Here is a 51,217-nt window from a genome sequence, read left to right on the forward strand (position 1 = left end):
GACAAATTGCAGGACGGCGTGTCGTGCCCCGGCTGCCGGTCAATCATCAGCGTGTGCAGCAGGTTGCACAGCCAGATGGTCTGGCCGGCCTTGTCGTAGAGTTCTTCGAGGCTGATTGGCTGTTGGCTGCGGACGACGCTGAGCATGCTTTCGTTGTGACGCATATCGTGTGCCGACTGGCTCCAGCCATGGCGCAGACCGTGGGATTTGGCGTCTTCCCAGAATTGAGGCGTCTCTCGGAACAGGTCATCGCACCACAGGATCGGCATCAGCGAGCGATGGCAGTGGGTGACGATGGGGTCGATGTTCAGGTAGTTGCAGCTTTGGTAGTGGTCGTTCCAGGCATCGGGATAATTGTTGAAGGTTCTTAGTTGAGGCGCCTGGGTCGCTATCTGCACACGCATGCCGAAAGCCAGGTACTCCATGTCCAGTTGCTGGGCCAGGGAAACCGCGAGCTCAAACATCCGTATTTCGTCGGTTTCGCCAAGCAACTGCTCTAGTTGCTGTTCTTTCCAGTGCGGCATGGGGCCAGTCTCTTGTTGGTGGATCCAACAACGGATAAACGTGGAGAGCAGTGTAGGAAAAGTCCGACGGTTTTGTTGGGTTTTTTTGCTATAGAAATGTGATCGTTTCGATAGGCAGGTTCTTTAAGGCGTGGCAGTTAGTTTCAAGTTGCGACGCGTTATTATTTGGTTGATATCAGTGTGAAATCATTGAGCTATTACCAGGCACTGCTTCTATTTTCGCCTCTGGCTGTTGAAATGTTGTTGCAGCGTGCCGGAGTGCGCCATCCTGGCTGATTCCCGGTTGGATCGACACAGGCCGATGCCACTACAAACCTGCGGTGTTTATCTTGCGGCGTTTGCGCGACACTGGGCTATCTGTTTTTTGGAGTAAGTCATGACTGCCAGTGCTGAAAAGTTCACCCGCCAGACGCTGCTCGACGTCCAGCCGCTGACCCCCAGCCTGTTCAGCCTGCGCACCAGCCGCGACCAGGGCTTTCGTTTTCGTGCCGGCCAGTTCGCCCGCCTGGGGGTGACCAAGGCTGACGGTAGCGTGGTCTGGCGCGCTTATTCGATGGTGTCCTCGCCGTTCGACGAGCATCTGGATTTCTTTTCCATCGTGGTGCCGGGTGGTGAATTCACCAGTGAGCTGAGCCGCCTGGGCGAAGGCGACAGCCTGCTGATCGATCGCCAGGCCTTTGGTTACCTGACCCTCGACCGCTTTGTCGACGGCCGCGACCTGTGGCTGCTGGCGACCGGCACCGGCATTGCGCCGTTCCTGTCGATCCTCCAGGACTTCGAGGTGTGGGAGCGCTTCGAGTCGATCAAGCTGGTCTATTCGGTACGTGAAGCGCGCGAGCTGGCGTACCTGGACCTGATCGCCGGCCTGGAGCAGCGCGACTACCTGGCCGAACATGCCGGCAAGCTGCAGTTCATCCCGATCGTCACCCGCGAACAACATCCTGGTGCGCTGAACCAGCGCATTACCACCCTGATCGAGAATGGCGAGCTGGAGCGCGCGGCGGGCCTGGCGCTGACCCCGGAGCATTCACGGGTGATGCTCTGCGGCAACCCGCAGATGATCGACGACACCCGCAAGGTGCTCAAACAGCGCGACATGAACCTCAGCCTCAGCCGCCGCCCCGGGCAGGTGGCTGTCGAGACCTACTGGTAAGCAGCAAGAAAAACGGCGCCCGCAGGCGCCGTTTTTTTATACCGGATCTCTGGGTTGCTGGTTTTGCGACTTGAGCAGGTCGCGGATCTCGGTGAGCAGCTCTTCTTCCTTGGTCGGTACCGGCGGCAGGGTTGGCGCCGCAGCTTCTTCGCGTTTCAGGCGGTTGATGACCTTGATGCCCATGAAGATCGCGAAGGCAACGATGATGAAGTCGAGAATGGTCTGAATGAATTTGCCGTAGGCCAGGACCACGGCCGGTATGTCGCCTTCGGCAGCCTTGAGGGTTACCGCCAGGTCACTGAAGTCGACACCGCCGATCAGCAAGCCGATTGGCGGCATGATCACATCACCTACAAAAGATGAAACGATTTTGCCAAAGGCGGCGCCGATAATGATACCGACGGCCATATCGACGACATTCCCTTTGACCGCGAAGGCCTTGAATTCACTGAGCACGCCCATGGTTTATTCCTTGTAACAGATGAGTTTGGTAAACGCAGTGTAATTCAGCTATGCGCTTCATGCTCCGCGCTGCTGCAACAGACTGCGGTTATACCGAATAGTTTTGTCGATTTCTGTGGCCGCCCATGCGGTCGAGGTCGGCTATCATGGTCCCTTTTTCCAGAGGACCGTCCCATGGCCAAGGCCAAGCGCATGTACGGCTGCACCGAGTGCGGCGCGACCTTCCCGAAGTGGGCCGGGCAATGCGGTGAATGCGGGGCCTGGAACACCCTGGTCGAGACCGTACTGGAAAGCGGTGCCGCTGCGGCCCCCAGCGGGCGCACCGGCTGGGCCGGGCAGCAGGCACAGATCAAGACCCTGGCTGAAGTCAGCGTCGAGGAGATCCCGCGCTTCACCACCGCCAGCACCGAGCTGGACCGGGTGCTCGGCGGCGGCCTGGTCGACGGCTCGGTAGTGCTGATCGGCGGCGACCCGGGTATCGGCAAGTCGACCATTCTCCTGCAGACCTTGTGCAACATCGCCACGCGCATGCCGGCGCTGTACGTCACTGGCGAAGAATCCCAGCAACAGGTGGCCATGCGCGCCCGGCGCCTGGGCCTGCCCCAGGACAAGTTGCGGGTGATGACCGAAACCTGCATCGAGACCATCATCGCCACGGCACGGGTCGAGAAGCCCAAGGTGATGGTCATCGACTCGATCCAGACCATCTTCACCGAGCAGTTGCAGTCGGCCCCCGGCGGTGTTTCCCAGGTGCGTGAAAGTGCAGCCTTGCTGGTGCGTTATGCCAAGCAGAGCGGCACAGCGATTTTCCTGGTTGGTCACGTGACCAAGGAAGGCGCGCTGGCCGGCCCGCGGGTGCTCGAGCACATGGTCGATACCGTGCTGTATTTCGAAGGTGAATCCGACGGCCGCCTGCGCCTGCTGCGCGCAGTGAAAAACCGTTTTGGCGCGGTCAACGAACTGGGTGTGTTCGGCATGACCGACCGCGGGCTGAAGGAAGTTTCCAATCCTTCTGCAATCTTTCTCACGCGTGCCCAGGAAGAAGTGTCGGGCAGTGTGGTCATGGCCACCTGGGAAGGTACCCGGCCCATGCTGGTCGAAGTCCAGGCGCTGGTCGACGACAGCCACCTGTCCAACCCGCGGCGCGTCACCCTGGGCCTGGACCAGAACCGCCTGGCGATGCTGCTGGCGGTGCTGCATCGCCACGGCGGCATCCCTACCCATGACCAGGATGTGTTCCTCAACGTGGTCGGCGGGGTCAAGGTGCTGGAGACGGCCTCCGACCTGGCGTTGATGGCAGCGATCATGTCCAGCCTGCGCAACCGCCCGCTGGACAACGGCCTGCTGGTGTTCGGCGAGGTCGGTCTGTCCGGTGAGGTGCGGCCTGTGCCCAGCGGCCAGGAGCGCTTGAAGGAAGCGGCCAAGCATGGCTTCAAGCGTGCCATCGTGCCCAAGGGCAATGCGCCGAAAGAGGCGCCACCCGGGTTGCAGGTGATTGCCGTGACCCGTCTTGAGCAGGCGCTGGATGCGTTGTTCGAGTGACCTGAAAGCCCCGGCAAGTGCAAGGCTTGCCGGGTTGAAGTTGCAACTGATTCTCACTAACGAGTAGCATGCCGTCTTCTTTCCGGCCATCCACAGGGAGTTCGCGTGGCGGAGTCCGACTTGAAGCGGCTGTTCCTCAAGCACGCGAAAACCTTGCAGGGGTTGCTGACGCGCAAGGTGCGCGACCCGCAACTGGCCGCCGACCTGGTACAGGAAAGCTTCCTGCGCCTGGCCGAGCAACAGGGCCGTGAACGGATCGACAACACCCCGGCCTACCTCTATCGCACTGCGCACAACCTGATGATCGATCACGTGCGCCAGCAGCAACGGCGCAAGACCGATTCGGTGCCCCATGAAGCACTGGAGTCCATCGTCGAAGACAGCCCCGGCCTGGACGAAAACGCCGCCACCGAACAGCACATGCGCCGCTTGCGCAGGGCACTGGCCGACTTGCCGCCACGTACCCAGGAAGTGTTCCGTCTCAATCGGCTTGAGGGCATGACCCACGCCGAGGTGGCGCGGGCGCTGGATATTTCCGACAGCTCGGTACAGAAGCATCTGGCCAAGGCCCTGGCCTATGTGATGCAGTGTCTGCAGGAACCAGGATGACGAACGGTTTACTGGGAAATGCGCCTTCAGACGTCAGCACTCACATAACCAGAATTCGAGAGAACCGTGTGACCAGCCAGAACTCGCCAGAGCAAGCCATTCGCGAGCAGGCCGCCGAGTGGGCGGTGCTGCGCAGCGCCGGCCCGTTGAACCCCGAGCAGGAGCAGGCGCTGGCGCGGTGGTTGGCCAGTGATCCGCGCCATGCGCAGGCGCTGGATTTTGCCCAGGCGACTTGGGCCGACCTCGGCCGTCTTGGGCGTATGGACCAGCCTGTATCAATCGCGCTCCCTGCGGTGGCTCGTCCACTGGCCGGGCGCCGACGCCGTTCACGCCTGCGCTGGGCGTTGAGTACGGCGGCGCTGCTGGTGCTGGCGGTGGTGGGGGTGGAGCAGGCGCCCAGCCTTTCACTGGCATTGCGCGCTGACTACGCCACGGCCAAAGGTGAGGTTCGCCAGGTGTCCTTGCCCGATGGCAGTAAAGTCGACCTCGACAGTCACAGTGGCATCGAACTGGTCTATAGCGACAGCGAACGTCGTGTACGCCTGTTGGCCGGTGAGGCGGTGTTTACCGTTGCGCCGGTCTCCGGCAATGAGCAACGGCCGTTCGTGGTCGAGCGGGCAGGGGGCAGCAGCCGTGCCCTGGGCACGCGTTTCGTGGTGGGCCCCGAGCCTGATGGCGGCACTTGGGTCGGCATGCTCGAACACAGTGTTGCAGTCACCTTGCAGGCCACCCCGCAAGCGGGCAGCGCCGAGCAGGTGCTCAAGGAAGGTCAGAGCCTGCGCTACGACACGACCCACGGTATTCGTCCATGGCCCGAGCACGATGTACGTCGCGCTACCGCCTGGCAGCGTGGTGTGCTGGTGTTCGAGCGCGAGCCGCTGGGCGAGGTTGCCGCGCAACTCAATCGCTATCGTGGCGGGCACGTGCTGATCACCGACCAGGCCCTGGCCCGGCGTGAAGTCAGCGGCATGTTTCGCCTGGACAACCTTGATGCCGCGCTGGGCATGCTGACCGACGAGCTCAAGGCCAGCCGCCTCGACCTGCCTGGGCTGACCCTGATCTATTGAGTGCCGCATGGCCGATTGTCGGTAGCACTGTTTTCCACGAAACTGGCGTTTTGACGACGATCTGAAGGCAGGGATATGGCCAGTGGTTTTTTCGCGTGTATTGCTTCATCCATCTCCGGCGCCTTGCTGCTCGGACTGTCCAGCACCCAAGTGCTGGCGGCCGACGACCTGGTGCAGTTCAACCCCGCCACATGCGAGTTCGGCGCAAAGCTTGAGCCGTACTTCGATCAGGCTATCGCCAAACGTCAGGCGCTGCCTGTAGAAGCGCAGGAAGAGGAGGTGAGCTCTCCGGTCAATCAGCCCTTCCATGGCATCAAGGTCACTGGTGTATTCATCGGCTATGAATGGCACGGGATCTATTTTGATGCACCGCCGGATCAGGTGCGTTCGCTGTTTCGCAAGCTGGGCTACCGGGTGGCCGAAGACGGTGACATGTCGGCCAGCGGCGATGAGGTTGCGGTGACGGCGTCGATCATCGAAAACAGCGGCAAGGACCGTAAACAAGGGCAATCGGCGCTCACCTGCGGCGTCTGATGTTCACGGGTTAAAATTCTTTTGAAATTTCTTTACTGACTTTCCCCACGTTGCACGTCTGTTTGTTGAGATTGATTTTCATTACTAGAAAACGCCAACACAGCGAGCAACAGACGTGAGCAATCCACACCAACGACGCACCCGGCCGCTCGGTCGGGTAGCCCTTGCCAGCAGCCTGATGCTGGGCGCCTGGACCTTGCCGATGGGGATTGGCAGCGTCCAGGCGGCCGAGCCCGCGACACCCAGCCAGCGCACCGCACTGATCCACTTCGACATTCCCGCCCAGGCCCTGGACAGTGCTGTGCTGGCCTTCGCCGAACAGGCCGGGGTGCAGGTGTTCTTCGACAGCCGCAAGCTGGCAGGCCTGCGCAGTGAAGGCTTGCGTGGCGAGCATTCGGCACAGGAAGGGCTTGGCCTGTTGTTGCGCGGCTCGCCCGTGCGCTATCGCTTCAGCGGCTCCGACCGGGTCGGCCTGGAGCGGGTGAGCGACGACGGCCAGGCGCTGGAGCTGGGCGCCACGCATGTCGACTCGAACAGCGATGCCGATTGGGTTTATCAGACTCCCCGTTCGGTCAGCGTCATCACCCGCGAGCAGATCGACAAGCGCCCGCCACGCCATGCCGCCGACATGCTCGAAGAAACCGCCGGCGTCTACACCGCCGTCAACCAGCGTGACCCGGGCCTGTCGGTGAATATTCGCGGCGTGCAGGACTACGGCCGGGTCAACATGAACATCGACGGCATGCGCCAGAACTTCAACGTCAACGGTCACCAGCAGCGCAACGGGGTGATGTTCGTCGACCCGGAATTCATCAGCTCCATCGAGATCGAAAAAGGCACCCAGGCGGGCATGGGTGGTGCCGGCGTTATTGGCGGTATCGCCAGCTTCAATACAGTGCAGGCCAGTGATTTTCTCGGGCCCGACAAGGAATACGGTGGTCGCCTGCGCGCGGGTAATGGCATCGGCGAGCTGGGCAATGGCACAAACTTCAATGGCAGCGCATTGTTTGCCTTCGGCAATGAGCTAGGCGATGTACTGCTGGGCGTCAGTGAGCGGCACTTCGGTGATTACCGCGCCGGCACCAACAACGCCGATAACCTCGGCACCCAGATCCGCGGCAAGACCAGCTACCCCGAAGCCTGGAAGGACTGGCTGCACTCCGAGGTCGGCGAGACCGGCAGCGTCACCCGTTCGCAACTGCTCAAGCTGGGCCTGAACCTGCCCAACGACCAGCGCCTGCAGCTCAACTACATGGAAACCGACACCGACAGCAAGGACGCCTGGACCTACTACGACAACCAAACCCGGCAGTTCTATTACAAGCGTACCGGCAGCAGTGATTTCAACGCCAGGAATGCCTCGCTCGATTACAGCTACAGCCCAGACAACGACCTGGTCGATCTGAAGGCCAAGCTGTATTTCGTCTCGACCCGGCAGGATCGCTGGAATGCCGGTAACGATGCCTCCGCCAGCAGCAACAACCGCGTCGAGGCGTACGGCGATCGTTTTCAGACCGATACTTGGGGCCTGCAGCTGCAAAACACTTCGCGCTTCTACCTGGGCGATGCCGACAAGATCACCTTCAACTACGGTACCGAGCTGTTCCAGGATAGCTTCAAGCCGAACACCGACCGGGTCCCGGCCCCTAATGAACAGGCCTTGCCTTACGTTCAGGGCACCACGCCTGAAGGCAAGCGCATCATGGCCAGCCTGTTCGGCGATGTGCAGTACGAGCATGGCGACTGGCTGACGGTCGATGCCGGATTACGCTATGACCGTTATCGCCTGACGGGCGAAACCGGTATCACCACCTGGATGTACCCAAGGGGTGTCACTGGTGAGAACCTTCAACGTGTCCAGACCCACCTGATCTTTGACGAAGAACAGGAGCAGGGCCGCTTCTCGCCCACCTTCGGCATCGCGGTGAGACCCGGTGTCGACTGGATGCAGGTCTATACCCGCTGGGGACGTGGCTGGCGTCCGCCGTCGGTGACCGAAGTGTTCATGAGCGGCCGCCCCCATGGCGGTGGCAGCGAGATGCTCTATCCCAATCCGTTCCTCAAGGCCGAGGAGTCGCACAACTGGGAACTGGGGGTGAACCTGTTCAAGGAGTCGCTGTTGCAGGAAGGAGATCGTTTTGGCGCCAAGGTCGCCTATTTCGATACCCGCATCGACAATTTCTCGTTCATGGATGTCAACGCCGATCTCCCCGGGGCAACTGCGCTGGGTACTTCGCTCGGGCGCTCGGCCTACCAGAACAATCTTGAGCAGACGCGTTTTCGCGGGGTTGAGTACAGCCTCGATTACGACGCAGGGCGCTACTACAGCCAACTCAGTTACACCCACATGATCGGCAGCAATGATTTCTGCTCGAAGCAGTTGTACATGGGTGGCGGACAGCGCCTGGCCAACGCCGGAACGGTGATGCGCCCGGTACGGGTCGGCAGCCGCGTCATCATGTTGCCGGTACGCGTCTCGCGTGCCGAGGACGCCGCCGACCTCGACCAGGCCGTCAGCTGCGGCCACATCATGGGCAACGCCAGCTACATGCCGGCTGACCGTGGCTCGCTGACGGTCGGCATGCGCTTTCTTGACCGCACCCTCGATGTCGGCGCCCGCCTGCGTTACAGCAAGGGCAACGGTGAGAACCTCAACGACCACGGCTACCGCCTGATCGACCAGGCGCAATGGCCCAAATACAAGGTCTACGACCTGTACGCCAGCTACTGGATGACGCCGAGCCTGAACCTGGCGCTGTCGCTGGAGAACGCCACCGACGAAGCCTACTTCGTGGCCATGGGCGACACCGACAACCTGTCGCTGGCCCGCGGCCGGACCTTGAGCGGAATGCTCGAATACAAATTCTGATCCACACCGGGTTTGCCCATGTCGGGCGACACGAAGGCAGGGAACACGCCTTCGCAATCATGCAATGCAACGAGGAACCGTTATGACTCTTTCCGTTACTTACGATGCCGCCTTCTCCAGCTCGTCGATCGATGACTACCTGGCGTTCTGGACCGCGGGTTTCGCCACCGCAGGTCATGGCGAAAGCAATACCGGCGGCTTCAGCAACGGCAGCCTGAGCGGCGACCAGTACGCTACCCACGGTAGCCAGGGCTCCGACTACGCATTCATCGCCGACAGCAACACTGCCAATGGTCTGCACTATGTGTTCGACCGCGGCCTGCCAGCCGGTGACAACCTCAACCACTACCTGTGGGGCGAGCTGGACAATGTTTCCCTGGGGCAGGTGCTGGGCGGTGGTAGCGGTAGCGACTTCACCCTGAGCAACTACGTGGTCAGCTTCAATGGCCTGGATCTGGATGCGGCGCTGGGTGCCGGTCGCGTCGGCAACGAAGTACAGAGCGTGATCTACGGCCTGATGCAGGGCAACACCTCGGCCCTGGAAGGCGTGCTGGACAACCTGCTGGCCGGTTACGGCGTGTCCACCGACGACAGCTTCGATGTGGTCAGCGCCGCGCTGGCTGCCGGTCCGCTGAGCGTGGCTTCGGCCGATGTGGTGGGTGTCCAGGCCCTGGCCGAGGACTTCGCCCTGGCCGCCTGACCCCAGGCAAAAAAAAGCGAATGGAAGATCACTCCTCCATTCGCTGCTTGCTTACCCCGCCGTCTGCGTCTTTGCCGGGCCCAGGCGGCGGTGGTGCGAATTCTGCGAGCCTGCGCCGGCGAGGTCAATCGCCCGTGGGCTTGCCCTGTTGAGGTCCTTCATGAAAGCAACCCGCTCCCGCCCTGCGAACGAGGTGTTGCAGGCGCTCAAGGCCTGCCGCGCCGGCTTTGCCAACATTGGCTTGTTCACTGCGGTGATCAACCTGCTGATGCTGGCGCCGGCGCTGTACATGCTGCAGGTCTATGACCGGGTGCTGTCTTCGGGCAACGAGATGACCCTGCTGATGCTCAGCCTGATGGTCCTCGGCCTGTTCGCCTTCATGGGCCTGCTGGAATGGGTGCGCAGCCTGGTGGTGATCCGCCTCGGCACGCAGATGGACATGCGCCTCAACCCAAGGGTGTTCGAGGCCGCTTACCAAGCCAGCCTGGCCGGCCACAAGGGCGCGGCGAACCAGGTACTGAGCGACCTGACCAGCTTGCGCCAATTCGCTACTGGCCAGGCGTTGTTTGCCTTTTTCGATGCGCCGTGGTTCCCGGTGTACCTGCTGGTGATGTTCCTGTTCAGCCCATGGCTGGGACTGATGGCGTTGGTGGGCGCCGTGCTGTTGACGATCCTCGCCTGGATCAACGAGCGCCTGACCCAGGCGCCGTTCGCCGAAGCCGGGCAGTTGTCGCAGCAGGCCGGGCAGCAGGCCGGCGCCAATCTGCGCAATGCCGAAGTGATGGAGGCGATGGGCATGCTGGCGGCGGTGCGTCAGCGTTGGGCCAAATTGCACCACGGCTTTCTCCTGCGCCAGAACCTCGGTAGCGAGCGCACGGCGGCGGTGACGGCGGTGTCCAAGAGCCTGCGCCTGGCTTTGCAATCTTTGGTGCTGGGCCTGGGCGCGTGGCTGGCGATCGAGCAACTGATCACCCCGGGGATGATGATCGCCGGTTCCATTCTCATGGCCCGGGTACTGGCGCCGATCGACCAGCTGATCGCCGTGTGGCGTCAATGGGGTTCGGCACGCCAGGCCTATGAGCGGTTGCACACCCTGCTCAGCGAGCAGCCGCCGCGCGCGGCCGGCATGCCACTGCCGACGCCGCTCGGGCACTTGCTGGTGGAGCAGTTGAGTGCGGTACAACCGGGTACGCGCAAGCCGTGCCTGGTCAACCTTGGCTTCGAACTGGCGGCCGGCGACAGCCTTGGCATCATTGGTGCGTCCGGCTCCGGCAAGTCGACCCTGGCACGCTTGCTGGTCGGCGTCGCCACACCTGCAGCCGGCAAGGTGCGCCTGGATGGCGCCGAGTTGCAGCAATGGGACAAGGGCCTGCTCGGCGCTCACATCGGTTACCTGCCCCAGGACGTACAACTGTTCGCTGGCAGCATTGCCGAGAACATCGCCCGGCTGGGTGAGGTCAATTCGTCGCTGGTAGTGGCCGCCGCGCGGTTAGCCGGTGTGCACGAGCTGATCCTGAAACTGCCCAACGGCTATGACACCCAGCTCGGCGAAGGCGGGGCGGGGCTCTCCGGTGGCCAACGCCAGCGCATCGGCCTGGCCCGGGCCTTGTACGGCCTGCCGGCGCTGATCGTGCTCGATGAACCCAACTCCAACCTCGATGACTTCGGCGAGCGCGCCTTGCTGGAGGCGATCAAACAGGTCAAGGCGCAGCAGCGCACGCTGATCCTGATCACCCACAAATCCAGCCTGCTGGCGGCGGTAGACAAGTTGCTGGTGCTGCAGAACGGTCAAATGCAGGCCTTTGGCCCGACCGCGCGGGTGTTGCAGGACCTGCAGCGCAGCCACAAGCCGGCCGGCATCCCCACTCCTACTCCTACTTCGGCGCTGCGCAGCGCGGCCAGCGTCAGCATGAGCTACGGCACCCCGAGATCCTGATCATGACCGCCCCCCAGTCGCTTCACGCTCACGCCATTCCCGACAACCTGCTGACCCTCGATGCCCGCCGCCACAGCCGTTTGGGCCGCTGGCTGGTGATCGGCGGCTTTGGCGGTTTCATCCTCTGGGCCGCCTTGGCACCGCTGGACAAGGGCGTGCCGGTGTCGGGCAACGTGGTAGTCGCCGGCAGTCGCCAGGCCGTGCAGCATCCCACCGGCGGCACCATCGAGCGCCTGCTGGTACGCGACGGCGACAGCGTCAGTGCCGGGCAGGTGCTGGTGCAGATGGACGCCACCCAGGCCCAGGCCCAGCATGATTCGTTGCGGGTGCAATACGTCAACGCCCGGGCCAGCGAGGCGCGCCTGCAAGCTGAGCGTGACGGCTTGGCAAGCATCACTTTCCCGGCCGAGTTGCAGGCACTGGCCAGCGAGCCCTGGGTAACCACCGCCCTGGAACTGCAGCGTCAGTTGCGTAGCAGCCGGCGTCAGTCACTGGACATGGAACTGGCCGGCCTGCGCGAAAACATCGCGGGTGCCGAGGCCATGCTGGCCGGCGTGCAGGGCTCGATGAGCCACAAGCAGGAGCAACGCGCCGCGCTCGATGAGCAACTGCAGGGCCTGCGTGAACTGGCCCGCGACGGTTACATCCCGCGCAACCGCTTGCTCGACAGCGAACGCCTGTACGCGCAGATCAACGGGGCGATCTCGGAAGACCTGGGCAATATCGGCCGCACCCGCCGTCAGGTTCTGGAGCTGAAACTGCGCATGGCCCAGCGTCAGCAAGAGTACCAACGTGAAGTCGGCCAGCAGTTGAGCGACATGCAATCCAGCGCCGAAGACCTCGGCAATCGCCTGCGCAGCGCCGCCTTCGAACTGGCCAACGCCCAACTGCGCGCACCGGCCAGCGGCACCGTGGTGGGCCTGAGCGTGTTCACCAATGGCGGAGTGATCGCCCGCGGTCAGCAACTGATGGAGATCGTCCCCAGCGATGCGTCCTTGCTGATCGATGCGCGTGCTCCGGTGGAGCTTGTCGACCGCCTGCACCCGGGCCTGCCGGTAGAAATCATGTTTGTCGCCTTCAACCAAAGCAAAACCCCACGGGTCGAAGGCGAGCTGACCCTGGTCTCGGCCGACCGTCTGGTCGATGAGAAAACCCAGCAGCCCTACTACCAGGTACGCGCCAAGGTCAGTGACGCCGGCTTGCAGCAACTGGCCGGCCAGGACATCCGCCCGGGCATGCCGGTGGAAGCCTTCGTGCGTACTGGCGAGCGCTCGATGCTCAACTACCTGTTCAAGCCGTTGACCGACCGGGTGCATGTCGCCCTGGCGGAGGAATGATGTCGATGCGTGTGTTGTCCTGCCTGCTGTTGCTGGGCACCAGCCTGTCGGCCGCTGCGGTGGACCTTGGTGATGCCTATGCCCTGGCCCTGCGCAACGACCCGACCTTCCATGCCGCCATCGCCGAGCGCGATGCCGGCCTTGAGAGCCGCGCCATCGGCCGGGCAGCGTTGCTGCCGAACCTGTCCTACCGCTACAACAATGCCCGCAACGATTCCGAAGTGACCCAGACCAACGCCCGCGGCAACGTCACCAGCCAGCGTGACTATCGCAGCTACTCCTCGACACTGACCTTGCAACAGCCGCTGTTCGACTACGGCGCCTGGGCCGAGTACCGCCAGGGTGTGGCCAAGGCGTTGCTGGCGGACGAGCGCTTTCGTAGCCGCAGCCAGGAGCTGGCGGTGCGGGTGTTCGGCGCCTACAGCGAAGCGCTGTTCGCCAACGAGCAGATCGCCCTGGCCCAGGCCCAGCGCCGTGCCTATGCCGAGCAACTGCAATTGAACCGGCGCTTGCTCAAGGGCGGCGAGGGTACCCGTACCGACCTGCTGGAAACCCAGGCGCGCTATGAGCTGGCCCAGGCCCAGGAAATCGAGGCCAGCGACAACCTCGATGCGGCCCTGCGCGCCTTGCAGGCAATTATTGGCGAGCCGCTGGAGGTCGAGGACCTGGCACCGCTGAGCGGCCACTTTCGCGTGCAACCCTTGCAACCGCTACGTTTCGAGAGCTGGCGCGACCTGGCAGTGAGCCACAACGCCGAGCTGGCATCCCAGCGTCACGCCCTGGTAGCCGCCGACTATGCCGTCGAGCGTCAGCGCGCCGGCCACCTGCCGACCCTGAGTGCCTATGCCAGCACCGGCAAATCCAGCTCCAGTTCCGAAAGCAGCTACGACCAGCGCTATGACACCGACAGCATCGGCATCCAGATCAGCCTGCCGCTGTTCGCCGGCGGCGGGGTGTCGGCGTCCACCCGCCAGGCGGCTGCCGAGCGTGACAGTGCGCGCTTCAGCCTGGATGGGCAGATTGCCGATACCGTCAATCAATTGCGCAAGCAGTTCAACTTGTGCGCCAGCAGTACGGCGAAGATCCGTGCCTATGAACTGGCAGTGGAGTCAGCCCGTGGCTTGATCACGGCCACGCGCAAAAGCGTTGCCGGTGGCGAACGGGTCAACCTCGACGTGCTCGATGCCGAACAGCAGCTCTACAGTGCCCGCCGCGACCTGGCCCAGGCGCGCTACGACTACCTGCGCGCCTGGTTGCAGTTGCGTTATCTGGCCGGGGTGCTGGAACCGCAGGATTTGCAGCAGCTCAATGGCTACTTTGCTTCGCGCTGAAACAAAAAGGCCGGTGCATGTGCACCGGCCCCGAAGATTCAACCGCTAACTCATTCAGTGTTCCGAAACCGCCTCTCGTCGCGCCGGCGGCTCTCCATGCTCGCCCTCGCTCATCACCGGCACTTCTATGCCCTCGGCGTTGAACAGCTTGCCGTCTTCGAAGTAGTCGCCATCACGCAGCGCGGAAATGTCCGAGTAGTGGATGGTGCGTTCGTAGGCGGCAGCGAATACCGACTGCTGGTCGGAGTTGCCGGTGGTGAAGTGGTTGAACACCAGGTTGAGCACGATCGCCATGATCGCCGCCGAGCTGATGCCGGAGTGGAAGATGGTCTCGAACCAGTTGGGGAACTGCGCGTAGAAGTTTGGCGCAGCGATCGGGATCATGCCGAAGCCCAGGGAAGCGGCGACGATGATCAGGTTGACGTTGTTCTTGTAGCTGACTTTGGACAGGGTGCGGATACCGCTGGCGGCAACGGTGCCGAACAGCACGATGCCGGCGCCACCGAGTACCGAAGTCGGCACCGCGGCAATGACCCGGCCCATGATCGGCAGCAGGCCGAGCACCACCAGGATCACCCCGCCGGTGGCGACCACATAGCGGCTCTTGACCCCGGTCACGGCTACCAGGCCGACGTTCTGGGCGAAGGCGCTCTGGGTGAAGGAGCCGAAGATGGGGGCCAGGATGCTCGACGCCATGTCGGCACGCAGGCCATTGCCCAGGCGTTTGGAATCGACCTTGGTGTCGATGATCTCGCCGACGGCGAGGATGTCCGCCGAAGTTTCCACCAGGGTCACCATGATCACGATGCACATCGACAGGATGGCGGCGATGTGGAAGGTCGGCATGCCGAAGTGGAACGGCGTCGGCATCGCCACCAGCGGGCCGTCGAGGACCTTGCTGAAGTCAGCCATGCCCAGCGACCAGGCAATCAGGGTGCCGATGACCATGGCCAGCAGGATCGACAGCCGCGAGATGGTCGCGCTGCCCAGCTTGCTCAGCACCAGGACGATGACGAAGGTCAGCCCGGCCAGGCCGATGTTGGCCATGCTGCCGAAATCCGGGGCCTTGCTGTTGCCACCCATGACCCAGCGTGCGGCCACTGGCATCAGGGTCAGGCCGATGGTGGTGATGACGATACCGGTCACCAGCGGCGGGAAGAACTTGGTGATCCGCGAGAACACCGGGGTAATCAGAAAACCGATCAGAGAGGCCGCCATGACTGCGCCCAGTACCCCGGGCAAGCCTCCACCGCCTTCACTGCTGAGGATCGCCCCCATGGTCGCCACACCGGCGAACGACACGCCCTGCACCAGCGGCAACTGGCAACCGAACCACGGCAGTCCGAGGGTTTGCAGCAGGGTGGCGAGGCCGCCGGCAAACAGCGATGCGGCGATCAGCAGGCCGATGTCGGCAGGGCCCAGGCCGGCCGCCTGGCCGAGGATCAGCGGCACGGCGACGATACCGCCGTACATGGTCAGAACATGCTGCAGGCCATAAGCCAGGTTGGCGCCAAGGCCCAGGTTCTCGTCTTCGGGACGCTGGGCTGAAGACGTGCTAGGGGAGGACGTATTCATGGGGCAAGTTCTCAGTTTTATTGTTGTGGCGCTACTGTAGACAAGTCCTACACGCGAATGCCAGAACAATTGTATACAATTTTTAGATTGGCGTAGGAACAGTCCTACTGATGGTTTGGCTTCAGGGCTGGATGCAGATTCTGTTCCAACAGCCACAGGCCAGCGCCACAGGGCCTCGTGAGGGCACCGTGGAACTGGCTGGAAAGCTGTCTAAGTGGACAAGAAAGGTGTTTGGGTGATGGTAGGTAGGAAGCTAAGAGTTTCTAAACTTCGATCAGTTCGTGGAACTCGCGCTCCAGTTCGGTGCGATCGGCCAGATTAAGCTCGATCAGGCGGCACAGATGCTCCAGCGAATGCAGGTCGATGTGCAGGCAGATAAAGCCGAGCTGGCGGTCGTCGATGTGGCGCAGTTGCACCTGCATCTCTACCTGCGCGTTTTCACCCAGGTGAATCACTGCATCGAACAGTTCTTCGAGATCGGCATCCCAGGGTTCGGGGGATTCGATCAATATGCCCTTGAGGGAGATGTCCAGCAGGCTGACCTGCCAGCGGTGTTCGCCCTGTACCAGTTCGGTGGGCGCGTCGAAGGCAATGCGTTTGAAACGTCGACGTTCTTGGTGGTCGCTCATGTTCAGACACTCCAGGGTTCTTCCTGACTATAGCTCAGCACTTGCCAAGGTCTGCGCAAGGGCGCATAACCAGATTTGCTCAGCCCGCGCTGGAGGGCTCTAGACCAACGTGGGGGCTGGCCTTTCCTGCCAGTATCGCTAGACTCGAAAGGCTGTCTTTTATCCACTAGCTGGAAGCAAACCATGAACAACAATAATAGCCTGCTACGCCACATTCCGTGGCTGGCGCTGGCAGTCATAGGAGCCTGTGCGCTGGGTGTGGTCGCCCTGCGTCGTGGTGAGGCCATCAACGCCTTGTGGATCGTCGTCGCTTCGGTGGCCATCTACCTGGTCGCCTACCGCTACTACAGCCTGTTCATCGCCACCAAGGTGATGCAGCTGGACCCGCGTCGGGCCACCCCGGCGGTGGTTAACAACGATGGTCTGGACTACGTGCCGACCAACAAACATATTCTTTTCGGTCACCACTTCGCCGCGATTGCCGGTGCCGGCCCGCTGGTCGGTCCTGTGCTGGCGGCGCAGATGGGCTACCTGCCGGGCACGCTCTGGCTGATTGCCGGGGTGGTGCTGGCCGGTGCGGTGCAGGACTTCATGATCCTGTTCCTCTCCACCCGCCGCAACGGCCGCTCGCTGGGCGACATGGTCCGCGAAGAGATGGGCCGGATCCCCGGTACCATTGCCCTGTTCGGCTGCTTCCTGATCATGATCATCATCCTCGCGGTGCTGGCGCTGATCGTGGTCAAGGCCCTGGCCGAGAGCCCATGGGGCATGTTCACGGTGATGGCGACCATCCCGATCGCGATGTTCATGGGCATCTACATGCGCTACATCCGCCCGGGCCATATCGGCGAGATCTCGCTGATCGGCGTGGTGCTGCTGTTGCTGTCGATCTGGCTGGGGGGCCAGGTTGCCGCCGATCCGGTCTGGGGCCCGGCGTTCACCTTCACTGGCGTGCAGATCACCTGGATGCTGGTGGGCTACGGTTTCGTTGCCGCGGTACTGCCGGTGTGGCTGGTGCTGGCACCGCGTGACTACCTGTCGACCTTTCTCAAGATCGGCACCATCGTCGGCCTGGCCATCGGTATCCTGATCATCGCTCCCGAGCTGAAAATGCCGGCGCTGACCCAGTTCACCGACGGTACCGGCCCGGTGTGGAAGGGCACCCTGTTCCCGTTCCTGTTCATCACCATCGCCTGTGGCGCGGTGTCGGGTTTCCATGCGCTGATCTCCTCGGGGACCACGCCCAAACTGCTGGATAACGAAGTCAACGCCCGTTACATCGGTTACGGCGGCATGCTCATGGAGTCGTTCGTGGCGATCATGGCCATGGTTGCCGCCTCGGTGATCGAACCAGGCGTGTACTTCGCCATGAACAGCCCGGCCGCAGTGGTCGGTTCTGATGTTGTCTCGGTTGCGCAAACCGTCAGTAGCTGGGGCTTTGCCATTACCCCGGATGCCCTTGAGGCGGTAGCCAAGGACATCGGCGAGCACACCATCCTGGCCCGTGCCGGTGGTGCGCCGACCCTGGCGGTGGGTATCGCGCAGATCCTCCACCAGGTGCTGCCGGGTGAGAACACCATGGCCTTCTGGTATCACTTCGCGATCCTGTTCGAGGCGCTGTTCATCCTCACCGCAGTGGACGCCGGTACCCGTGCCGGGCGCTTCATGCTCCAGGACCTGCTGGGCAGCTTTGTGCCTGCGCTCAAACGCACCGAATCGTGGGGCGCCAACCTGCTCGCCACCGCCGGTTGCGTGGCGCTCTGGGGTTACCTGCTGTACCAGGGCGTGATCGATCCACTGGGCGGCATCAACACCTTGTGGCCGCTGTTCGGCATCTCCAACCAGATGCTCGCCGGTATCGCCCTGATGCTCGGCACCGTGGTACTGATCAAGATGAAGCGCCAGCGCTACATGTGGGTCACCCTGGTGCCTGCGGTCTGGCTGCTGATCTGCACCACCACCGCCGGCTTCATCAAGCTGTTCGACCCGAACCCGGCGGTCGGCTTCCTGGCCCTGGCCAACAAGTACAGCGTGGCGCTCGACGCAGGGCAGGTGCTGGCCCCGGCCAAGGACATCGGCCAGATGCAGCACGTGATCTTCAACGCCTACACCAACGCGGCCCTGACCGGCCTGTTCCTGTTCGTGGTCTTCAGCATTCTGTTCTTCGCCCTCAAGGTCGGCATCGCTGCCCTGGGCAAAAAAGAGCGGACTGACAAAGAGTCCCCGTTCCAGGCCCTGCCGGATGCGTAACCCAAGAGGAATGCAGTGATGTTCAACGATCTCGGTCGACTGGGTAAGTACCTGGGGCAGGCAGCCCGCCTGATGGTCGGCATGCCCGACTACGACAACTACGTCGAGCATATGCAGACCAAGCACCCGGACAAACCGGTAATGACCTACGAGGAGTTCTTCCGCGAACGCCAGGAGGCTCGTTACGGCGGCAAGGGTGGGCCCAAGTGCTGTTGAAAAGCGGCATGCAAGGCAAGTGACAAAGCTGTGGGAGCCCGGTTTGCACCGGGCTCCCACAGTCATTTTCAGCGTTCAGGAGTATTCGGTTTGTTACCTCCAATTCCCGTTACCGTGCTCAGCGGCTTTCTCGGCGCCGGCAAGACCACCTTGTTGCGCCACCTGCTCAAGGCCGAGCACGGCCTGAAGATCGCCGTTATCGAAAACGAATTCAGCGATGCCGGTATCGATACCCAACTGCTCGGTGATGAACCGGTGCAGGTCATGACCCTGGCCAACGGCTGCGTGTGCTGCAGCATCCACACCGACCTGACCAAGGCGCTGTTCCTGCTGCTTGAGCGCCTGGACAGCGGCGAGATCGCCTTCGACCGCCTGGTGATCGAGTGCACGGGCCTCGCCGACCCGGCGCCGGTGGCGCAAACCTTCTTCATCGATGAAGAGCTGCGCGAGCGCTATATCCTCGACGGCATCATCACCCTGGTCGATGCCGCGCACGCCGATCTGCACCTGACCCAGACCATTGCCCAGGCACAGGTCGGTTTTGCCGACCGCCTGCTGGTGAGCAAGACCGACCTGGTCGACGCCGCCCGCTTCCAGGCACTGAGCGAGCGTCTGGGGCGGATCAACCGCCGCGCACCGATTCGGGTAGTGGACAACGGCAAGATCGATCTGGCCGAGCTGCTCGATGTCCGCGGTTTCAACCTCAATGCCGACCTGGGCGGCGGTTTGCGTCTGCGCCCGGCCGGGCAGACGGCGACGCCGGATCGAATCTCCAGCCTGGTGTTGCGCACTGATTCGCCGCTGGATATTGATCGCCTCAGCGACTTCATGAACCAGTTGCTGGAAGAGCATGGCAAGCAGCTGTTGCGCTACAAGGGCGTGCTGAACATTGCCGGGGAGGATCGGCGCCTGGTGTTCCAGGGGGTGCTCAAGCTCTATGGCTTTGATTGGGACAGCGAGTGGGCAGAGGGGGAGGCGCGCGAGAGTGTGATGGTGTTTATTGCGGATGATTTGCCGGAGGCGAAGATTCGCGCCGGATTCGCTGCGCTGACTTGAGCTCCCCCTACCGCGTTTCGGCGATAGGGGGAATGTCTCAGATCTCGTTCGGCTCGCTAAGGTAAGGCGCATTCAACTCAAGGATATTGAGGGTGATTTCCAGTGGTGCTCCCCCTTTGGTACCCAGATAGATCTGTTTGGAGTCGTGAATGGTGCGGCGGTGCGTCAAGCTGCCATTGTTCAACTTCAAGTGAATGGGAAGGCGCAGGTTGTTCAGGTGCTCGTGGCTGATTGGCCGGCCATTCGGGTTGAGCAGGCTGAAAGTGCTGGGTGGACAGCTCTCTACCGGAAAGGCACCGAGCAGACCCGTTTCATTCGCACCAAGGCGTTTGCCATGCTGGGGACCGGGGGACCGGACATACAGCTTGTAGCCTTCCGGCGTGTGGCGAAAGTACAGGGTCAGCGGCACCATGGCCTGGTTGGCAGGCGCCTGATGGCCAAGAAAATGCGAGTCATCGCGGTACTGGATTGCACCGCTGAAGGCGCCGCCGCCTGAGCGGACCAGCGCTACTTTCACTGGCGAGCCCACCAGCTCACCGAGAAAGTTGATTGGGTGGCTGGCGGTTTCCAGTTGGGCAATGAAGGATTGTTGACGATGGGTTGGCATGGATTCACCTGAGTTGTGAGTGTCAGAAGCACAGCGGCGCTGCACCTCTTCACGGTAAGGGCGAAGGTGAGTCCTCAAGTGTTAGATAATTAGGGCAGCACAGGGGCAGATACAAAAAAGCCCGGCTCAAGAGCCGGGCTTTTTCACATCATGCCGCTGTGCTTACTTGCCGTACACCGGCAGCTTGGCGCAGATGGCCTTGACCTTCTCGCGAACGGCGTCGATCACCGCTTCGTTGTTCAGGTCGGCGAGGATGTCGCAGATCCAGCCAGCCAGTTCTTTACACTCGGCTTCTTTGAAGCCGCGAGTGGTCACAGCCGGGGTGCCGAAGCGCAGGCCGGAGGTGACGAACGGCGAACGTGGGTCGTTCGGTACCGAGTTCTTGTTGACGGTGATGAAGGCGCGACCCAGGGCGGCGTCGGCATCTTTACCGGAGATTTCCTGCTTGATCAGCGACAGCAGGAACAGGTGGTTCTCGGTACCGCCGGAAACCACGTCGAAACCGCGCTCGATGAACACGCCGGCCATGGCCTGGGCGTTTTTCACCACTTGCTGCTGGTAGGCCTTGAACTCAGGCTGCAGCGCTTCCTTGAAGCAGATGGCCTTGGCGGCGATCACGTGCTCCAGCGGGCCGCCCTGGGCGCCCGGGAATACTGCGGAGTTCAGCTTCTTCTCGATCTCGGCGTTGGCGCGAGCGAGGATCAGGCCGCCACGTGGACCGCGCAGGGTCTTGTGGGTAGTGGTGGTGACCACGTCGGCGAACGGCACCGGGTTCGGGTACACGCCTGCAGCGACCAGACCGGCTACGTGAGCCATGTCGACGAACAGGTAGGCACCGACCTTGTCGGCGATTTCGCGGAAACGCGGGAAGTCGAGGATCTGCGAGTAGGCCGAGAAACCGGCAACGATCATCTTCGGCTTGTGCTCGACCGCCAGGCGCTCGACTTCGTCGTAGTCGATCAGGCCGTTGGCGTCGATGCCGTACTGGATGGCGTTGTACAGTTTGCCCGAGGAGCTGACGTTGGCGCCGTGGGTCAGGTGACCGCCGTGGGCCAGGCTCATGCCCAGGATGGTGTCACCGGCCGACAGCAGGGCCAGGTAGACGGCGCTGTTGGCTTGGGAGCCGGCGTGCGGCTGGACGTTGGCGTAATCGGCGCCGAACAGTTCCTTGGCACGGTCGATGGCCAGTTGCTCGACCACGTCGACGTACTCGCAACCGCCGTAGTAGCGCTTGCCCGGGTAGCCTTCGGCGTACTTGTTGGTCAGCACCGAGCCCTGGGCTTCCATGACAGCGGGGCTAGTGTAGTTTTCCGAGGCGATCAGCTCGATATGTTCTTCCTGGCGCTGAGCTTCTTGCTCCATGGCGGCAAAGAGATCGGCGTCGTACTTGGCAATGGTCAAATCACGGCTGAACATGGCGGTCCTCAAGGATCGTGCTGAAATAGGCGGGCATTCTACCTCATCAGCTTTTGTCTGGCATATGAAAGGGCATCATGTCGCAGACAAGTGGGCTTCATTCAGGGATCGGTGGTGCTCCAATCGCTGGCAAGCCAGCTCCCACAAGGAACTGTGCATGCAGAACCTGTGGGAGCTGGCTTGCCAGCGATGGGGCTACTCGAACATGAACAGCGTTTCGTTGCTGAATTGCGCTTCGAACTGATGCGCCGGCATCGGCCGCCCGAACAGGTAACCCTGTACCTCGTCACAGCCGTGCTCACGCAGGAACTCCAGTTGCTCATGGGTTTCCACGCCCTCGGCGATCACCGCCAGGTTCAGGCTGTGGGCCATGGCGATGATCGCCCGGGCGATCTGCGCATCCTGTTCGCCCTCGGGCAGGCCGTCGACGAAGGTACGGTCGATCTTCAGCACGTCGATGGGGAACTGCTTGAGGTAGTTGAGCGACGAATAGCCGGTGCCGAAGTCGTCGACGGCGATGCTCAAGCCCAGGTTCTTCAGGCTGTCGAGGATCACCATGGCCTCGTTGACCTCGCGCATCAGGATACTTTCGGTCAGCTCCAGCTCCAGACACGCCGGCGGCAGGCCGGTTTCCTTGAGGATGGTGGCGATGCGTTCGCCCAATTGACCATCAGAGAACTGCCGTGCCGAGATGTTCACCGAGACCTTCGGCACCCGCACCTTGGCCTGGTGCCAGGCCTTGAGCTGGCGGCTGGCCTCCTTGAGCACCCAGTCGCCGACATCGACCACCAGGCCGAGCTCCTCGATCACCGGGATGAAATCCCCCGGCGGTACCAGCCCGCGCCGCGGATGGCGCCAGCGCAGCAGCGCTTCGGCGCCGGTCAGGCGCTTGCCGTCGCCGCTGAACTGCGGTTGGTAATAAAGGATGAATTCGTTCTGTTCCAGGGCGTGGCGCAGGTCGCTTTCCAGCTCCAGGCGCTCCAGGGCACTGGCGTTCATGTCGGCCTGGTAGAACTGGAAGTTGTTCTTGCCGCGTTCCTTGGCGTGATACATGGCGGTGTCGGCGTTCTTCATCAGCTGGCTGAGCTCGCTGCCATCTTGCGGGCTGAGGGCGATGCCGATGCTGGCGGTGACGAAGAACTCGCGGTTCTCCAGCACGAATGGCCGCACCAGGCTGCCGAGAATCTGTTCGGCCACGTGGATGGCGCGGTTCAGGGCCATTTCGCGGGTGGCGCGCGGTTGCAGCAGCAGGGTGAATTCGTCGCCGCCCATGCGCGCCACGGTGTCGTCGTCATCGACGCAGTCGAGCAGGCGCTCGGCCATGTCCTTGAGCATGCGATCGCCCGCGGCATGGCCGAGGGAGTCGTTGATCGGCTTGAAACGGTCGAGGTCGAGGAACATCAGCACCACCCAGGCCTTCTGCCGCTCGGCCTGCTGCAGGGCCGTGTGCAGGCGGTCCTGGAACAGGGTGCGGTTGGGCAGGTGGGTCAGGGCGTCATAGTAGGCCAGGCGATGGATGCGCTGTTCGCTGGCCTTGCGCTCGCTGATGTCGGTAAAGAAGCACACGTAGCTGGCCAGGTCGCCTTCGTCATCGAGCACTGCGGTGATGCCGACCCAGGCCGGATAGTGTTCGCCGCTGCGGCGCTTGAGCCACACTTCGCCTTCCCAGGTGCCGCGCTGATGCAGCTGCTTGAGCACGTAGCGCAGGTGGGCATCCTGATGCTCATCGACGGTCAGCAGGCTCGGCAACTGGTCCAGTACATCGGCCACGGCATAACCACTGACGCGGCTGAAGGCTTCGTTGGCCTGGACGATGTAGCCGGCCGGGTCGGTGATGAGGATTGCCGAGGTCGAGTGCTCGAATACCGTGGCGGCCATGCGCAGGTCTTTCTCGGCGCGGCGTTGCTGGCTGATGTCGCGGCCGACGCCAAGGATGCCCTCGAAACGCTCCTGGTCATCCCAGACCAGCACCAGGCGCAACTCGATAGGGATCTTGCGGCCATCGGCGCGCAGGCAGTCGAACAAAAACAGCTGGGTCGGCAGTTGGGTGCGCAACTGCTCCAGTTGCTCGGGGTCGCCCAGGGCCTTGTTGACCCGCTCGACCAGGCTGTAGATGCCGGTGAGCTGGGCCGGGTTGGCGATGGTCGAGTGCCAGCCGTTTTCGAAGATCCACTCCACTTCAAAGCCCAGGACCGCCTGGATCGACGGGCTGACGTAGTTCAACTGCAGCAGGCTGTCGGTGGAGAAGATCACGTCGCTGATGCTTTCGGCGAGCATGCGGTAGCGTTGCTCACTGTCGCGCAGGGATTCGCTGGCTTCGATCTGTTCGGTAACGTCCTTGCCGACACCGATGATCCGCGTCACGCAGCCTGCGTTATTGCGGGTCAGGGCCTGTTCGCGGATGTCGAAGCGGCGCCAGCACTGGTCGTGGTGGCGGAATCGCAGTTGGCAATGCAGTTGCTCGACATAACCCGAGTTGCGTTGCTGCTGGCGCAATTGCCGGTAAAGCTGGGCATCGTCCGGGTGCAGCAGCAACTCCCAGAAATGATCGCCCATCTGCGCCAGCTCGGTGCGACTGTAGCCCAGGGTCTGGCCCAGGTTGCGGTTGCTGAAGATCATCAGCTGGCTTTGCACGTCTTGCACGTACAGCTGGTCGGGCACGGTGCGTACTACGTCCGACCAGAAACTTTCGCGTTCGAGCAGCGACAGCTCGACCTGCTTGCGGCTGGTGATATCGCTGATGCTGAGGATCACCGCCTGGTAATCACGGCGCTGCTGCGGGAAACGCACCATCAGCCACAGGTGCAGGTCCTCGCCATCAGCCACCGGCAGGCGCACCTCCAGCTCCAGCTGTTGCTGGTTGTCGAGGATTGCCCCGAGCAGCTGGATGCCGATGCCGTCGTTGCCGGTCTGCGCGCCTTCGACCAGGCGCTGCCAGGCACTGTCGCAGCAATTGACACCGAGCAGTTGCAAGGCCACCTGGTTGACTTCGGTGACCTTCAGTTCTTGCAGCAGCGCCCGGCGCAATGGCTGGTCGAAGGCCAGGCGCTGCTCAAGGGCCGGGCGGCTGCGCAGGCGATAACGTTCGAGCTGGCCGGGCAGGCCGGAGAGGTCGAGTACGCACAGGGCGACCCCGGTGCCTTCGAAAATGTCGTGGTAGCGCCGGCGGCTTTCCTGCAGCAGGCGATGACGACGGCGCATGTTGATCAGGGCCAGCAGCGGGATCAGCGCGCAGAACAAGCCGAGCATGCATTTGCCGATCAGTGCCGGCAGCAGTTGCTGGCGGGCCAGGCCGGCGTCGAACAGGCCGCGCAGTTGCCAGGTGCTGTTGTCGAGGAACGCCAGCATCACGCTTTGTAGCGGCTCGTCGCTGCCGGGCGTCGGCTGGTGACGGTTGATGATCTCGCCGGTGCGGCTGTTTTCCAGCAGCCACAAAGGATGGTTCGGGCGGTCCAGGTGAGTGGTCAGGTCACTGTAGTAGCTCGGCGCCAGGCGCAGGAACCAATAGCCGCTGGGGGCTTTCCCCGGCTGGCGCAGCAACAGGTAGACCTGCTGGTTGTCGGCGCTGTTGCTGTAATAGAAGTCGCGGCCCTGGTTGAGCCGCAGCAACTCGTCCAGCGCCTGGTAATCGGGCGTACCGTTCAGGCTGTCGGCTTGCAGGCTGCCATCGGCGCCGACCCAGGCGACACTGAGCAGGTTCGGTTGTTGCTGGCGCAACTGGGCGATGACGTTCGGCAATTGCTCAGGGCCAGGCGACGAGCGGTATTGCTGGACCTGATTGAGCGCCACCTGGGCCTTCAGCGCCATGTTCAGGCTCATGTGATCGGCGAGCTCGGCACTGTCGTTCAAGCTCTGCTGATACTGGTCAGCCTGGGTATGACGGAACTGGGCAATCAACTGCCACAGCAGCAGGCCGAGCAGCAACAGGACCAACAGGGCCAGCGCGCCTTTCAATGAGCCGCGCAGCGGCGAGCCTGACGCAGTGGCCGGCTTGCGCAGGGAGGACGGCTGAGTGAGATTGGTCAAACGTTGATCCTGCGGTATGGCTGGATGGCAGGTTTAGAGCTGCTGGTTGGCAAGTGCCGCGTTCCTGGCGACGGCTCCGGTTGCGCACTATAAGCCGGACGCCCGAAGGGCGGCTAGCATGCCCGCAAACGTGGCAAAGTGCCAGCCCTGTTCGTCGGCGGTTTGCCCAACCCGGCGCATTACGGTAGCTTTGGCCCTTTCCTGGGCGCTACGGCTCCCTTCATCTGTTTCGCTTCTATTTTTTCGTCTCTGACGCTAGGTTTTCCATGGCTCAATACGTCTATACCATGCATCGGCTGGGCAAAGTTGTCCCGCCGAAGCGGGAAATTTTGAAGAACATCTCCCTGTCGTTTTTCCCAGGCGCCAAGATCGGCGTGCTCGGCCTCAACGGCTCGGGTAAATCCACCCTGCTGAAAATCATGGCGGGTGTCGACACCGAGTTCGACGGCGAAGCCCGTCCGATGCCGGAACTGAACATCGGCTACCTGCCCCAGGAGCCACAGCTGGACCCGTCCAAGACCGTGCGTGAAGTGGTCGAGGAAGCGGTCAGCGTGATCAAGGACGCCCAGGCGCGCCTGGACGAGGTCTACGCTGCCTACGCCGAGCCGGATGCCGACTTCGACAAGCTCGCCGCCGAACAGGCCAAGCTCGAAGCCATCCTCCAGGCCAGCGACGGCCACAACCTCGAGCGTCAGCTGGAAGTAGCCGCCGACGCCCTGCGCCTGCCGGCCTGGGAAGCCAAGGTCGAGCACCTGTCCGGTGGTGAAAAACGCCGTGTGGCCCTGTGCCGCCTGCTGCTGTCGGCCCCGGACATGCTCCTGCTCGACGAACCGACCAACCACCTGGATGCCGACTCCGTCGCCTGGCTGGAACACTTCCTCCACGACTTCCCGGGCACCGTGGTAGCCATTACCCACGACCGTTACTTCCTCGACAACGTCGCTGGCTGGATTCTCGAACTCGACCGCGGCGCCGGTATTCCGTACGAAGGCAACTACTCGGGCTGGCTGGAAGCCAAGTCCGATCGTCTGGCCCAGGAATCCAAGCAGCAGTCGGCCCACGAGAAGGCCATGAAGGAAGAACTGGAGTGGGTGCGCAAAGGCGCCAAGGCTCGTCAGTCCAAGTCCAAGGCCCGCCTGCAACGCTTCGAAGAAATGCAGTCGCAGGAATTCCAGAAGCGCAGCGAGACCAACGAGATCTACATCCCGGCAGGTCCGCGCCTGGGTGACAAGGTCATCGAGTTCAAGAACGTCTGCAAGGGTTATGGCGATCGCGTGCTGATCGACAACCTGTCGTTCGCCATGCCCAAAGGTGCCATCGTCGGCGTGATCGGCGGTAACGGTGCCGGTAAATCGACCCTGTTCCGCATGCTGATGGGCAAGGAACAGCCGGACTCGGGCAGCATCGAGATCGGTGACACCGTGCAACTGGCCTGCGTTGACCAGAGCCGTGAAGACCTCGACGGCAACAAGACCGTGTTCCAGCAGATTTCCGACGGTTCCGACCAGTTGCGGATCGGCACCTACGAGATCCCGTCGCGCACCTATGTTGGCCGTTTCAACTTCAAGGGCGGTGACCAGCAGAAGTTCGTCAAGGACCTCTCTGGTGGTGAGCGCGGCCGTCTGCACCTGGCCCTGACCCTGAAAGAGGGCGCCAACGTCCTGCTGCTCGACGAACCGTCCAACGACCTGGACGTGGAAACCCTGCGTTCGCTGGAGGAAGCCCTGCTGGACTTCCCGGGCGCCGCCATCGTGATCTCTCACGATCGCTGGTTCCTTGACCGTGTGGCCACCCACATCCTGGCCTACGAAGACGATTCGCAGGCGGTGTTCTTCGAAGGCAACTACACCGAGTACGAAGCCGATCGCAAGAAGCGCCTGGGCGAAGCTGCTGCCCAGCCGCACCGCGTACGGCACAAAAAACTGGCATAACCCTCAGGGTTCTGCACTGGAACGGGGCCTTCGGGCCCCGTTTTTTTGCCCAAAATTTACCGCAGCCCAGTAGGGGCGGGCTTGCCCCGCGGTGCGCTACAACATGTATACACTTATACAAATGCACCATTTAATTTCATAAAAACGACATGTCGCCCTGTTGCGGTGCGGTTGCTTCTTGGTAAAGTCGAGGAAAAAACATAAGTCCAACTCTATCTGGTGAATGTCTACATGATCGAATCTGTCGAAGATTTTCTCGCTCGCCTCAAGCAACGCGACCCCGCCCAGCCTGAATTCCATCAGGCCGTCGAAGAGGTGCTGCGCAGCCTCTGGCCGTTCCTCGAAGCCAATCCGCATTACCTGCAGGCCGGTATCCTCGAGCGTATGGTCGAGCCGGAGCGGGCGATCCTGTTCCGCGTGTCGTGGGTCGATGACCAGGGCAAGGTCCAGGTCAACCGCGGCTACCGCATCCAGATGAGCAGTGCCATCGGCCCGTACAAGGGCGGCCTGCGTTTCCACCGCTCGGTAAACTTGGGCGTGCTGAAATTCCTGGCCTTCGAGCAGGTGTTCAAGAACTCCCTGACCTCGCTGCCCATGGGCGGCGGCAAGGGCGGCTCGGACTTCGATCCGAAGGGCAAGAGCGATGCTGAGGTCATGCGCTTCTGTCAGGCGTTCATGAGCGAGCTGTACCGCCACATCGGTGCCGACCTCGACGTGCCGGCCGGTGACATCGGCGTCGGCGCCCGCGAAATCGGTTTCATGTTCGGCCAGTACAAGCGCCTGGCCAACCAGTTCACTTCGGTGCTGACCGGCAAGGGCATGACCTACGGCGGCAGCCTGATTCGCCCGGAGGCCACCGGCTACGGCTGCGTGTACTTCGCCGAAGAGATGCTCAAACGCCAGGACCTGCGCATCGACGGGCGCCGGGTGGCCATCTCCGGTTCCGGCAACGTTGCCCAGTACGCCGCGCGCAAGGTCATGGACCTGGGCGGCAAGGTGATTTCGCTGTCCGACTCCGAAGGCACCCTGTACTGCGAAGCCGGCATGACCGACGAGCAGTGGGATGCGCTGATGGAGCTGAAAAACGTCAAGCGCGGCCGTATCAGCGAGCTGGCCGAGCGTTTTGGCCTGGAGTTCCGCAGAGGCCAGCGGCCCTGGAGCCTGGCGTGCGACATCGCCCTGCCATGCGCGACCCAGAACGAACTGGACGCCGAAGACGCCCGCACCCTGCTGCGCAACGGCTGCCTCTGCGTGGCCGAAGGCGCCAACATGCCGACCACCCTCGAGGCTGTGGATATCTTCATCGAGGCCGGCATCCTCTTCGCCCCGGGCAAGGCGTCCAACGCCGGCGGCGTGGCCGTCAGTGGCCTGGAGATGTCGCAGAACGCCATGCGCCTGCTGTGGACTGCCGGTGAAGTGGACAGCAAGCTGCACAACATCATGCAGTCGATCCACCATGCCTGCGTGCATTACGGCGAAGAGAACGGCCGGATCAACTACGTCAAGGGTGCCAACATCGCCGGCTTCGTCAAGGTTGCCGACGCCATGCTGGCCCAGGGCGTGGTCTAAGCCTCGGGTTCGATGGCGACGATCTCGATCGACAGATCCCCTGCCGGTCGTCGCCACAGCACCTCGTCACCGGGCGCGGCTCCCAGCAACGCCCGGCCCAGGGGTGAACCCCAGTTGATCAGGCCGCTGGCGGCATAGGCCTGGTCTTCACCGACCAGTTGCACCTGATGCTGGCGGCCCTGCTCATCGACGAACCGTACCCGGCTGCCAATCTGCACTTTTTCATGGGAAGTGGCGGGCGCGACGACCTGGGCGCTTTGCACCCGGGCGCTGAAGTAGCGCAGGTCGCGTTCGGTTTCGGCCAGACGCTGCTTGTCGGTCTGGTCGCCCTGGCTCAGGAGTTCGCTGCGCAGGCTGTTCAGTTCGGCGAGCCGTTGTTGCAGCAGGGTCAGGCCACGGGCAGTGACATGGTTGGGTTGCTCGCTGACCCGGCGCTCCACCGGCTGGTTGGCCTGGTCGGCGGCCTGGTCTTCGTTGACGAATGCTCGGCTCATGAGGGCCTCCTTTCATGGGAGACCATGCTGACAGTCCCGCAGTTGCATCGGATGTCCGATTGCGACCTACTTGCGTCGATAGGCGCGCGCGGCATCCCGATCTTTTTCTTCCTGCCACTGCTCATCACGATCCTCCCAGTGACGGGCGCGGTATTCCTGCAGGTCCTGGTTCTCCTGCATGGCGTGGCACTGGCGAAAGCCATCGTCCCAGCCGGACTCATACTGGCGGTTGTGCAGGTAACGCGGTACGTCCTTGCGAAAATCCCCGGCCATCACCCCGGCGGCCTGGCGGCCGCTGCTGCAACCGTCCTGGAAACCATCGGCGTAGGCCGGTGGATAACCCTGATTGATCAGTTGCTCGTGGGTTGTCTGGCAACCCGCAAGTACACCCATTAGCGCTACTACCAGCCAATACCGCCGCATGTTCAGACTCTCCGCTTGCCAGGGAAAGTCTAGGTGGGGAATTGTTGGTGGCGTGTCAAAAGGATGTGATCAGGGTATTGGGGCTGCTGCGCAGCCCATCGCCGGCAAGGCCGGCTCCCACACTGGACTGTGTACACCTGACCTGTGGGAGCTGGCTTTGCCAGCGATGCAAGGCGCAGCCTTACTAATACTGGTACCACTTAAGCTCCAGCATCACCTCGTTCTGCGCCGACGCCAACTTGCTGAAGTCACGGCTGGCACTGAGCCGCAGGCCCAGGTCACGGGACAGCTCCCACTGCTGGTTCAAACTCAGGCTACGACGCACCTCGCCATTGGTGAAGTAGTCGGCTTTGGCCTCGACACTCAGGTTGCCCAGTGGATTGCGCCACAGCAGCCCGGTATTGAAGCCCGCTGCCGGGGCAATGAACCCGGCGAAGTCATTGTTGTGCTCGACCCGCACTGTGCCCAAGGCAAAGCCAAGCAGGTCATCGGCCAGCTGCCAGGTACCGCCGGCACCGCCGTTGACGTGGCTGACCAGCACCTCATCGCCATGCTTGCCCAGCACTCGCTCAAGCCCCCCGGCGACCTGCCACGACCAGGGTTGCAGCAGGGCATTGCGCGGGGTCAACGAGCGAATGGTGGCCAGGTCCAGGCGTTGCACCTGCCAGTCGTTGCCTTCGTACTGGCGCAGCTTGAGCTGAAGGATCTCGATCTGTGCGCCGAGGGGGAAGCCGTAGGCATTGTCGTTGAGGTCGTGATAGGCCATGCGCAGGCCATACTCGGCATAGGCGCGATCATCGCGGCTGCCCAGGCCCAACTGCCAGGTGCGCGACTGATGGCCATCTTCAGGCAGCCCCGGGCGCTCGATTTCAAGCTCCGGCGGCGGGTTGCGGTTGATTGCCCGCAGCAGCTCGAAGCTGCGTTGGGTGCGTGCCGGATCACGCTCCTGGCCGTTGGCCCGGTAACGTTCCAGGCGATAGGCGGCGTCCTGCACCAGGGCCTGGCGCTCGCGGGGCAGGGCGGTGAACGCTGGGCTTTGCAGTTGTGCGGTGTCGGCACTGACCGCCAGCACTTGCTGTTGCTCGCCGGCATCCAGCGGCTTGGCCCGCTCCAGCAGTTCACGTTCGCGTGACGGCCGATAGTCGATGCGCTCGACCAGGCCGGACTGCTTGACCGCCTTGACGGTGTCGGTGGGGATTGCGGTCAACGGGAATTGCGACGTCAGGTCCAGGCTCGGGCGCGCCACCTGCAACAGTTCGAGCAGGCGGTAGGAGCAGTTTTCGTCGAAGAAGAAGTAGTCGAACTGGATCTGCTTGAGTTCCCAGACATGCTCGACCATGCGCCCGGTTTCTTCCGGGGTCAGGTTCAGTCGGTATTCCCACAGGTCGCGGTTTTCCAGGCTGCGGTACTCGGAGAGCTTTTCCTGGTAGGGCACCAGGGCGAACAGGCCCGGATAGCCGCCCATCAGGCCTTTCCAGGCGTAGAGGATGCTGTTGTCGCTGCCTTCGATGTAAGCGCCGAAGTTGATTGCGTAGCTGAGCAGGGCGGTTTCGTTGCTCTGCACATCGGCCTGGTCGATCCGCAACAAGGTGTGGCCGAACATCGACGACGGGCTGTTCAGGTAGGCGGCCGGGAAGATCATCACCGCACTGTGCGGCGAGACGTCCTTGAACCACTGGCTGTATTCCTTGCAGTCCGGGCTCGGCAGGTCGGTCAGCTGCAACTGCTCGCGCAGCCAGCGGGTACGCGCCGGGAACACGCACTGGGCGTGTTTGTCGCCGAGGCTCGCCGGTGCGTACAGCGCGTTGACGGTGGCGCGCAGTTCCTGGTCCGGGTGATGGGCGCCGTCTTCGGCGAGAAAGAAGCGCTGGTCGTCGACGTAGCTGCGCCAGCCGCCAAGCTTGGCCGTCTCGTAATGACCGAGGGCGATCCAGTAGCGGTCGGCCGCCAGTTGCTTCAGGCGTGCGTCATCGAATGAAGGGGCAGCATGCAGCGGGGCGCAGGCACATAGCGCCAGGTAGGCAAGGCGTTTGAGCATGTCGGGCAACTAAGTCTGAATGATGCCGATAGAGGCGGACAACAACCCGCCCCGGTGACGGGGCGGGTGGGCCGAGCTTAAGCCTGGGTGGCGTATTTGGCCAGGCGCGGATCGCTTTTCAGCACCGCGAGGGTGTTGCTGTGCACGTCTTCAGCCGTTACGTCGGCGGTCTTGAAGATGTCCTGGAAGTGTTGATGGGTAACCGCGGCAAAGTGCGCGCGATCTTCCGGGGCGACGCCAAGCACCACGGCATAGGTGGTCAGTGCTTCACCTTGACCCTTGGCCATGTCTTCGGAGAGTTCGTTCATCATGCCGTTCATGGCGAACCATGATTTACCGCCATAGGTCAGCGCAGAGTTGGTCGAGCAGCCGTTGGTGCCCGAGGTCATGCCGAAAGTGGCGTTACCGGACGTGCCGTTGGTGGTGGACGCAAGGAAGTGGGCCGGTGTGCCGCGTTGGCCCTCGAACAGCATGTTGCCCCAGCCGCAGTCCGGTCCGCCAGGCGCCTGGGCCATGGCATTGAGTGAGACCGCGGTGAACAGAGTACCCAGAAGAATCCGTTTCATAGCATTGTTCTCTTTCTAGAATTACATACCAAAGGTCAGGGTTGTCTGGCATATCTGTAGGACCAGTTGCCAGGGCGGGTCGGTTATTTACCCAGCCGCGCAGTTTGGAGTTTAGGCACGATCTAACGGTTCCGTGATTTATTGCGAAAGATTGCCTGAAAATATTGACGTAGATCGGCTTTTCGCCCCTGCGACAATTAGCAGCGATGAGCCTTGCAAGGCGCACGCGCACGGCGCCAGAATGCTGACATCCGCCCCGCCGAAGTAAGGAAGCCCGATGCCCGATCCTGTCGCTGCGAGCCTGCGTCTTGCGCCCGAAGCCCTGACCCGGCCGTTTTCCGCTGAACAGTTCGCTTTTTCCACCACCAATGATCTGGAGCCTTTTCGCGGTGTGCTTGGCCAGGAACGTGCGGTCGAAGCCTTGCAGTTCGGCGTCGCCATGCCGCGTCCTGGGTACAACGTATTCGTCATGGGCGAGCCCGGTACTGGCCGCTTCTCGTTCGTCAAACGCTACCTCAAGGCCGAAGGCAAGCGCCTGCAAACGCCGTCGGACTGGGTCTATGTCAACAACTACGACGAGCCACGCGAGCCGCGCGCGCTGGAGTTGCCACCGGGCAGCGCCGGGGCGTTCATCAGCGACATCGGCGGTCTGATCGACAACCTGCTGGCAACCTTTCCAGCGGTCTTCGAGCACCCGTCCTACCAGCAGAAGAAGAGCGCCATCGACCGCGCCTTCAACCAGCGTTACGACCGCGCCCTGGATGTGATCGAGCGCGCCTCGCTGGAAAAGGACGTGGCCCTGTACCGCGACAGCAGCAATGTCGCCTTCACCCCGATGGCCGACGGCAAGGCGCTGGATGAAGCCGAATTCGCCCAGTTGCCGGAAACCGAGCGGGAGCGTTTCCACGACGATATCGCAGTCTTGGAAGAGCGCCTCAACGAAGAGCTGGCGAGCCTGCCGCAATGGAAGCGCGAATCGAGCAACCAGCTACGCCACCTCAACGAAGAAACCATCACCCTGGCCTTGCAGCCATTGCTGGCGCCGCTGTCTGAAAAGTACGCAGAAAACGCCGCCGTCTGCGCTTATCTGCAGGCCATGCAGGTCTACCTGCTGCGCACCGTGGTCGAACAGCTGGTCGATGACAGCAAGACCGACGCCCAGGCGCGCAAGCTGCTCGAAGAGCAGTACGCGCCAAGCCTGGTGGTCGGCCATCACGTCAGCGGCGGCGCGCCGGTGGTGTTCGAGCCGCACCCGACCTACGACAACCTGTTCGGCCGTATCGAATACAGCACCGACCAGGGCGCGCTTTACACCACCTACCGGCAACTGCGCCCGGGTGCCCTGCACCGGGCCAACGGCGGTTTCCTGATCCTCGAAGCCGAGAAGATGCTCAGCGAGCCGTTTGTCTGGGACGCCCTCAAGCGCGCCTTGCAGTCACGCAAGCTGAAGATGGAGTCGCCGCTCGGCGAGTTCGGCCGCCTGGCCACCGTCACCCTCAACCCGCAGATGATCCCGCTGAACATCAAGGTGGTGATCATCGGCGCACGGCAGTTGTACTACGCCCTGCAGGATCACGATCCGGACTTCCAGGAGATGTTCCGGGTGCTGGTCGACTTCGACGAAGACATCCCCATGGTCGACGAGAGCCTGGAGCAGTTCGCCCAGTTGCTCAAGACCCGCACCAGCGAGGAGGGCATGGCGCCGCTGAGCGCCGATGCGGTGGCGCGCCTGGCCACCTACAGTGCGCGCCTGGCCGAGCACCAGGGGCGTTTGTCGGCGCGCATCGGCGACCTGTTCCAGCTGGTCAGCGAGGCGGACTTCATCCGTCACCTGGCCAACGACGAAATGACCGACGCCGGGCATATCGAGCGCGCCCTCAAGGCCAAGGCCACCCGTACCGGTCGGGTGTCGGCGCGGATTCTCGACGACATGCTGGCCGGCATCATCCTGATCGACACCGACGGCGCCGCGGTGGGCAAGTGCAACGGCCTGACCGTGCTGGAAGTCGGCGATTCGGCTTTCGGTATACCGGCGCGGATTTCCGCCACGGTCTACCCGGGTGGCAGCGGCATCGTCGACATCGAGCGCGAGGTCAACCTCGGCCAGCCGATCCACTCCAAGGGGGTGATGATCCTCACCGGTTACCTGGGCAGCCGTTATGCCCAGGAATTCCCCCTGGCGATCTCGGCGAGTATCGCCCTGGAGCAGTCCTACGGTTATGTCGACGGTGACAGTGCGTCGCTGGGCGAGGCTTGCACGCTGATCTCGGCCTTGTCGAAAACCCCGCTCAAGCAATGCTTCGCCATCACCGGCTCGATCAACCAGTTCGGTGAAGTGCAGGCAGTGGGTGGGGTCAACGAGAAGATCGAAGGCTTCTTCCGCCTGTGCGAAGCACGTGGCCTGACCGGCGAGCAGGGGGCAATCATCCCGCGCGCCAACGTCGCCACTTTGATGCTCGATGAGCGGGTGCTGCAGGCGGTGCGCGCCGGCATGTTCCACGTCTACGCAGTGAGCCAGGCCGACGAGGCCTTGAGCCTGCTGGTCGGTGAGCCTGCCGGTGAGCCGGATGAAGAGGGCCAGTTCCCTGAAGGCAGCGTCAACGCCCGGGTGGTGGAGCGCCTGCGGGTAATCGCCGAGATGATCAGTGAAGAGGACCTCAAGGAGGCAGAAAAGGAGCAGGCCGAACAAGCCCTGGCCCAGGTCAAACCGTCCTGATTTGAGTGGTACGAGTCAAAAAAACGGCGCTAAATGGAACATGACCATTCGGCGCCGGTTTTTCCACGCATGGGCGGAATTCTTCTATTCTTCAGTTCAGGGACAGTCGTAGGTACAGGAATGAGACAGCCTTCACCTGAGGGCTGAACAAGGGTTTACCGAGGACCTTCGCCATGCCGCGCAGCCTCAGCCTCACCCGTCAATGCCTGGGCCTGGTGACCCGCATTGAATGCAGTATCCGCCCACTGGCCGGTGACAACGGCATGTGGACCCTGCTGTTTGCCGCCGGCATGGCTGGCGAGCAGCCTTCTGCGATCAAGGCCCAGGGGCCGTTTCACGGGCCGTTCGTGGCCGAATCGGTACTCAACGCCATTGTCGACAGCCTGACCCTGCACGGTTATCAGCTGGCCGACGATCCGCAGATCTGGTGCGTGCACCTGCAAGCCCAGCTGCGCCGGATCAACGGCGAACGCGTCCATCACGTCGGCGACTTTCAGTTCCATCCGGAAACCTGAGACGCCTGCGCCACGCCTGTGGCAGCGTGCCACGGGCTTTTTCTGTCATGGGTGGCTGTTATACTCGCGCTCGCTTTTTTGCCAACCTGACGAGTTTTCAATGGAACGTATTATCGAAAATGCGATGTATGCCTCGCGCTGGCTGCTCGCGCCGATCTATTTTGGTCTGTCGTTGGGCCTGCTGGCGCTGGCACTGAAGTTCTTCCAGGAGATCTTCCACGTCCTGCCCAACGTCTTCGCCCTGGCTGAAGCCGACCTGATCCTGGTGCTGCTGTCGCTGATCGACATGGCCCTGGTTGGCGGCTTGCTGGTGATGGTGATGATTTCCGGTTACGAGAACTTCGTCTCGCAACTGGACATCGACGAAGACAAGGAAAAACTCAGCTGGCTGGGCAAGATGGACTCGTCTTCGCTGAAGATGAAGGTCGCTGCCTCGATCGTGGCGATTTCCTCGATCCACCTGCTGCGGGTGTTCATGGACGCGCGCAACATCGAGACCCAGTACCTGATGTGGTACGTGATCATCCACATGACCTTTGTGGTCTCGGCCTTTGCCATGGGTTACCTGGACAAGGTCACCAAGCACTGATCAGGCGTTGAGCCGGTCAACAACCGCCCGTCCGTTGCAAAACGGACGGGCGGTTGCGTTTTTGCCTTGTGCTTTGTACACGGCTGTACAAAAAATGAACGGTCACTCGAAGTTCCAGTAATGAGGTATCGCAATGAACCTTCAACAACTGAGCACCGAGGCCAGGGCCGGTCATGTCGAAGAGCTCAATCTGATCGCCATCGAAGGTGGTGACTTTTTGATTGAGGCCCGGGTAAAAGGCCATGCGCATCCGTTAGTGGATAAGCTCGGCAAGCGTCTGCAAGTGCATTCGGTGGTCGATGCGCAACGCCTGCTTGAAGGCTTGCCCGCTGTGCCGCTGCACCTGGTGCACTGGTCGATGGACGACGAGATGTGTGGCGGCGGCGATGCCGGTGACAGCGACCTGAAAATACCGATGCCACGCCGTTCTGCCTGGTAGCTGATCTGCGCCAGCGCAGTGTGCTAGGCTGCTCGCCCTTTTCATAAAGGGCGCGGCTGTCATGCGCCCTGCAGCGGAGCAAGCAAATGTCCGAACTCAACCTGTCTACCGACGAAACTCGCGTCAGCTACGGCATCGGCCGTCAGCTGGGTGGCCAACTGCGTGACAACCCGCCACCAGGCGTAAGCCTGGACGCCATCCTGGCCGGCCTGACCGATGCCTTCGACGGCAAGGAAAGCCGCGTCAGCGAAGCCGACCTGTCGGCCAGCTTCAAGGTCATCCGCGATATCATGCAGGCCGAAGCGGCTGCCAAGGCCGAAGCGGCCGCTGGCGAAGGCAAGGCCTTCCTGGCTGAAAACGCCAAGCGTGACGGCATCACCTCCCTGGCTTCGGGCCTGCAGTTCGAAGTGCTGACCGCAGGTGACGGCGCCAAGCCAAGCCGCGACGACAGCGTGCGTACCCACTACCACGGCACCCTGATCGACGGCACCGTGTTCGACAGTTCCTACGAGCGCGGCCAACCAGCAGAGTTCCCGGTCAGCGGCGTGATCGCCGGCTGGACCGAAGCCCTGCAACTGATGAATGCCGGCAGCAAATGGCGCCTGTACGTTCCGAGCGAGCTGGCTTACGGCGCTCAGGGCGTTGGCGGCATCCCGCCGCACAGCGTGCTGGTGTTCGACGTCGAGCTGCTGGACGTTCTGTAAGAACGTCAGAGGGCCTTTCGGCCCTCATCGCTGGCAAGGCCAGCTCCCACAGGGTTGGTTCACACCGGTCCGTTGTGGGAGCCGGGCTTGCCCCACGATGCTGTTCAGTTCCAATCGGTCCCACCGCCAGGGCGCAACGCCCGCGCATAGCAGAACAGGAACAGGTTCCTCACCAGTTCCTTGAGCACACTCGGCTCACTCGAATTCAGGCCATTGAGATCCAGGTCACCCTGGTCGCGCAGTTCGTCCAGTGCTTCTTCTTCAAGCACGGCACAGACCTCGCCGGTTTCCCGGTGCAGGATGCGCAGGTATGGATGGGGGCGGTCAAGCCAGGCGTCTATCAGATAAGTCATGGCTATTCTCCTTGAAAGCGTTCAATGAGAATAATTCTTATTATCAAAATAGCAAGTGCCTATCGGCGGTTTTTTCCCGGCTGTGGGCTGTCGAGGCCGCAGGGCGGCCCCGAAACCCACCAGAATCAGACCTTGCGGACGAATTCCGATTTCAGCTTCATCGGGCCGATGCCGTCGATCTTGCAGTCGATATCGTGGTCGCCATCGCACAGGCGGATGTTCTTGACCTTGGTGCCGACCTTGACCACCAGCGAGGTGCCCTTGACCTTGAGGTCCTTGATCACGGTGATGGTGTCGCCGTCCTGCAGGACGTTGCCCACTGCATCCTTTTTCACCGTTTCGTCGCTGGCCGCTTCGGCTTCACCGGCAGCCGACCACTCGTGGGCGCACTCGGGGCAGATCAGCTGGGCGCCGTCTTCGTAGGTGTATTCGGAGTTGCATTTGGGGCAGGGTGGCAAAGTGCTCACTAAGGTTCCTCAAGACGTACAGGTACAAAACCTACATTGTATAGGGTTTTGACCGTCTGAGGCTAATCGGGCCCATCGAGCGATGGGCCGGAGCAGGGGATCAGTGCGTGCGGGCGACGGCGAACTCGCTGAGCTCGACCAGCGCATCGCGGTACTCGCTGGCTGGCAGCACGTCCAGGCAGGCGATGGCGCGGGCCACGTAGTCGCGGGCCAGCTTGGCGGTGTAGTCCAGCGAACCGGACGCCTCAACGGCTGCGCGGATGCTCTCGAGGTCTTCGATGCCGCCTTTCTGGATCGCCTGACGTACCAGCGCGGCCTGTTCGGCGGTGCCTTCGCGCATGGTGTAGATCAGCGGCAGGGTCGGCTTGCCTTCGGCCAGGTCGTCACCGACGTTCTTGCCCAGGGTCTGCGCGTCGCCCTTGTAGTCGAGCAGGTCGTCGACCAGCTGGAAGGCCACGCCCAGGTGGTCACCGAAGGTGCGCAGGGCTTCGCTCTGCTCCTCGGAGGCCTGGGCCAGGGCCGCGGCGCTGTGGGTCGAAGCCTCGAACAGCATCGCGGTCTTGCCGCGGATGACGTCCATGTAGACTTCTTCGGTGGTGCTGGCGTCGCGCACCTTGGACAGCTGCAGGACTTCGCCTTCAGCGATCACCCGGGTGGCCTTGGAGAGAATCTGCATGACCGGCATCGAGCCCAGTTCGACCATCATCTCGAACGAGCGCGAGTACAGGAAGTCACCGACCAGCACGCTCGGCGCGTTGCCCCACAGGGCGTTGGCGGTCGAGCGGCCACGGCGCATGCCGGACATGTCGACGACGTCGTCATGCAGCAAGGTGGCGGTGTGCAGGAACTCGATGGTGGCGGCCAGCAGGCGCAGGTCGTCGCCTTCGCGGCCCAGGGCCTTGCCGCACAGCAGTACCAGCAGCGGGCGCAGGCGCTTGCCGCCGGCCGAGGTAATGTAGTCGCCGATTTTCGATACCAGCGGTACACGCGAAGTCAGCTGTTTCTTGATGATCTCGTCAACGGCGCTGAAGTCGTCCGCTACCGCACGGTAGAAAGCTTGGGGTTGCATCGGCCACAGGTGCTCCATAAAGGTTGCGCGGCATGCTAGGTCGCGGGTCCCGGCGTGTCAAGGCGCGCTGCCTGCGGGCCGGGGGTGGGACTTGCAAGCAAAGCGGGGCTTGCGTACAATCGCGCACCCTGAACTTCCTGGGCAGCACCTGCCTTACGCAATTGCACTGGGCCGTTCCAGCCCTATGCAGCCATGCCAGCCAATACTCTTCCTATAAAGAGCTGGGTGAGCAGGATTATCGGAGAAATACCCATGTACGCAGTAATTGTTACCGGTGGCAAGCAGTACAAAGTCGCCGAAGGTGAATACCTGAAAATCGAAAAACTGGAAATCGCCACTGGCGAATCCGTGACTTTCGACCGCGTTCTGTTGGTTGCCAATGGCGACGACGTGAACATCGGCGCTCCAGTCGTTGCTGGTGCCAAGGTTGTCGCTGAAGTGATCTCCCAAGGTCGTCACGACAAAGTTCGCATCATCAAGTTCCGCCGCCGTAAGCACCACATGAAGCGTATGGGCCACCGCCAGTGGTTCACCGAAATCAAGATCACCGGTATTTCGGCGTAATCGCCTGAATCCATTTCTGGAGAATTGAACCATGGCACACAAAAAAGCTGGTGGTAGTACCCGTAACGGTCGCGACTCAGAAGCCAAACGCCTTGGCGTGAAGATGTATGGCGGCCAGGCTATCATTCCTGGCAACATCATCGTGCGTCAGCGCGGCACCCAATTCCACGCTGGCTACGGCGTTGGCATGGGCAAGGATCACACCCTGTTCGCCAAGATCGCGGGTAAGATCAAGTTCGAAGTAAAAGGCGCCTTCGGTCGTCGTTACGTGAGCGTTGTCGCCGAGTAATCGCGCGAACGCTGGAAAAGCCCTGTCTCGCGACGGGGCTTTTTCGTTTGTGGGGTGAGTCTCTTGCAAAGCTGTTTGTATGGGCTGCCGGCGTGGGTTGTTACTGTCGTGACGGGGCCGCCGCGCTCACTTTTGCAAGAGCCTTATGTCTTTGTGTCACTCAGCTCGTCCAGCTGACGAGAGGCGGTTTTTATGAAGTTTGTTGACGAAGTATCGATCCGGGTCAAAGCCGGTGATGGCGGTAACGGTTGCATGAGCTTCCGCCGCGAAAAATTCATCGAGAACGGTGGTCCCAACGGCGGTGACGGTGGCGACGGCGGCTCCGTGTACATGGTTGCCGACGACAACCTCAACACCCTGGTCGACTACCGTTACACCCGTCACTTCGAGGCCCAGCGCGGCTCCAACGGCGGCAGCACCGACTGCACCGGCAAGAAGGGCGACGACCTGATCCTGCGCGTGCCGGTCGGCACCACGGTGATCGACTCGGCCACCCAGGAAGTCATCGGCGACCTGGTCAAGCCAGGCCAGAAGCTGATGGTGGTCCAGGGCGGCTGGCACGGCCTGGGCAACACCCGTTTCAAATCCAGTACCAACCGTGCGCCACGCCAGACCACCCCGGGCAAACCGGGTGAGCAGCGTGATCTGAAGCTGGAAATGAAAGTACTGGCTGACGTCGGCCTGCTGGGCTTGCCAAACGCCGGCAAGAGCACCTTCATCCGCTCGGTATCGGCCGCCAAGCCGAAAGTCGCCGACTACCCGTTCACCACCCTGGTGCCGAACCTGGGTGTGGTCAGTGTCGACCGCTGGAAGAGCTTCGTCATCGCCGACATTCCCGGCCTGATCGAAGGTGCCTCCGACGGTGCCGGCCTGGGTATCCGCTTCCTCAAGCACCTGGCGCGTACCCGCCTGCTGCTGCACCTCGTCGACCTCGCGCCGCTGGATGAGAGCAGCAGCGCCGATGCCGCCGAAGTCATTGTCAACGAGCTGACCCAGTTCAGCCCGTCGCTGGCCGAGCGTGACCGCTGGCTAGTGCTGAACAAGACGGACATGCTGATGGACGACGAGCGTGACGAGCGGGTCAAGGAAGTGGTCGAGCGTCTGCAGTGGGAAGGTCCGGTTTATGTGATCTCGGCCATCTCCAAGCAGGGTACCGAGCAGCTCAGCCGCGACATCATGCGCTACCTCGAAGATCGCGCCGACCGCCTGGCCAACGACCCGGCCTACGCCGAAGAACTGGCTGACCTGGATCAGCGCATCGAAGACGAAGCCCGTGCCCAGCTGCAGGCCCTGGACGACGCCCGCGCCCTGCGCCGCAGCGGCGTCAAGAGCGTGCACGACATCGGCGACGACGATGACGACTGGGATGATGAGGACGACGAAGACGGCCCGGAAATCATTTACGTGCGCGACTGATTCGTTGCAGTACACTAAACGCCGCTCTCAGGAGCGGCGTTTTGGTATCTAAAGATCTGAATAGGTTGGAAGAAGATGCGGAGCAAGGTGACGGGTGCGCAGCGCTGGGTCGTGAAAATCGGCAGTGCCCTGCTGACAGCAGATGGCAAGGGCCTGGATCGCGCGGCCATGGGTGTCTGGGTCGAGCAGATGGTGGCGTTGCATGAGGCAGGTGTCGAACTGGTGCTGGTGTCGTCCGGGGCGGTTGCCGCCGGGATGAGCCGTTTGGGCTGGGCCAAGCGACCGAGTGCGATGAATGAGCTGCAGGCGGCGGCTTCGATCGGCCAGATGGGCCTGGTGCAGGCCTGGGAGTCGAGCTTTGCCGAGCATGGCCGGCATACCGCGCAAATCCTTCTGACCCACGACGACCTGTCTGACCGCAAGCGCTACCTCAACGCCCGCAGTACCCTGCGCACCCTGGTGGAGCTGGGCGTGGTGCCGGTGATCAACGAGAACGACACGGTGGTCACCGACGAGATCCGCTTCGGCGACAACGACACCCTGGCGGCGCTGGTGGCCAACCTGGTGGAAGCCGACCTGCTGGTGATCCTTACCGACCGCGACGGCATGTTCGATGCCGACCCGCGCAACAACCCCGACGCGCAGCTCATCTACGAAGCCCGCGCCGACGATCCGGGCCTCGACGCGGTAGCCGGTGGTACCGGCGGCGCCCTGGGCCGTGGCGGCATGCAGACCAAGCTGCGTGCAGCGCGCCTGGCGGCGCGTTCCGGTGCTCACACGATCATCGTTGGTGGTCGCCTGGAGCGCGTGCTTGACCGGCTCAAGGCTGGGGAGCGCCTGGGCACCCTGCTGTCGCCCGAGCGCGGCATGCTCGCCGCGCGCAAGCAGTGGCTGGCCGGGCACCTGCAGACCCGTGGCACCCTGGTGCTCGACGAGGGTGCGGTGAAGGCGTTGCGCAAGGACAACAAGAGCCTGTTGCCGGTGGGCGTCAAGACCGTGCAGGGCAGCTTTCGCCGTGGCGAGATGGTGGTCTGCGTCGGCCCGGATGGCCTTGAAGTCGCCCGGGGCCTGGCCAACTACAGCGCCCTGGAAGCACAGAAAATCATTGGCCAGCCATCGGACGCGATCGAGACCCTGCTGGGCTATATCGCCGAGCCGGAGCTGGTGCACCGCGACAACCTGATTCTGGTCTGAGGAAATACGTGTGTTCAAAGGGATAGTTGCAGCGGCGCTGCTGGCATTGCCGGTACTGGCGTCGGCCGAGGAGATTGGCCAGGTATCGACGGTGTTCAAGATCGTCGGGCCGAATGACCGCATCGTCGTCGAAGCGTTTGATGATCCGAAGGTGGAAGGCGTGACCTGCTACCTGTCGCGGGCCAAGACCGGCGGTTTGAAAGGCGGCCTGGGCCTGGCTGAAGACCGTGCCGAAGCGTCGATCGCCTGCCGTCAGGTCGGGCCGATTCGCTTCAAGGAACAGCTCAAGGACGGCGACGAGGTGTTCAAGGAGCGCACTTCGCTGGTGTTCAAGACCATGCAGGTGGTGCGCTTTCTCGACAAGAAGCGCAATACCCTGGTCTATCTGGTGTACTCGGATCGTGTGATCGAAGGTAGTCCGCAGAACGCGGTAACGGCGATTCCGATCTTGCCGTGGGCTCAGTAAAACCGAGTTGAATGCATCGCCGGCAAGGCCGGCTCCCACAAGGTCCTGTGCATGCAGTCCCTGTGGGAGCCGGCCTTGCCGGCGATGGAGCCTGAAAGGCCCCCAAAAGAGGCCTCAGGCCGAAGCTTCTTCCTCTTCTACCCGCACCACTGCCTTCTCCACATCACGGCGGCTGATGTACTTCCAGTCGGCCTCGTCAATGTAGATCCCGTTCGGCCCACTGCCGCCTTCCAGGTCGATGGCGACATGCGCCGAAACCTGCGGCTTCACGCTCGCCAGAATCGGTACGAAGCCCAGCTGCAAGCTGGTTTCCAGCAGCGCTGCCTGGTTGCGTTCGTCGATGTCGGCCGCCTCGTCCAGGTAGTACGGCAGGCGTACGCGGCCGGCCAGGTCGCGGTCCATCAGGTGCAGCAACAAATACATGTTGGTCAGCGCCTTGATGGTCATGGTGGTGCCGTTGGACGCCGCACCGTCGATGTCGGTGTGGATCACCGGCTGGCCACCGACCTTGGTGATCTCGAAGGCCAGTTCGAACAGATCCTTCAGGCCCAGCTGGTTGTGGTTGGCTGCCACCAGCCTCGCCAGGTACTCCTTGGCCTCTTCGTTCTTGTTGTCCTGCTCGGCGCTCTGGCTCAGGTCGAACACCGACAGGGTCTCGCCTTCCTCGTACTGGCCGGCGCTGTGGATGATCTGGTCGATGTGCTTGAGCGCTTCCTTGTTCGGCGCCAGGACGATGCGAAAGCTCTGCAGGTTGGAAACCTGGCGCTTGTTGATCTCGCGGTTGAACAGCGCCAGCTGGTGCTCGAGGCTGTCGTAGTCGCTGCGGATGTTGCGCAGGGTCCGGGCGATGTCGGTAACCGCGGCGCGGCGCGCCTTGCCCAGGGTCAGGGCTTCTTCGGTGCGGTGCGAGTAGGCGTTGATCAGCAACTGCAGACGGCGCTCCATGTCGTCTTCGCTGTCGAACTTGGCCACGCCTTTGAGGCGTACCTGGGCATACAGCGCTTCGATCTGGCCATCGACCCGCAGCAGGCCCTGCCAGCTGTCCTGGTAGTCGTTGAGCAGCGGCAGCAGGTTGTCCATGCTGTCGTCGACCGGCTCCATGAACGGCGTACCGAACGGCAGGTCGGCGGGCAGCAGCTGGCGACGGCGCAGGGCGTCGTCGAGGGTGCGCTGCTTGGCTTCCATGTCGGCGATCTGGCGGCCGACCAGTTGCAGCTTGGCCGACAGTTGCTGGACGCGTTCGGTGAAGGCGTCGCTGGAGCGCTTGAGTTCGTCCTGGGCGGCTTCCATCTGCGCCAGCTGTTCCAGTTTGTCGCCTTCTTCGGCGGACAAGGTCTGGGTGCGGCGGAAGTCTTCCAGAGCCTTTTGCGCATCCAGTACCTGCTGGTACAGGGCTTCGGTCTGGGTCTTGCTCGCGGCGCGGTCGGCGGCTACGGCCTGTTGGGTCTTGAGCTGCTTGAGCTCTTTCTCCAGGCGTTCCTTCTGGTCGCGCAGGGCGGCGCGGTCGGCCAGGGCCTGCAGCGCTGGTGGTTCGATGTGGGAGAGGTCGATGGACAGGCCCGGGGCTTCGAAGCGCTCGCCCTTGAAGCCGTCGAGCACCGCTTCCAGGGATTTGACCCAGACATCGCTGTCGTCCAGCTCGATGCCGCGCTCGCCCAGCGGCAGGCTGAACAGCGCACCGTTGAACAGGCGCATCAGGCGCTCGACGTCCTGCTGCGAGAACTCTTCACGCAGGCGTGCATAGCTGTTGTTGTCGGCATGATCGAGCTGCTGCTTGACCGACTTGAGGCGTTTTTCCAGCTCGCGCAGACGCTCTTCGAGGTCTTCGGCACTGAACTGGCGCGACTGCGCCAGGGCGCCGGCCAGTTCGTCGTGGGCGTCCTTGGCGGCCAGCAGTTGCTGTTCCAGGACCTTGACGTCATCGACCAGGGCGAAGCGGTGCTTGAGCACCGACAGCTCGCCAAGCCAGCGCTGCACGCCAGTGATCTCGCGCTCCAGGCGCATCAGCTCCTGGGTGCCGCCACGCTGGTCGTTCTGCAGGCTGTCCTGTTCGTTCTTGTAGTGTTCGGCCTGGATCACCAGCTCCTCTTTGCGCGCGCTGGCGTAGTCCTGCCAGGTGCCGAGCAGCGAGTCGAGCAGTGGCGACAGGCGATGCAGTTTGCCGCGCAGGATCTCGCGCTGGGCCACGCCGTTGGCCAGGGCCTCGACCAGCGGGCCGGCGGCGACCAGCGAGTTGTAATCCTGCTCCATGCGCCGTACGTCGCGGAAGGCTTCTTCGCAGGCGGCGATGTAGTCGACGCTACCGGAACGCAGGCTGTGCTCGAAAGCATCGAGGAACAGCTGCTTGAGCTTGGCCGCGGTGATCTCGCGCATGTGCAGCAGGTTGATGAACAGGGCGCGGAAGGTCTTCAGGCTCTGCTCGCTGGTGGAGCGCAGCGGGATCAGGGTCAGGTCCAGCGGAATCGAGGTATGGCCACCCACCAGCAGGCGGCGCAGCTCGTCGGGCTTGAGCTCGTAGGCTTTCAGGCCGTTGCGCTCGAGGTTGCTGAACAGCTCTTTCTGGCGCAGGCAGGTGTCGTTTTTCTGGTAGTGGGCCAGGTCCAGCTCGCCGGCATAGGCGAAGAACTGGTGACCGAAACCGCCACCCGGGCCGCGGCCGACCACGCCGATCACGTGCGGGCCATGAGGCAGGTTGACCTCGCAGAGGATGTAGCTGGTGTCGCTGGCAAAGTAGAAGCGCCGCGACTGCTCCAGGCTGTATTTGCCGAAGCTCATGTCGGACATGCGCGCCAGGATCGGGAACTGCAGGGCGTTGATCGAGGCACTCTTGCCCAGGTTGTTGGCACCGTAGACCGACAGCGGGTGTTCCAGGGGGAACAGGCCCAGGCTGTAGCCGGCGGTGTTGAGCAGTGCGAAGCGGCGAATGCCGTAGCGTTCCTGGCTCATGCGTCAATCTCCTGTTGCTCTTGCGCAATGGCTCGGGCCAAGGCGTCTTCTTCGCTTTCTTCGAACGGGCTGAGGTCCAGTGGGTCGTCGGTACGGTTCAGCTCTTCCGGGCTTTCTTCCTCGACCAGCACCGGCGTTGGCAGCGGCAGGGCGCTGTGCAGGCTGGCGGCCAGGTCGCGGTCCTGCTGGACCGACAGGCAGACGTCGAGGAAGCGGTGCATCGGCGGCAGGAAGCGGTAGATGCCGTTCTCTTCGTGGGCAAAGCCGAGCTGGGTCATGCGGCGCATGATCTTCTCTTCCAGCTCGTCCGGGGTCTGCACTTCGGCCTGGATGAACAGGTCGCGGTACTTTTCCAGCAGCGAAGGCAGCTCGTCGCGGCCCAGGCTGCCGCCGTCGAGGACCGACATCGGGTCGCGGCCCTGGTCGGCCAGGTGTTCGACCAGGATGAAGGTGAACAGCGACAGGCGCTGGGCGGTCTTGTTGACCTGGGCGGCGGCCAGGTCCGGGACGAAGTAGTAGAAGCCGCGGGTGTCGCACACCAGTTCAAAGCCCAGGGCCTTGAACAGGCCACGGTACTGGTCCTGGAAGTTCGACAGTTGGGCGTACAGCTCCGGGTCGCGGCGGCTGATGTGGAAGCCCTTGAACAGCTCGCGGAAGATCGGTGCGAGCTGGGACAGTTCGGAAAGATCAAGATGCATGGGCGGGGCTCGCAGTTGGCTCAGGCGATGGTTCGCGGCTCGATGTCAGAGCGAAGGAACGCAGGCTGACCAGGTGTTCGCGGGTGGTGTATTCACGGCGCTCGAGGCGCTCGCGGGCAAAGCGTTTTTCCCGCGACAGGCGCGAGAACCAGTACAGCAGCTCGTCGGTGGCGCCTTCGGGCTCCTGGTCGAGCAGCCAGACCATCAGGTCCGGCAGCGGCAGGGCGTCTTCGCAGCGTTCGAGCATTTCCTTGACCGTGCGCGGTGCGCGCGGGGCGTCGCCCTTGTGGCTCTTGTGGGCCTTGGGGAACTGCGCAGGCTTTGGCTCGAAACGGGCCAGGGCATAGACGTAGGCTTCGACCTGGCTGGCGCTGCCGAGGAAGGTGCTCTGCGGGCGGGTGAACAGCGGCATGGCGGCTTGCGGCACGGCGTCCAGGCCCTTGCGGCGGATCACCGACAGGGCCAGGGCGGCGCCACGGGTCACGGCGTTGTGGCGGCGGGCTTCTTCACGCAGCGGCAGCAGCAGTTCACGGGCATGGCGCAGGGTCAGCTGGGCGCTGGTCTGCATTTCGAGGATGCGCGCGTGGGTACGCAGGAGCATGTCGTCGTCGACCAGATGGCCGAGGCGGGCCTGCTCGCCGAGCAAGCGCAGCAGCACGGTCTCGACCTTGCGCACGCCTTGCTCGAAGGCGCCGTCGGCGTTGACCAGCTGGATCATCGGCTCGACGTATTCGTCCCAGGTTGCCAGGACTTCGGCGTAACGCTGGCGCAGGGGGATCTGCCGGTCGCTGGTCTTGGCCCGTTCGGCCACGGCGACCAGCGCCTGTTCGTCGTTGTCGAGCTTCTTCAGGACGTCGCGCACGCGCATGTCGAGCAGGCGCAGCTGGCGCGCCAGGTCGTTGCCGTCGCGAATCTCGAAGGCATCCTGGATATGCCCGGCCAGGCGCTCGAGGTGGCGCAGGTAGGCTTCGATCTCCAGGCACAGGCCCAGGCGGTGCTCGCGGCGCAGGTACGCCAGAAAGTCATGGATCTGGGCGTTGAGCTCGAAACGGTTCGGGCTTTTGGCCACCGGCACCAGGATATCCAGGCGGATCCACACGTCGAGCAGGCTGGTGATGTCCTGGGGCGTGCTCTCCAGCTGCTGGGTGGCCAGTTGCTGGCGCAGTTCGGCCAGGCTCAGGGTGCCCCCGTCGAAGCGCTCGCACAACGGCTCGAGCAGGGCCCAGTGTTCGGCTAGGGCGCGCAGGACGCGCTTGGGTTCGATCATTGGCGGGTCGACTCGTTGCCAAATAAAAGCGCCGATTGTACTGCATCAGACGCCTGTCGATTCACCCCCTGATCGCTTGATCCTGCTGTCGGGCGGTTTTCTGCCGATCAACAGCGGCGCCGAACGGCGAACAACGTTAGAATATCGCCCCTGACTTATCCACAGATGGCCGATCCTTCTTGTTAATCGAGTCCCGCCGCCGCGCTTATCTCAACGCCATGCAAGTGGTGCATTGGCTGCCGCGTGCCGAACTGCCGTTCGCGGCACCATCGCGCCCGGAGCTGTTGCTGCCGGTGGCGCCGCTCGAGGAACAGGCGTTAGAGCCGCTTGAGCAGGCACCAGCGGCCGCCGTCGTGGCACCGAGTGCACCGGTGGTGCGCTCCGGCGAGCGCCCGAAGATCGAGATTCCGCGCCCCGGCAGCACCCCGAAAGTCGCGGCCAAACCGGTGGAAGAGGCCGAAAAGGCGCCGGTCGCTGCCAGGCCCGCACCGGTGCCGCCCCCGCGCTTTGCCCTGCAGTTGCTGCGCGCCGGCAATTGCCTGCTGCTGGTGGAACTGGCCACCGGCGAGCCGTTCCAGAGCCGCGACCCTTCCTATCTGTTGCTCAAGGACATGCTGCGCGCCGCCGGGCTGCCGGACAGCCCGCAGATCATCGGTGAGCCGGTGCGCTGGCCGTTGCTGGTGCGCGGCAACCTCGATCAGGGGCCGCAGGCGGCGACCGATTTCGTCCAGGGCTTTATCCAGGCCCGGCTTGAAGAAGCGCCGTGCGTCTGCCTGTGGCTGATCGGCCTGCCTGCCGTGCGCTTTGCCGGCGAGGCCAATGCCGAAGCTTATTATCGCGAGTTGCCGGTTGAAGGGCTGGGCGCTGCCTGGGCCTTGCCGGGGCTCGAACTGTTGATGGACGAGCCGCAACGCAAGGCGGACGTCTGGCAAGCCATGCGCCGGCTGATGGCGCGCTGGAAACCAAGCAATGAGTGACACGATCAGCTTCCGCCGGATGACCGAGGCGGATCTGGATGCCGTACTGAAGATCGAATACGCCGCCTTCAGTCACCCCTGGACCCGCGGGATTTTCCTCGACGGGCTCAAGTCCTATGAAATCTGGCTGATGTTCGAAGGCGAGCAGCAGGTCGGCCACGGCGTGATCAACGTGATCATCGACGAGGCGCACCTGCTCAACATTACCGTCAAGCCTGAAAGCCAGGGGCGCGGCCTGGGCCTGGCCCTGCTGGAAGAGCTGATGAAGCGTGCCTACGCAATCAATGGCCGCGAGTGCTTCCTGGAGGTGCGCGCCAGCAACCAGTCGGCTTATCGTCTGTACGAACGCTACGGCTTCAACGAAATTGGCCGTCGTCGTGACTATTACCCGGTAGCCGGCGGTCGCGAAGATGCCTTGGTCATGGCCTGTACCCTGTTCGAGTAGGGGTTCAACGCTCCGGCTTGCCGTCCAGCGGGTCGCGCCGGGCCAGCTCTGCTTCATCCAGGCCGTTGCCGCCGCCGATGTCACTTTGGTCGACTACGCTCAAGTCCCAGTCCGCAGGGTGATTTGCTCCCGGCTCGTTGGCTGAGCGGGCGCCGTCTTCGGGGATCAGGGTTTCCGGCTCGAGGTCGTCGTCGGTTGGGTCGAAACCGACATCGACGTTGGGGGTATCCTCGTCAAAGTGCAATTCTTCAACCGAGCTCATGGGGTCTTCGTCTTCGTCTTCATCGCTCGGGGCGGGCTGCGGGGCGTGAAGCGGGCGGTGTTTCTGGCTCATGGTCGATCCTCCTGCAGAAGGGCCTAAACGGTTGACCTGCCATTTGGCGGAAGATTCAAAGGCGTGACCTGAACAGGCCGGCGCCTGTCACAGGATGCGCATCAACCATGAGGCTTGCACATGCACGATCTACAAGAACTGATTGATAACAACGCGCGCTGGGCCGATGCGATCAAGCAGGAAGATCCGGATTTCTTCGCCAAGCTGGCGCGTCAGCAGACACCGGAGTTCCTCTGGATCGGGTGTTCGGACGCCCGGGTACCGGCCAACGAGATCGTCGGCATGCTGCCGGGCGACCTGTTCGTTCATCGCAACGTTGCCAACGTGGTGCTGCACACTGACCTGAACTGCCTGTCGGTGATCCAGTACGCGGTGGACGTGCTCAAGGTCAAGCACATCCTGGTCACCGGCCATTACGGCTGCGGCGGGGTGCGGGCATCGATGCAGGATCGTCAGCTGGGCCTGATCGATGGCTGGCTGCGTTCGATTCGCGACCTGTACTACGAAAACCGCGTGGAACTGGCCAAGCTGCCGACCGAGGAAGAGCGGGTGGATCGCCTGTGCGAGCTGAACGTGATCCAGCAGGTGGCCAATGTCGGCCATACCACCATCGTCCAGAATGCCTGGCACCGTGGGCAGAGCCTGTCGGTGCATGGCTGCATCTATGGCATCAAGGATGGGCGCTGGAAGAGCTTGAATGCGACCATCAGCGGCATCGACCAGTTGCCGCCGCAGTACCGGTTGCGTCCGCAGGACTGAGGCCATCGCGGGGGGAAACCCCGCCCCCCCCAAAGGGGGAGGGGGTTTTCCCCTACGTTTGGGTGGGTCAACCGGGTCACCATTGGGGGCCCACCCCCGCTCCTACTTAGTGGTACTGCGCCGACAGCTCGTGCACGGCGTTGATGAACG

46 protein-coding genes (1 of these 46 cut by a window edge) are annotated in these 51,217 nt (G+C 62.7%); 28 read left to right on the plus strand and 18 right to left on the minus strand.

Annotation, left to right across the window (positions count from 1 at the left end; translation table 11 throughout):
- On the minus strand, positions 1 to 524 hold the 5' portion of the coding sequence (locus ABM562_RS15455) for an autoinducer binding domain-containing protein (RefSeq protein WP_115088800.1). The gene continues 181 nt to the left of window position 1, outside the view; 524 of the gene's 705 nt are visible here — the first part of the coding sequence; the start codon lies at positions 522 to 524; the stop codon falls past the left edge of the window.
- Positions 525 to 900: 376 nt separating this feature from the next.
- On the opposite strand from ABM562_RS15455, the gene ABM562_RS15460 reads away from it, so the two are divergent.
- Positions 901 to 1,677 (plus strand): ferredoxin--NADP reductase, encoded by a 777-nt coding sequence (locus ABM562_RS15460; protein WP_115088799.1) that lies wholly within the window; start codon positions 901 to 903, stop codon positions 1,675 to 1,677.
- A gap of 36 nt (positions 1,678 to 1,713) precedes the next feature.
- On the opposite strand, the gene mscL is transcribed toward ABM562_RS15460, so the two are convergent.
- Positions 1,714 to 2,139, minus strand: a complete 426-nt coding sequence (mscL, locus tag ABM562_RS15465) for a large-conductance mechanosensitive channel protein MscL (protein WP_115088798.1) — start codon at positions 2,137 to 2,139, stop codon at positions 1,714 to 1,716.
- A gap of 174 nt (positions 2,140 to 2,313) precedes the next feature.
- On the opposite strand from mscL, the gene radA reads away from it, so the two are divergent.
- The 9 genes from radA to ABM562_RS15510 all read left to right on the plus strand — a co-directional run bounded on the left by radA (position 2,314) and on the right by ABM562_RS15510 (position 14,064).
- Entirely contained in the window at positions 2,314 to 3,681 is a 1,368-nt protein-coding gene (radA, locus tag ABM562_RS15470; RefSeq protein ID WP_134064364.1) for a DNA repair protein RadA, read from the plus strand.
- A 105-nt stretch (positions 3,682 to 3,786) separates the two neighbouring features.
- Entirely contained in the window at positions 3,787 to 4,290 is a 504-nt protein-coding gene (locus tag ABM562_RS15475) for an RNA polymerase sigma factor (protein ID WP_038997249.1), read from the plus strand.
- Positions 4,291 to 4,358: 68 nt separating this feature from the next.
- Positions 4,359 to 5,357, plus strand: a complete 999-nt coding sequence (locus ABM562_RS15480; RefSeq protein WP_233674524.1) for a FecR family protein — start codon at positions 4,359 to 4,361, stop codon at positions 5,355 to 5,357.
- Positions 5,358 to 5,432: 75 nt separating this feature from the next.
- Positions 5,433 to 5,891, plus strand: a complete 459-nt coding sequence (locus ABM562_RS15485; RefSeq protein ID WP_115088795.1) for a hypothetical protein — start codon at positions 5,433 to 5,435, stop codon at positions 5,889 to 5,891.
- 178 nt (positions 5,892 to 6,069) lie between these two features.
- A complete protein-coding gene (locus ABM562_RS15490; protein WP_115088794.1) occupies positions 6,070 to 8,760 on the plus strand; it encodes a TonB-dependent receptor in 2,691 nt (896 codons plus the stop codon).
- 82 nt (positions 8,761 to 8,842) lie between these two features.
- A complete protein-coding gene (locus ABM562_RS15495; RefSeq protein ID WP_258578754.1) occupies positions 8,843 to 9,460 on the plus strand; it encodes a heme acquisition protein HasA in 618 nt (205 codons plus the stop codon).
- A 160-nt stretch (positions 9,461 to 9,620) separates the two neighbouring features.
- Positions 9,621 to 11,396: a type I secretion system permease/ATPase gene (locus ABM562_RS15500; RefSeq protein WP_460422534.1), complete on the plus strand. Its 1,776-nt coding sequence runs from the start codon at positions 9,621 to 9,623 to the stop codon at positions 11,394 to 11,396.
- A 2-nt stretch (positions 11,397 to 11,398) separates the two neighbouring features.
- Complete coding sequence (locus ABM562_RS15505; protein ID WP_115088791.1) at positions 11,399 to 12,733, plus strand: HlyD family type I secretion periplasmic adaptor subunit; 1,335 nt, start codon at positions 11,399 to 11,401, stop codon at positions 12,731 to 12,733.
- Between the two features lie 5 nt (positions 12,734 to 12,738).
- Positions 12,739 to 14,064: a TolC family outer membrane protein gene (locus ABM562_RS15510; RefSeq protein WP_460422536.1), complete on the plus strand. Its 1,326-nt coding sequence runs from the start codon at positions 12,739 to 12,741 to the stop codon at positions 14,062 to 14,064.
- Between the two features lie 54 nt (positions 14,065 to 14,118).
- Here the strand turns inward: ABM562_RS15510 and ABM562_RS15515 are convergent, their stop codons facing one another.
- Together ABM562_RS15515 and ABM562_RS15520 are read right to left on the minus strand one after the other, a co-directional pair.
- Complete coding sequence (locus ABM562_RS15515) at positions 14,119 to 15,639, minus strand: nucleobase:cation symporter-2 family protein (protein WP_115088790.1); 1,521 nt, start codon at positions 15,637 to 15,639, stop codon at positions 14,119 to 14,121.
- Between the two features lie 263 nt (positions 15,640 to 15,902).
- Entirely contained in the window at positions 15,903 to 16,268 is a 366-nt protein-coding gene (locus tag ABM562_RS15520) for a PilZ domain-containing protein (protein ID WP_115088789.1), read from the minus strand.
- Between the two features lie 183 nt (positions 16,269 to 16,451).
- Here ABM562_RS15520 and ABM562_RS15525 point away from each other — a divergent pair, with 183 nt between their 5' ends.
- The 3 genes from ABM562_RS15525 (at position 16,452) to yjiA (ending at position 19,790) form a co-directional block, all read left to right on the plus strand.
- A complete protein-coding gene (locus ABM562_RS15525; RefSeq protein ID WP_115088788.1) occupies positions 16,452 to 18,518 on the plus strand; it encodes a carbon starvation CstA family protein in 2,067 nt (688 codons plus the stop codon).
- Positions 18,519 to 18,536: 18 nt separating this feature from the next.
- Positions 18,537 to 18,734: a YbdD/YjiX family protein gene (locus ABM562_RS15530; protein WP_010226397.1), complete on the plus strand. Its 198-nt coding sequence runs from the start codon at positions 18,537 to 18,539 to the stop codon at positions 18,732 to 18,734.
- A 90-nt stretch (positions 18,735 to 18,824) separates the two neighbouring features.
- A complete protein-coding gene (gene yjiA / locus ABM562_RS15535; protein ID WP_460422538.1) occupies positions 18,825 to 19,790 on the plus strand; it encodes a GTPase in 966 nt (321 codons plus the stop codon).
- Between the two features lie 37 nt (positions 19,791 to 19,827).
- On the opposite strand, the gene ABM562_RS15540 is transcribed toward yjiA, so the two are convergent.
- From ABM562_RS15540 to ABM562_RS15550, 3 genes are all read right to left on the minus strand, one after another.
- Positions 19,828 to 20,397: a hypothetical protein gene (locus ABM562_RS15540; RefSeq protein WP_115088786.1), complete on the minus strand. Its 570-nt coding sequence runs from the start codon at positions 20,395 to 20,397 to the stop codon at positions 19,828 to 19,830.
- A gap of 162 nt (positions 20,398 to 20,559) precedes the next feature.
- Positions 20,560 to 21,813 carry a serine hydroxymethyltransferase gene (gene glyA / locus ABM562_RS15545; protein WP_038997233.1) on the minus strand — a complete coding sequence of 418 codons (1,254 nt, stop codon included), beginning with the start codon at positions 21,811 to 21,813 and terminating at the stop codon, positions 20,560 to 20,562.
- A 195-nt stretch (positions 21,814 to 22,008) separates the two neighbouring features.
- Positions 22,009 to 25,839 carry a sensor domain-containing protein gene (locus ABM562_RS15550; RefSeq protein ID WP_460422540.1) on the minus strand — a complete coding sequence of 1,277 codons (3,831 nt, stop codon included), beginning with the start codon at positions 25,837 to 25,839 and terminating at the stop codon, positions 22,009 to 22,011.
- A 266-nt stretch (positions 25,840 to 26,105) separates the two neighbouring features.
- Between ABM562_RS15550 and ettA the strand changes: the two genes are divergently transcribed.
- Positions 26,106 to 27,770, plus strand: coding sequence for an energy-dependent translational throttle protein EttA (gene ettA, locus ABM562_RS15555; RefSeq protein ID WP_115088784.1), 1,665 nt, complete (start codon positions 26,106 to 26,108; stop codon positions 27,768 to 27,770).
- Between the two features lie 231 nt (positions 27,771 to 28,001).
- Positions 28,002 to 29,339: an NADP-specific glutamate dehydrogenase gene (gene gdhA, locus ABM562_RS15560; protein WP_115088783.1), complete on the plus strand. Its 1,338-nt coding sequence runs from the start codon at positions 28,002 to 28,004 to the stop codon at positions 29,337 to 29,339.
- Here gdhA and ABM562_RS15565 read toward each other — a convergent pair.
- The 4 genes from ABM562_RS15565 to ABM562_RS15580 form a co-directional block, all read right to left on the minus strand.
- Complete coding sequence (locus tag ABM562_RS15565; RefSeq protein ID WP_115088782.1) at positions 29,336 to 29,833, minus strand: GreA/GreB family elongation factor; 498 nt, start codon at positions 29,831 to 29,833, stop codon at positions 29,336 to 29,338. The two genes, gdhA and ABM562_RS15565, sit on opposite strands and share 4 nt — an antisense overlap.
- A 66-nt stretch (positions 29,834 to 29,899) precedes the next feature.
- Positions 29,900 to 30,256: a hypothetical protein gene (locus ABM562_RS15570; protein ID WP_115088781.1), complete on the minus strand. Its 357-nt coding sequence runs from the start codon at positions 30,254 to 30,256 to the stop codon at positions 29,900 to 29,902.
- Positions 30,257 to 30,440: 184 nt separating this feature from the next.
- On the minus strand, positions 30,441 to 32,294 hold the full coding sequence (locus tag ABM562_RS15575; protein ID WP_460422542.1) for an Lnb N-terminal periplasmic domain-containing protein: 1,854 nt from the start codon (positions 32,292 to 32,294) through the stop codon (positions 30,441 to 30,443).
- Between the two features lie 77 nt (positions 32,295 to 32,371).
- Positions 32,372 to 32,860, minus strand: a complete 489-nt coding sequence (locus tag ABM562_RS15580) for a DUF3015 domain-containing protein (protein WP_010226385.1) — start codon at positions 32,858 to 32,860, stop codon at positions 32,372 to 32,374.
- A gap of 277 nt (positions 32,861 to 33,137) precedes the next feature.
- Between ABM562_RS15580 and ABM562_RS15585 the strand changes: the two genes are divergently transcribed.
- The 5 genes from ABM562_RS15585 to ABM562_RS15605 all read left to right on the plus strand — a co-directional run bounded on the left by ABM562_RS15585 (position 33,138) and on the right by ABM562_RS15605 (position 37,823).
- The gene (locus ABM562_RS15585) at positions 33,138 to 35,576 is read left to right on the plus strand and encodes a Lon protease family protein (RefSeq protein WP_233674639.1); all 2,439 of its coding nucleotides are present in this window, start codon (positions 33,138 to 33,140) and stop codon (positions 35,574 to 35,576) included.
- A 173-nt stretch (positions 35,577 to 35,749) separates the two neighbouring features.
- Complete coding sequence (locus tag ABM562_RS15590; RefSeq protein WP_010226382.1) at positions 35,750 to 36,091, plus strand: PA4575 family protein; 342 nt, start codon at positions 35,750 to 35,752, stop codon at positions 36,089 to 36,091.
- A gap of 100 nt (positions 36,092 to 36,191) precedes the next feature.
- Positions 36,192 to 36,680 carry a TIGR00645 family protein gene (locus tag ABM562_RS15595; RefSeq protein WP_038997223.1) on the plus strand — a complete coding sequence of 163 codons (489 nt, stop codon included), beginning with the start codon at positions 36,192 to 36,194 and terminating at the stop codon, positions 36,678 to 36,680.
- A 133-nt stretch (positions 36,681 to 36,813) separates the two neighbouring features.
- On the plus strand, positions 36,814 to 37,119 hold the full coding sequence (locus tag ABM562_RS15600) for a DUF6482 family protein (protein WP_115088778.1): 306 nt from the start codon (positions 36,814 to 36,816) through the stop codon (positions 37,117 to 37,119).
- Between the two features lie 86 nt (positions 37,120 to 37,205).
- On the plus strand, positions 37,206 to 37,823 hold the full coding sequence (locus ABM562_RS15605; RefSeq protein WP_460422545.1) for an FKBP-type peptidyl-prolyl cis-trans isomerase: 618 nt from the start codon (positions 37,206 to 37,208) through the stop codon (positions 37,821 to 37,823).
- Positions 37,824 to 37,927: 104 nt separating this feature from the next.
- Here ABM562_RS15605 and ABM562_RS15610 read toward each other — a convergent pair whose 3' ends face one another.
- The 3 genes from ABM562_RS15610 to ABM562_RS15620 all read right to left on the minus strand — a co-directional run bounded on the left by ABM562_RS15610 (position 37,928) and on the right by ABM562_RS15620 (position 39,712).
- Positions 37,928 to 38,176 (minus strand): PA4570 family protein, encoded by a 249-nt coding sequence (locus tag ABM562_RS15610; protein WP_038997219.1) that lies wholly within the window; start codon positions 38,174 to 38,176, stop codon positions 37,928 to 37,930.
- A 125-nt stretch (positions 38,177 to 38,301) separates the two neighbouring features.
- Entirely contained in the window at positions 38,302 to 38,643 is a 342-nt protein-coding gene (locus ABM562_RS15615) for a zinc ribbon domain-containing protein YjdM (protein ID WP_095162336.1), read from the minus strand.
- Between the two features lie 100 nt (positions 38,644 to 38,743).
- The gene (locus ABM562_RS15620; protein ID WP_010225693.1) at positions 38,744 to 39,712 is read right to left on the minus strand and encodes a polyprenyl synthetase family protein; all 969 of its coding nucleotides are present in this window, start codon (positions 39,710 to 39,712) and stop codon (positions 38,744 to 38,746) included.
- Positions 39,713 to 39,964: 252 nt separating this feature from the next.
- On the opposite strand from ABM562_RS15620, the gene rplU reads away from it, so the two are divergent.
- The 5 genes from rplU (at position 39,965) to ABM562_RS15645 (ending at position 43,641) form a co-directional block, all read left to right on the plus strand.
- A complete protein-coding gene (gene rplU, locus ABM562_RS15625) occupies positions 39,965 to 40,276 on the plus strand; it encodes a 50S ribosomal protein L21 (RefSeq protein WP_010225695.1) in 312 nt (103 codons plus the stop codon).
- A gap of 31 nt (positions 40,277 to 40,307) precedes the next feature.
- On the plus strand, positions 40,308 to 40,565 hold the full coding sequence (gene rpmA / locus ABM562_RS15630) for a 50S ribosomal protein L27 (protein ID WP_010225698.1): 258 nt from the start codon (positions 40,308 to 40,310) through the stop codon (positions 40,563 to 40,565).
- Positions 40,566 to 40,757: 192 nt separating this feature from the next.
- Positions 40,758 to 41,981 (plus strand): Obg family GTPase CgtA, encoded by a 1,224-nt coding sequence (cgtA, locus tag ABM562_RS15635; protein WP_115088776.1) that lies wholly within the window; start codon positions 40,758 to 40,760, stop codon positions 41,979 to 41,981.
- A gap of 75 nt (positions 41,982 to 42,056) precedes the next feature.
- A complete protein-coding gene (gene proB / locus ABM562_RS15640) occupies positions 42,057 to 43,175 on the plus strand; it encodes a glutamate 5-kinase (RefSeq protein WP_115088775.1) in 1,119 nt (372 codons plus the stop codon).
- 10 nt (positions 43,176 to 43,185) lie between these two features.
- Positions 43,186 to 43,641: a CreA family protein gene (locus ABM562_RS15645; protein WP_177414911.1), complete on the plus strand. Its 456-nt coding sequence runs from the start codon at positions 43,186 to 43,188 to the stop codon at positions 43,639 to 43,641.
- A gap of 114 nt (positions 43,642 to 43,755) precedes the next feature.
- Here ABM562_RS15645 and mksF read toward each other — a convergent pair whose 3' ends face one another.
- The 3 genes from mksF to mksB are packed head-to-tail and all read right to left on the minus strand — an operon-like array spanning position 43,756 to position 48,552.
- On the minus strand, positions 43,756 to 46,587 hold the full coding sequence (gene mksF, locus ABM562_RS15650; protein ID WP_233674637.1) for an Mks condensin complex protein MksF: 2,832 nt from the start codon (positions 46,585 to 46,587) through the stop codon (positions 43,756 to 43,758).
- Positions 46,584 to 47,285, minus strand: coding sequence for an Mks condensin complex protein MksE (gene mksE / locus ABM562_RS15655; protein WP_010225708.1), 702 nt, complete (start codon positions 47,283 to 47,285; stop codon positions 46,584 to 46,586). Before mksE ends, mksF begins: the two co-directional genes overlap by 4 nt.
- Entirely contained in the window at positions 47,275 to 48,552 is a 1,278-nt protein-coding gene (gene mksB / locus ABM562_RS15660) for an Mks condensin complex protein MksB (RefSeq protein WP_036993806.1), read from the minus strand. The genes mksE and mksB overlap by 11 nt, the downstream gene beginning before the upstream one ends.
- Positions 48,553 to 48,731: 179 nt before the next feature.
- Here mksB and ABM562_RS15665 point away from each other — a divergent pair, with 179 nt between their 5' ends.
- Both ABM562_RS15665 and rimI read left to right on the plus strand, forming a co-directional pair.
- Positions 48,732 to 49,529, plus strand: coding sequence for an energy transducer TonB (locus ABM562_RS15665; protein ID WP_115088772.1), 798 nt, complete (start codon positions 48,732 to 48,734; stop codon positions 49,527 to 49,529).
- The gene (gene rimI / locus ABM562_RS15670) at positions 49,522 to 49,974 is read left to right on the plus strand and encodes a ribosomal protein S18-alanine N-acetyltransferase (RefSeq protein WP_134064331.1); all 453 of its coding nucleotides are present in this window, start codon (positions 49,522 to 49,524) and stop codon (positions 49,972 to 49,974) included. Before ABM562_RS15665 ends, rimI begins: the two co-directional genes overlap by 8 nt.
- Before the next feature lie 4 nt (positions 49,975 to 49,978).
- On the opposite strand, the gene ABM562_RS15675 is transcribed toward rimI, so the two are convergent.
- Complete coding sequence (locus tag ABM562_RS15675; protein WP_460422549.1) at positions 49,979 to 50,308, minus strand: serine kinase/phosphatase; 330 nt, start codon at positions 50,306 to 50,308, stop codon at positions 49,979 to 49,981.
- Between the two features lie 120 nt (positions 50,309 to 50,428).
- Here ABM562_RS15675 and can point away from each other — a divergent pair, with 120 nt between their 5' ends.
- A complete protein-coding gene (can, locus tag ABM562_RS15680; RefSeq protein WP_038997206.1) occupies positions 50,429 to 51,067 on the plus strand; it encodes a carbonate dehydratase in 639 nt (212 codons plus the stop codon).
- Positions 51,068 to 51,217: the final 150 nt, after the last annotated feature.

Source organism: Pseudomonas sp. ZL2 (assembly GCF_054788455.1).

Excerpts from the sequence above, each read along its gene's own strand:
- cgtA (WP_115088776.1), top strand. The coding sequence starts at position 40,758 with ATGAAGTTTGTTGACGAAGTATCGATCCGGGTCAAAGCCGGTGATGGC.
- ABM562_RS15485 (WP_115088795.1), top strand. The coding sequence starts at position 5,433 with ATGGCCAGTGGTTTTTTCGCGTGTATTGCTTCATCCATCTCCGGCGCC.
- ABM562_RS15520 (WP_115088789.1), bottom strand. The coding sequence starts at position 16,268 with ATGAGCGACCACCAAGAACGTCGACGTTTCAAACGCATTGCCTTCGAC.
- rplU (WP_010225695.1), top strand. The coding sequence starts at position 39,965 with ATGTACGCAGTAATTGTTACCGGTGGCAAGCAGTACAAAGTCGCCGAA.
- ABM562_RS15505 (WP_115088791.1), top strand. The coding sequence starts at position 11,399 with ATGACCGCCCCCCAGTCGCTTCACGCTCACGCCATTCCCGACAACCTG.
- ABM562_RS15605 (WP_460422545.1), top strand. The coding sequence starts at position 37,206 with ATGTCCGAACTCAACCTGTCTACCGACGAAACTCGCGTCAGCTACGGC.
- glyA (WP_038997233.1), bottom strand. The coding sequence starts at position 21,813 with ATGTTCAGCCGTGATTTGACCATTGCCAAGTACGACGCCGATCTCTTT.
- radA (WP_134064364.1), top strand. The coding sequence starts at position 2,314 with ATGGCCAAGGCCAAGCGCATGTACGGCTGCACCGAGTGCGGCGCGACC.
- ABM562_RS15490 (WP_115088794.1), top strand. The coding sequence starts at position 6,070 with ATGCTGGGCGCCTGGACCTTGCCGATGGGGATTGGCAGCGTCCAGGCG.
- mksF (WP_233674637.1), bottom strand. The coding sequence starts at position 46,587 with ATGAGCCAGGAACGCTACGGCATTCGCCGCTTCGCACTGCTCAACACC.
- ABM562_RS15675 (WP_460422549.1), bottom strand. The coding sequence starts at position 50,308 with ATGAGCCAGAAACACCGCCCGCTTCACGCCCCGCAGCCCGCCCCGAGC.
- ABM562_RS15590 (WP_010226382.1), top strand. The coding sequence starts at position 35,750 with ATGCCGCGCAGCCTCAGCCTCACCCGTCAATGCCTGGGCCTGGTGACC.
- ABM562_RS15500 (WP_460422534.1), top strand. The coding sequence starts at position 9,621 with ATGAAAGCAACCCGCTCCCGCCCTGCGAACGAGGTGTTGCAGGCGCTC.
- ABM562_RS15610 (WP_038997219.1), bottom strand. The coding sequence starts at position 38,176 with ATGACTTATCTGATAGACGCCTGGCTTGACCGCCCCCATCCATACCTG.
- ettA (WP_115088784.1), top strand. The coding sequence starts at position 26,106 with ATGGCTCAATACGTCTATACCATGCATCGGCTGGGCAAAGTTGTCCCG.
- mksE (WP_010225708.1), bottom strand. The coding sequence starts at position 47,285 with ATGCATCTTGATCTTTCCGAACTGTCCCAGCTCGCACCGATCTTCCGC.
- ABM562_RS15600 (WP_115088778.1), top strand. The coding sequence starts at position 36,814 with ATGAACCTTCAACAACTGAGCACCGAGGCCAGGGCCGGTCATGTCGAA.
- proB (WP_115088775.1), top strand. The coding sequence starts at position 42,057 with ATGCGGAGCAAGGTGACGGGTGCGCAGCGCTGGGTCGTGAAAATCGGC.
- ABM562_RS15575 (WP_460422542.1), bottom strand. The coding sequence starts at position 32,294 with ATGCTCAAACGCCTTGCCTACCTGGCGCTATGTGCCTGCGCCCCGCTG.
- ABM562_RS15565 (WP_115088782.1), bottom strand. The coding sequence starts at position 29,833 with ATGAGCCGAGCATTCGTCAACGAAGACCAGGCCGCCGACCAGGCCAAC.
- ABM562_RS15585 (WP_233674639.1), top strand. The coding sequence starts at position 33,138 with ATGCCCGATCCTGTCGCTGCGAGCCTGCGTCTTGCGCCCGAAGCCCTG.
- mscL (WP_115088798.1), bottom strand. The coding sequence starts at position 2,139 with ATGGGCGTGCTCAGTGAATTCAAGGCCTTCGCGGTCAAAGGGAATGTC.
- gdhA (WP_115088783.1), top strand. The coding sequence starts at position 28,002 with ATGATCGAATCTGTCGAAGATTTTCTCGCTCGCCTCAAGCAACGCGAC.
- mksB (WP_036993806.1), bottom strand. The coding sequence starts at position 48,552 with ATGATCGAACCCAAGCGCGTCCTGCGCGCCCTAGCCGAACACTGGGCC.
- ABM562_RS15540 (WP_115088786.1), bottom strand. The coding sequence starts at position 20,397 with ATGCCAACCCATCGTCAACAATCCTTCATTGCCCAACTGGAAACCGCC.
- ABM562_RS15460 (WP_115088799.1), top strand. The coding sequence starts at position 901 with ATGACTGCCAGTGCTGAAAAGTTCACCCGCCAGACGCTGCTCGACGTC.
- ABM562_RS15620 (WP_010225693.1), bottom strand. The coding sequence starts at position 39,712 with ATGCAACCCCAAGCTTTCTACCGTGCGGTAGCGGACGACTTCAGCGCC.
- ABM562_RS15510 (WP_460422536.1), top strand. The coding sequence starts at position 12,739 with ATGCGTGTGTTGTCCTGCCTGCTGTTGCTGGGCACCAGCCTGTCGGCC.
- ABM562_RS15530 (WP_010226397.1), top strand. The coding sequence starts at position 18,537 with ATGTTCAACGATCTCGGTCGACTGGGTAAGTACCTGGGGCAGGCAGCC.
- ABM562_RS15570 (WP_115088781.1), bottom strand. The coding sequence starts at position 30,256 with ATGCGGCGGTATTGGCTGGTAGTAGCGCTAATGGGTGTACTTGCGGGT.
- ABM562_RS15495 (WP_258578754.1), top strand. The coding sequence starts at position 8,843 with ATGACTCTTTCCGTTACTTACGATGCCGCCTTCTCCAGCTCGTCGATC.
- ABM562_RS15515 (WP_115088790.1), bottom strand. The coding sequence starts at position 15,639 with ATGAATACGTCCTCCCCTAGCACGTCTTCAGCCCAGCGTCCCGAAGAC.
- rimI (WP_134064331.1), top strand. The coding sequence starts at position 49,522 with ATGAGTGACACGATCAGCTTCCGCCGGATGACCGAGGCGGATCTGGAT.
- ABM562_RS15595 (WP_038997223.1), top strand. The coding sequence starts at position 36,192 with ATGGAACGTATTATCGAAAATGCGATGTATGCCTCGCGCTGGCTGCTC.
- ABM562_RS15580 (WP_010226385.1), bottom strand. The coding sequence starts at position 32,860 with ATGAAACGGATTCTTCTGGGTACTCTGTTCACCGCGGTCTCACTCAAT.
- can (WP_038997206.1), top strand. The coding sequence starts at position 50,429 with ATGCACGATCTACAAGAACTGATTGATAACAACGCGCGCTGGGCCGAT.
- rpmA (WP_010225698.1), top strand. The coding sequence starts at position 40,308 with ATGGCACACAAAAAAGCTGGTGGTAGTACCCGTAACGGTCGCGACTCA.
- ABM562_RS15525 (WP_115088788.1), top strand. The coding sequence starts at position 16,452 with ATGAACAACAATAATAGCCTGCTACGCCACATTCCGTGGCTGGCGCTG.